Origin of the sequence: Pseudomonas sp. NPDC087626, assembly GCF_044743405.1 — a bacterium.
Classification (GTDB): Bacteria; Pseudomonadota; Gammaproteobacteria; order Pseudomonadales; family Pseudomonadaceae; genus Aquipseudomonas.
Genome location: NZ_JBIUWJ010000010.1, coordinates 1 through 57,671, shown reverse-complemented (window position 1 = coordinate 57,671; position 57,671 = coordinate 1). Strand labels below are relative to the sequence as shown.

Annotated in this window: 40 protein-coding genes and 1 pseudogene (1 of these 41 running past the window's edge); 21 read left to right on the top strand and 20 right to left on the bottom strand. The window is 62.4% G+C overall.

Annotation, left to right across the window (positions count from 1 at the left end; translation table 11 throughout):
* Positions 1-426, bottom strand: the 5' end (the start) of a protein-coding gene (locus tag ACIOVD_RS10595) for a bile acid:sodium symporter family protein (RefSeq protein WP_401127512.1). The gene continues 573 nt to the left of window position 1, outside the view; the window shows 426 of its 999 coding nt (coding positions 1-426); the start codon lies at positions 424-426; the stop codon falls past the left edge of the window.
* A gap of 83 nt (positions 427-509) precedes the next feature.
* Here ACIOVD_RS10595 and ACIOVD_RS10590 point away from each other — a divergent pair, with 83 nt between their 5' ends.
* The 6 genes from ACIOVD_RS10590 (at position 510) to ACIOVD_RS10565 (ending at position 6,621) form a co-directional block, all read left to right on the top strand.
* A complete protein-coding gene (locus ACIOVD_RS10590; RefSeq protein ID WP_401127510.1) occupies positions 510-1,298 on the top strand; it encodes an AraC family transcriptional regulator in 789 nt (262 codons plus the stop codon).
* A 136-nt stretch (positions 1,299-1,434) separates the two neighbouring features.
* The gene (locus ACIOVD_RS10585) at positions 1,435-2,040 is read left to right on the top strand and encodes an SCO family protein (RefSeq protein ID WP_401127508.1); all 606 of its coding nucleotides are present in this window, start codon (positions 1,435-1,437) and stop codon (positions 2,038-2,040) included.
* Positions 2,040-2,510: a copper chaperone PCu(A)C gene (locus ACIOVD_RS10580; protein WP_401127506.1), complete on the top strand. Its 471-nt coding sequence runs from the start codon at positions 2,040-2,042 to the stop codon at positions 2,508-2,510. The genes ACIOVD_RS10585 and ACIOVD_RS10580 overlap by 1 nt, the downstream gene beginning before the upstream one ends.
* A gap of 95 nt (positions 2,511-2,605) precedes the next feature.
* Complete coding sequence (locus ACIOVD_RS10575; RefSeq protein WP_095169074.1) at positions 2,606-3,112, top strand: sigma-70 family RNA polymerase sigma factor; 507 nt, start codon at positions 2,606-2,608, stop codon at positions 3,110-3,112.
* Positions 3,109-4,077 carry a FecR family protein gene (locus ACIOVD_RS10570; RefSeq protein WP_401127504.1) on the top strand — a complete coding sequence of 323 codons (969 nt, stop codon included), beginning with the start codon at positions 3,109-3,111 and terminating at the stop codon, positions 4,075-4,077. Before ACIOVD_RS10575 ends, ACIOVD_RS10570 begins: the two co-directional genes overlap by 4 nt.
* 102 nt (positions 4,078-4,179) lie before the next feature.
* Positions 4,180-6,621: a TonB-dependent siderophore receptor gene (locus ACIOVD_RS10565; protein ID WP_401127502.1), complete on the top strand. Its 2,442-nt coding sequence runs from the start codon at positions 4,180-4,182 to the stop codon at positions 6,619-6,621.
* 116 nt (positions 6,622-6,737) lie between these two features.
* Here ACIOVD_RS10565 and ACIOVD_RS10560 read toward each other — a convergent pair whose 3' ends face one another.
* The 4 genes from ACIOVD_RS10560 to ACIOVD_RS10545 form a co-directional block, all read right to left on the bottom strand.
* Entirely contained in the window at positions 6,738-7,388 is a 651-nt protein-coding gene (locus ACIOVD_RS10560; RefSeq protein WP_095169071.1) for a response regulator, read from the bottom strand.
* Complete coding sequence (locus tag ACIOVD_RS10555; RefSeq protein ID WP_401127500.1) at positions 7,385-10,654, bottom strand: ATP-binding protein; 3,270 nt, start codon at positions 10,652-10,654, stop codon at positions 7,385-7,387. The genes ACIOVD_RS10560 and ACIOVD_RS10555 overlap by 4 nt, the downstream gene beginning before the upstream one ends.
* Before the next feature lie 14 nt (positions 10,655-10,668).
* Positions 10,669-13,587, bottom strand: a complete 2,919-nt coding sequence (locus tag ACIOVD_RS10550) for an ATP-binding protein (RefSeq protein ID WP_401127498.1) — start codon at positions 13,585-13,587, stop codon at positions 10,669-10,671.
* An 88-nt stretch (positions 13,588-13,675) separates the two neighbouring features.
* Positions 13,676-14,899, bottom strand: a complete 1,224-nt coding sequence (locus ACIOVD_RS10545; RefSeq protein WP_401127496.1) for an EAL domain-containing protein — start codon at positions 14,897-14,899, stop codon at positions 13,676-13,678.
* A gap of 173 nt (positions 14,900-15,072) precedes the next feature.
* Here ACIOVD_RS10545 and ACIOVD_RS10540 point away from each other — a divergent pair, with 173 nt between their 5' ends.
* The 3 genes from ACIOVD_RS10540 to yghX all read left to right on the top strand — a co-directional run bounded on the left by ACIOVD_RS10540 (position 15,073) and on the right by yghX (position 17,034).
* Positions 15,073-15,408 (top strand): Imm51 family immunity protein, encoded by a 336-nt coding sequence (locus ACIOVD_RS10540; RefSeq protein WP_401127494.1) that lies wholly within the window; start codon positions 15,073-15,075, stop codon positions 15,406-15,408.
* 166 nt (positions 15,409-15,574) lie between these two features.
* On the top strand, positions 15,575-16,084 hold the full coding sequence (locus tag ACIOVD_RS10535; RefSeq protein ID WP_401127492.1) for a MaoC family dehydratase: 510 nt from the start codon (positions 15,575-15,577) through the stop codon (positions 16,082-16,084).
* Positions 16,085-16,146: 62 nt separating this feature from the next.
* On the top strand, positions 16,147-17,034 hold the full coding sequence (gene yghX, locus ACIOVD_RS10530; protein ID WP_095169065.1) for a YghX family hydrolase: 888 nt from the start codon (positions 16,147-16,149) through the stop codon (positions 17,032-17,034).
* Between the two features lie 545 nt (positions 17,035-17,579).
* On the opposite strand, the gene ACIOVD_RS10525 is transcribed toward yghX, so the two are convergent.
* The 7 genes from ACIOVD_RS10525 to ACIOVD_RS10495 form a co-directional block, all read right to left on the bottom strand.
* A complete protein-coding gene (locus tag ACIOVD_RS10525; protein ID WP_401127490.1) occupies positions 17,580-19,388 on the bottom strand; it encodes a dipeptide ABC transporter ATP-binding protein in 1,809 nt (602 codons plus the stop codon).
* Entirely contained in the window at positions 19,385-20,224 is an 840-nt protein-coding gene (locus ACIOVD_RS10520) for an ABC transporter permease (RefSeq protein WP_401127488.1), read from the bottom strand. Before ACIOVD_RS10520 ends, ACIOVD_RS10525 begins: the two co-directional genes overlap by 4 nt.
* Positions 20,225-20,234: 10 nt before the next feature.
* Complete coding sequence (locus ACIOVD_RS10515; RefSeq protein ID WP_095169061.1) at positions 20,235-21,293, bottom strand: ABC transporter permease; 1,059 nt, start codon at positions 21,291-21,293, stop codon at positions 20,235-20,237.
* Positions 21,286-22,851 carry an ABC transporter substrate-binding protein gene (locus ACIOVD_RS10510; RefSeq protein ID WP_401127486.1) on the bottom strand — a complete coding sequence of 522 codons (1,566 nt, stop codon included), beginning with the start codon at positions 22,849-22,851 and terminating at the stop codon, positions 21,286-21,288. The genes ACIOVD_RS10515 and ACIOVD_RS10510 overlap by 8 nt, the downstream gene beginning before the upstream one ends.
* A gap of 11 nt (positions 22,852-22,862) precedes the next feature.
* Positions 22,863-24,056, bottom strand: coding sequence for an LLM class flavin-dependent oxidoreductase (locus ACIOVD_RS10505; protein WP_095169059.1), 1,194 nt, complete (start codon positions 24,054-24,056; stop codon positions 22,863-22,865).
* Positions 24,057-24,165: 109 nt separating this feature from the next.
* Complete coding sequence (locus ACIOVD_RS10500) at positions 24,166-24,897, bottom strand: class II aldolase/adducin family protein (RefSeq protein WP_095169058.1); 732 nt, start codon at positions 24,895-24,897, stop codon at positions 24,166-24,168.
* Between the two features lie 15 nt (positions 24,898-24,912).
* Positions 24,913-25,968 (bottom strand): ABC transporter substrate-binding protein, encoded by a 1,056-nt coding sequence (locus tag ACIOVD_RS10495; protein WP_095169165.1) that lies wholly within the window; start codon positions 25,966-25,968, stop codon positions 24,913-24,915.
* Between the two features lie 331 nt (positions 25,969-26,299).
* On the opposite strand from ACIOVD_RS10495, the gene ACIOVD_RS10490 reads away from it, so the two are divergent.
* From ACIOVD_RS10490 to ACIOVD_RS10440, 11 genes are all read left to right on the top strand, one after another.
* Entirely contained in the window at positions 26,300-27,547 is a 1,248-nt protein-coding gene (locus ACIOVD_RS10490; RefSeq protein WP_095169057.1) for an acyl-CoA dehydrogenase family protein, read from the top strand.
* Between the two features lie 111 nt (positions 27,548-27,658).
* Positions 27,659-29,440 carry an ABC transporter ATP-binding protein gene (locus ACIOVD_RS10485; protein ID WP_320334316.1) on the top strand — a complete coding sequence of 594 codons (1,782 nt, stop codon included), beginning with the start codon at positions 27,659-27,661 and terminating at the stop codon, positions 29,438-29,440.
* Positions 29,433-31,283 carry an ABC transporter ATP-binding protein gene (locus tag ACIOVD_RS10480; RefSeq protein ID WP_401127484.1) on the top strand — a complete coding sequence of 617 codons (1,851 nt, stop codon included), beginning with the start codon at positions 29,433-29,435 and terminating at the stop codon, positions 31,281-31,283. Before ACIOVD_RS10485 ends, ACIOVD_RS10480 begins: the two co-directional genes overlap by 8 nt.
* A 493-nt stretch (positions 31,284-31,776) precedes the next feature.
* On the top strand, positions 31,777-32,937 hold the full coding sequence (locus tag ACIOVD_RS10475; RefSeq protein ID WP_401127482.1) for an LLM class flavin-dependent oxidoreductase: 1,161 nt from the start codon (positions 31,777-31,779) through the stop codon (positions 32,935-32,937).
* 20 nt (positions 32,938-32,957) lie between these two features.
* The gene (locus ACIOVD_RS10470) at positions 32,958-34,001 is read left to right on the top strand and encodes an ABC transporter substrate-binding protein (protein WP_159995286.1); all 1,044 of its coding nucleotides are present in this window, start codon (positions 32,958-32,960) and stop codon (positions 33,999-34,001) included.
* Positions 34,002-34,068: 67 nt separating this feature from the next.
* Positions 34,069-35,127 carry an ABC transporter substrate-binding protein gene (locus ACIOVD_RS10465; protein ID WP_095169052.1) on the top strand — a complete coding sequence of 353 codons (1,059 nt, stop codon included), beginning with the start codon at positions 34,069-34,071 and terminating at the stop codon, positions 35,125-35,127.
* A 263-nt stretch (positions 35,128-35,390) separates the two neighbouring features.
* The gene (locus ACIOVD_RS10460) at positions 35,391-37,667 is read left to right on the top strand and encodes a TonB-dependent receptor (protein ID WP_401127480.1); all 2,277 of its coding nucleotides are present in this window, start codon (positions 35,391-35,393) and stop codon (positions 37,665-37,667) included.
* A 69-nt stretch (positions 37,668-37,736) separates the two neighbouring features.
* Positions 37,737-40,208 carry a TonB-dependent receptor plug domain-containing protein gene (locus ACIOVD_RS10455; RefSeq protein WP_401127478.1) on the top strand — a complete coding sequence of 824 codons (2,472 nt, stop codon included), beginning with the start codon at positions 37,737-37,739 and terminating at the stop codon, positions 40,206-40,208.
* A 272-nt stretch (positions 40,209-40,480) separates the two neighbouring features.
* Positions 40,481-41,242, top strand: coding sequence for an ABC transporter permease (locus ACIOVD_RS10450; protein ID WP_159995284.1), 762 nt, complete (start codon positions 40,481-40,483; stop codon positions 41,240-41,242).
* A 9-nt stretch (positions 41,243-41,251) separates the two neighbouring features.
* The gene (locus ACIOVD_RS10445) at positions 41,252-42,013 is read left to right on the top strand and encodes an ABC transporter permease (protein ID WP_320334309.1); all 762 of its coding nucleotides are present in this window, start codon (positions 41,252-41,254) and stop codon (positions 42,011-42,013) included.
* Positions 42,014-42,024: 11 nt separating this feature from the next.
* The gene (locus ACIOVD_RS10440) at positions 42,025-42,819 is read left to right on the top strand and encodes an ABC transporter ATP-binding protein (RefSeq protein WP_095169047.1); all 795 of its coding nucleotides are present in this window, start codon (positions 42,025-42,027) and stop codon (positions 42,817-42,819) included.
* 274 nt (positions 42,820-43,093) lie between these two features.
* Here the strand turns inward: ACIOVD_RS10440 and tssM are convergent, their stop codons facing one another.
* The 5 genes from tssM to ACIOVD_RS10415 all read right to left on the bottom strand — a co-directional run bounded on the left by tssM (position 43,094) and on the right by ACIOVD_RS10415 (position 52,424).
* The gene (tssM, locus tag ACIOVD_RS10435; RefSeq protein WP_401127719.1) at positions 43,094-46,717 is read right to left on the bottom strand and encodes a type VI secretion system membrane subunit TssM; all 3,624 of its coding nucleotides are present in this window, start codon (positions 46,715-46,717) and stop codon (positions 43,094-43,096) included.
* Positions 46,718-46,835: 118 nt separating this feature from the next.
* Complete coding sequence (locus ACIOVD_RS10430) at positions 46,836-47,978, bottom strand: T6SS immunity protein Tli4 family protein (protein ID WP_401127475.1); 1,143 nt, start codon at positions 47,976-47,978, stop codon at positions 46,836-46,838.
* Between the two features lie 95 nt (positions 47,979-48,073).
* Positions 48,074-49,090 (bottom strand): T6SS immunity protein Tli4 family protein, encoded by a 1,017-nt coding sequence (locus ACIOVD_RS10425; RefSeq protein WP_401127474.1) that lies wholly within the window; start codon positions 49,088-49,090, stop codon positions 48,074-48,076.
* A gap of 480 nt (positions 49,091-49,570) precedes the next feature.
* A complete protein-coding gene (locus ACIOVD_RS10420; RefSeq protein WP_401127472.1) occupies positions 49,571-51,043 on the bottom strand; it encodes an oxidoreductase in 1,473 nt (490 codons plus the stop codon).
* Positions 51,044-51,260: 217 nt separating this feature from the next.
* Positions 51,261-52,424, bottom strand: coding sequence for a DUF1624 domain-containing protein (locus ACIOVD_RS10415; protein WP_401127470.1), 1,164 nt, complete (start codon positions 52,422-52,424; stop codon positions 51,261-51,263).
* Between the two features lie 157 nt (positions 52,425-52,581).
* On the opposite strand from ACIOVD_RS10415, the gene ACIOVD_RS10410 reads away from it, so the two are divergent.
* Positions 52,582-53,928, top strand: coding sequence for an OprD family porin (locus ACIOVD_RS10410; RefSeq protein WP_401127468.1), 1,347 nt, complete (start codon positions 52,582-52,584; stop codon positions 53,926-53,928).
* Between the two features lie 17 nt (positions 53,929-53,945).
* On the opposite strand, the pseudogene ACIOVD_RS10405 reads toward ACIOVD_RS10410, so the two are convergent.
* From ACIOVD_RS10405 to nirB, 3 genes and pseudogenes are all read right to left on the bottom strand, one after another.
* Positions 53,946-54,092 (bottom strand): annotated as a pseudogene (locus ACIOVD_RS10405) (histidine kinase); the annotation flags it as partial.
* Positions 54,089-54,466 carry a nitrite reductase small subunit NirD gene (gene nirD / locus ACIOVD_RS10400; RefSeq protein ID WP_401127466.1) on the bottom strand — a complete coding sequence of 126 codons (378 nt, stop codon included), beginning with the start codon at positions 54,464-54,466 and terminating at the stop codon, positions 54,089-54,091. The pseudogene ACIOVD_RS10405 and the gene nirD, both read right to left, overlap by 4 nt.
* On the bottom strand, positions 54,466-57,027 hold the full coding sequence (nirB, locus tag ACIOVD_RS10395; protein WP_401127464.1) for a nitrite reductase large subunit NirB: 2,562 nt from the start codon (positions 57,025-57,027) through the stop codon (positions 54,466-54,468). The genes nirD and nirB overlap by 1 nt, the downstream gene beginning before the upstream one ends.
* Between the last annotated feature and the right edge of the window lie 644 nt (positions 57,028-57,671).

The following is a 57,671-nucleotide window of genomic DNA, read 5'->3' as shown; positions in this document are numbered from 1 at the left end:
GATCCCGAACAGGCTGGACGCCGCCGCACTGCAGATGGCCGCCGGAATGTTGCCGCGCGCCAGGGAGGTAAAGGCAATCGCCGACTGCACCGTGGCCGGCAACGCACAGAGGTAGAGCATGCCCATGTACAACTCATTACCGACCATCGGTGAGAGCAGCGGCTTGAGCGCCAGGCCCACCAGCGGGAACAGCACAAAGGTCAGGCCGAACACCAGCAGGTGCAGGCGCCAGTGGCCGGCACCGGCGATGATCGACTCACGAGACAGTTTGGCCCCATGCAGGAAAAACAGCAGGGCAATCGCGCCGTTGGTCAGCCAGCCAAAGCCGACCGCGGCCTGGCCGCTGACGGGCAGCAGGCTGGCCAGGAGCACCACGCCGATCAGGGTCAGGGTGAAGTTGTCGGGCAGGAAACGAGGACGGGTCATCGGTATCATCCGGGGGTTGCCAAGTACGTAGCGGCGACTCTAACGTGACTGCCGATTACCGACTAACGCCAAAGAGCCAGCAGATGCCGCCTAAAGGACATGACCAGAGCTACCGGCGCAGTGTGCCCGGGCTGCCCAGCCTGCCACGACCGGTCTACGGGCGCACCGAGTCGCTGCCCAATCGCGCCCTGACCCGCCGCCACAGCCATCCCTGGGTGCAATTGTCCTACGCCATTCAAGGGGTGCTCGAGGTGCAGACCAGCGCCGGGCGCTTCGTCGCGCCGCCGCAACGGGCCGTGTGGATCCCCGCCGGCGTGCCGCACCGGGTGTTCAGCTCGCCGCGCACGGAAATGCGCAGCCTGTACCTCGATTGCAACGTCACCGCCTGGGCGCAGCCGCGATGCCATGTGCTCGGGGTCAGCGACCTGTTGCGCGAATTGATCCGCCGCTTCAGCCAGATGCCGGTGGAATACCAGGAGGACGGCGCCCAGGGACGACTGGTCCAGGTCCTGCTCGACCAATTGGCCGAGGCGCCGCAGATCGACTTGATGCTGCCCCTGCCACAGGACAGCCGCCTGCAGAAAATCTACCAGAGCCTGCAACTGCACCCGGAGCAGGCCACCACCCTGGGCCACTGGAGCGAAAAATTCGCGGTCACCGAAAAGACCCTCAGCCGCCTGTTCCTGCGCGATACCGGCCTGACCTTCCGCGCCTGGCGCCAGCGCTTGCGTCTGCTCGGTGCGCTGACCCCGCTGGAGCAGGGCGAGCGTGTCACCGACGTGGCGCTGGCCTGCGGCTACGACTCGACCTCGGCCTTCATCGCCGCCTTCCGCCAGCAATTCGGCGCCACACCCGGAGAGTTCTTTCCCTGAGCGCACGACTCCCTTGCTGCGACCAATTGTCCCGAAGCCGGCACCCATCGCCGCGATTTTGATAGGATGCTGCCCTTTCACGGTGACCCCCCTGCCAGGTCAACTCGACTGCCAGGTGGCCAAAGGGCGTTGACGCATGAGTGTTTTGATGAATCGCCGCAAGGTGATTGCAGGTATGGGGCTGTTGGGCCTGGGGCTGCTGACCGGCTGCGACACTCGCGGCGAGCTGTCATACAAATACGGCAAGGACCTGAGTGACAAGATCCTCGGGCGCACCTTCAAGTTGAAAGACACCAATGGCGATGTGCAAACCCTGTCGAGCTTTCGCGGGATGATGCCGATGGTGTTCTTCGGGTTTACCCAATGCCCGGCGATCTGCCCCACCACGCTTGCGCGTGCGGCGAAAATCAAGAAGCTGATGGGCAAGGATGGCGACCGCCTGCAGGTGATCCTCATCACCCTGGACCCGGAACGGGACACCCCGCAAGTACTCGACGCCTACGTCAAGGCTTTCGACCCATCGTTTGTCGCGTTGTACGGCAGCCTCGAAGAAACCGCGGCCACGGCCAAGGAGTTCGACGTGTTCTTCGAGAAGGTCCCCAGCGGCTCGACCTACACCCTGTCCCACACCGCGACCAGTTATGTTTATGACTCCAGGGGCACCCTGCGCCTTGGGTTGTCCCAGTCACTTTCGGCACAAGAGTGTACGGAAGACCTGCTCACCGTCATGGAGGTCTGCTAATGACCGCATCGTTCAGCAAAAGCCGTATCAAACAGTTGCTCCTGGGTGTTTCCCTGCTGGGCCTGGCCTTGCAGGCCTCGGCCCAGACCCAGGTCGATGACGCCTGGGTTCGCGCCACCGTCGCCGGGCAGCAAGCCACCGGGGCGTTCATGACCCTGACCGCCAGCACCGACAGCAAGCTGCTGGGCGTGCAATCGCCAGCGGCGAAAATCGTCCAGGTGCATCAGTCGACCATGAAGAACGACGTGATGAGCATGCAACCGGTGGAGTCCGTCGCCCTGCCTGCCGGCAAGGCGGTGTCGTTCGACCCCCACGGCTACCACGTGATGCTGATCGACCTGGTGGCCCAGGTGAAGGAAGGCGACAGCGTGCCGCTGACCTTGATCGTCGAAAACGCCAAGGGCGAAAAAGAGTCGATCGAGGTCGACGCCCCGGTACGGGCGCTGAACATGGCCGACCACAAGATGTAAACCAGGGTCGCGGCGTACCGGTTGGCGATTGCAGTGTTGATCCTCTCGAAGGTAGTATTGAGAACGATTCACACTAACATCTGGAAAGCCGACCGGTGCAACCCCCTTCGACCCGCAAGCTGGGCTTCTTCTTCAGCGACCATCACCGCTGGCTGTTGCAGCATATCCAGCGTCGCCTGCGCAATCACGCGGACGCCGAGGACACTGCCGCCGATACCTTCTGCCAGATGCTGGTGGCCCGGGTCGATCCCGACAGCATCGAACAACCGCGCGCCTTCCTGGCGACCATCGCCCGCCGCCTGATCTTTGACCGCCATCGTCGGCGCAAGCTGGAGCTGGCGTACCTGGAACGCTTGTCGGCACTTCCCGAATTGCTCGCGCCCTCCCCCGAAGAACAATTGCAGCTGATTGAAGCCCTGGTGGCGATTGACCGGGCCCTCGACGGCTTGCCCCTGGTCGTCAAGGCCACCTTCCTCTACAGCCAACTGGACGGCCTGACGTACGTCGAGATCGCCCGTCGGCTGGACTTGTCCGAGCGCACCGTCAGCCGCTACATGAAACAGGCCCTGCGCCAGTGCTGCCTGAGCGAGATGAGCTCATGAGTGCGCCGCGCCTGGACCCTCTCAGCGAGCAGGCCATCGACTGGATGGTCAAGTTGCGCGCCGGCCAGCCCGACGCCGGACTGCAAGAACGCTTCAATGCCTGGCTGGCCATGGACCCTGCCCACGCACAGGCCTGGGCCACTTTGCAGGAACGCCTCGGCGGCTCGTTCAATACCCTGCGCGCCCTTGATCGACGGGTTCCCGGCCAGGCCGCGCAAGCTCGACAGCTGCTCCTGCAACCCCAGGGTTCGCGCCGCGATGCACTGCAGTTGATCGCCGGCCTCGGCCTGCTCGGTGGCGGTCTGTGGCTGGGGGCGCGCAGTCCACTGGGCGACAACCTGTTCGCCGACCTGCACACCGGGCGTGGGCAGCGCCGGGACTTCAACCTGGCCGATGGCAGCCGCCTGAGCCTGAACGCCGAGAGCGCGGTCGACCTGCAGTTCGATGGGCAGCAACGACTGGTGATCCTGCGCCACGGCGAACTACTGATCCAGGTGGCCGCCGATCCCCGGCGTCCGTTGCGCGTACGCACCGCCCAAGGCGAAGTGTGCGCGCTGGGCACGCGTTTCCTGGTGGCCCAGGAGCGTGATGCCAGCCGGGTCCTGGTGCTTGAGCACGCGGTCCAGGCGAGCCTGTTCGATGGCAGCCAGGCGGTCCTGCAGGAAGGCCAGTCGGCTCTGCTCTACCGGCAACGGATAGTCCGTCTCGCCGGTGATCAACGCCATCGCGCCGACTGGCTGGACGGGCGCCTGAACGTGCTCGACGAACCTCTGGAACAGGTGGTGAATGCCCTGCGCCCCTACAGCCGTGGTTTTGTCCGGGTGGCCCCCGCGATTCGCGATCTGCGGGTGCAAGGGGTATTCCCCCTCAACGACCCGGACAAAACCCTGGCCGCCCTGACGGAAACCCTACCGATCCGGGTCCAGCGCTACAGCCCCTGGCTGACCCTGATTCAAGCGAAATGACAGCCGCCAGGATTATTTTTTGAAAATCGATCTTATTTGTGTCTGGTTTTCATTTCTCATCCCACCTATCTCCTGACACTTCCACACGATCAGGAGAACGCTGTGTTTAACCCGTGGCCCAATGCCCTTTCCTTCGCCGTTGCCCTGGCAACCCTGGCCAGCCCTGTCCTGGTGCAGGCGCAGAGCCTGTCCTTCAACCTCCCGGCCGGTCCGCTGGCCCGCACGCTGAATGCCATTGCCAGCCAGAGCGGGCAGATCATTTCCCTGGACCCTGGCCTGGTACGGGACAAGCTGGCTCCCGCCGTGATCGGCCAGATGCCCACCGAACAGGCCCTGCACACGGCCCTGGCCGGCAGCGGCCTGCAACTGCGCGTGACCGGGCAAGGCAACTACAGCGTCGAGCCGACCACGGACAACCAGGACGCCCTGCAACTGGGGCTCACCAGCATTGTTGAACAAAGCACCGACGCCACCACCGAGGATTCGGGCTCCTACGCCGCCCGCGCGGTAACCATCGGCAAGGGTAGCCACAGCCTCAAGGAAATCCCCCAGTCGGTCAGCGTGCTGACCCGCAAGCAAATGGATGACCAGGGCCTCACCGACCTCAAGGATGCGGCCAACCAGACCACCGGCCTGGTGGGCGTCCAGGGCGTCGGCAAAGGTATGATCCTGACCTCCCGCGGGTTCCAGATCGATGACTGGCAATACGACGGTGTGCCAATCCCGCGCAATACCTACGCGCTCGGCAACTGGGCGACCCAGGACCTGATCTTCTTCGACCGCATGGAAGTGCTGCGCGGTGCGTCCGGCCTGCTCCAAGGCGCGGGCAGCCCGGGCGGTGCGATCAACCTGGTACGCAAGCGTGGCCAGAACGCGCCGACCGTGGCCCTCACGGCCAAGGCCGGGACCTGGGATCACTACGGGCTGCAACTGGACGCCGGTGGTCCGCTGAACAGCAGCGCCACCGTGCGCGGCCGGGTGGTGGCGGACGAGGACCAGAGCCAGTCGTTCATCGACTATGAATGGAGCAAGACCCATTCGTTGTACGCGGCACTGGACTTCGACCTGCAGGACGACACCACCCTGGGCCTGGCCGTGAGCAATTCCGACGCCTCCGCCCGGCCCATGCTGCGGGGCCTGCCGCGCTACGCCAACGGCGATCCGGTGGACGTTCCGCGCTCGACCTACACCGGCTCCGGGTGGAACCGCTCGCACATCGATGTCACCACGGTCTACGCCGACCTTGAGCACCGATTCAACGACGACTGGAGCGCCAAGGTCGGCGCGGTACGCATGAGCGAAAACAACGACTCGACCCAACAGCGGGTGCAAAGCAGCGGGGATGGCCTCAACCTTGATGGCAGCGGTGTGCAATATGCCGACTGGGTCACCGACTTCGACTCCACCAAGGTCGGCCTGGACGCCAACCTGGTCGGCCGCTTCGAAGCCCTGTCGATGGCCCAGGAAATCATCGTCGGCGGCAACTACTCCAAGTTCACCTCCGATGACCGCATCGCCCGGACCTTCAACGACAGCAACGACAGTATTTTTGCGATCAACCACCAGCGCCCCGCCATCAGCTACGAAAGCCTGCTCAACACCCCGGGAGGGCGTGGAACCAGCAGCAGCTACGACATTCGACAAAAAGGCCTGTACGGCACTTGGCGGGTCAAGCCGATCGAGCCCCTGACCCTGATCCTTGGCAGCCGGGTCAGTTGGTATGACTACCGCTACAGTGCCTCCAACGAGGCGGCCATCAGCCACGTCGTTACGGTCAATGAGCCCAGTAGCATGAGTGAAACCGGCGAAGTCACGCCCTTCCTCGGCGCCATCTACGCGCTCAACCCGCAATGGTCGGTCTATACCAGCTACACCGACGTGTTCCAGCCGCAAAGCGAGCGCGACGCCAGCGGCTCGGTGCTCAAGCCGGTGATCGGCAGCAACTACGAAATCGGCCTCAAGGGGGAGTTGCTGGACGGACGGGTCAACACCTCGCTGGCGCTGTTCCGCTATGACCAGGAAAATCGCGCGGTAAATGACGTCGCGGCGGGCTATGCCTGCGATGGCTGGTACTGTTCGACGGCCTCGGGCAAGGTCCGCAGCCAGGGGTTGGACGCCGAGATCAGCGGCGAAGTGCTGGACGGCCTGCAACTGTTTGCCGGCTACACCTACAACACCATCAAGTACCTCGACGACCCGGTCAACGAAGGACGAGTCTTCAGCCAGTGGACGCCCAAGCATATGTTGCGGGTGTGGAGCGACTACCAGTTCAGCGGCGACTGGCGCCAGGTCAGCACCGGCCTGGGCTTCACCAGCCAAAGCCACACCCTGGGTTACGAGCGCACCTATGACGTCCCGGGCTACACCCTCTGGAACGCGCGCCTGGGCTATCAACTGAGCCCGGAAATCGGCCTGGCGCTCAATGCCAACAACCTGTTCGACAAACACTACTACGCGGCGGGCTACAACCAGCTCGATGGCAACAACAACTTCGGCGACCCGCGCAACCTGATGTTCAGCGTCAAATACACGCCGACGTTCTGAACCCACAACCTGCGCCTCAGCGCCGGACATCAGAGGATGCCCGGCCTGCGTAAATAGTGGAAGGACAGAGTCTTCAATCGAGCATCATGGAATGCTCCCGACGTGACCTTTGACGGTCACAGCAGGCCATTTCTCATTGCATACTCATACAACTCTTTATCGTTGCTGATTCCCAACTTCTGTTGTGCCGATATTTTCTGATGACTGATCGTCTTGACGCTGCGACTCAATATCACTGCGATCTCCGAAACGGTATGCCCGGCGACAAATAACCTGAGCACTTCGGATTCTTTTTTCGACAACGCCTTTTGATCATATTCCCCCCTGGAATTCATATGATCCAGGCGGAACTCGTGGAGCAACTTTTTGACTTCCGTGCCAATGTACCTCTCCCCGGACGCGACGCGTCGTATGGCATCCACCACATCGTCCTGGCGCCCACTCTTCAATAGAATGCCGTCGGTGCCTGCCGCGAGAATATTCTCCAGGATCGAGGGGTTGGTCATCATGGTCAGGATGATCAACTTGACGTCTGGATAACGCCGCTTGACGAAGGAGACCAACGTCAGTCCATCACCATGGGCCCCGCCGGGCATGTAAAAGTCGCTGATCAGAATGTCCGGCTGCACTTTATCCATCAGCTCGACCAATTCGGTCGAGTCGCCAGCCTCGCCACACACCTCGATGCCCGGTTCGTGCTCAAGGGACATCCGTACACCCAGCAAGACAATCGGATGGTCGTCAGCCAGAATCACTTTCAGGTTCATGAAGATGCCTCAAGAATTGGACTCAAATACTGCGCCAGCTGCTGCACATGTTCATCCAGGCGATTGAGTCGACCCAGTTGGGCCTGGTTCTCAATTTCCGAGCACAGGTGCGCGGCGTCCAACTCGCCAATAGTCACCAACGCCCCCTTCAAGCGATGGGCATGTTGAGTGACAACGGTTGTGTCTCCTTCTGCCAGCGCTGCCAGCATGGCTGACCAATCTTTCTGCGTGGTTGAAATAAACAGGTCGCGCATAGCGGGCTTAATTCCATTCAACGTCAATACGATATTCGATTCAGGTGGAATGTCCACGGCCGCTTCGACCAGCACTCCCACGGCAACCAGTGCAGCCCGCAAGCTGGCCAGGGAAACCGGCTTGGCAAGGTGGGCATCCATTCCAGCGTCTCGACAACGCTCACCCTCTTGCGCATGAGCATTGGCGGTCACCCCCACGATAGGGGTAGTGAGCCCTGCTTCGCGCAATTGCCGGACCAACTGATAACCGTCCAGGTTAGGCATATTGACGTCGGTCAGCAGCACGTCGAAGGTCAGTCCGCGCTGCCAGAGTTGCAGCGCCTCCCTGCCGTCGGATGCCAGGGTGACCCGACAGCCTAGCTGCTCCAGTTGCTCGGTCAGTACTATTTGATTGATTGGGTGGTCTTCTACCGCAAAGACATGCAACTGTTTTTGCCCACCAGGCAGATGATCGATGGGCTGGACGCTGGCCGCACTCTCGCTGGGGGATTCACCGCTGGCAAGCAGCAAGGCCTTTAACAACCCTTGCTGGCAGATGCTGCTGACATGCCAACCGTCGTCCTGCCATTGCGGGGTTGGCAAGCCATCGCGATCAAGCCAGATTACACCTGCGTAACGTTCGTGCGGCTTGACCTCGCAGGATTGAGGCCAGCCCACCACCAGGTATTCATCGTCTCGGACCGGTGTCGGGTTTGCCGCGATCAACTGCACATGCCCTCCGGCATGCTCAATCAACGCGAGAATGCTTTCGCGCTGATCATTCGCCTCCGCCAGGACGTGATAGCTCGCTACTTCACTCAAGCGTATCGAGGGTGCGGGACCGGCGATAGGCAGTGTCAGCAACACGGAAAAACTACTGCCCAGGCCGACCTCGCTGACCAGCTCGATTTCGCCCCCCATCAACCGGACCAGTTGCCGGCAGATCGACAGCCCCAGCCCGGTTCCACCGAACCGTCGCGCCGTGGTGTTTTCAGCCTGGATAAAGGGTTCGAACAGGTGCTCCTGGGAGTCCCTGGCAATGCCAATGCCTGAGTCGGTCACCTGCAAGCGCATTGCCAATTGCCCCTCTTGTGCAGGAGCCGGGGTCAACCGCACGACAATTTTTCCACTGTCGGTGAACTTCACCGCGTTGCTCAGCAGATTGCTCAGCACCTGTTGCAAGCGATTGCTATCACCTATTACCAAGGGCACATCAGGTGGCAAGCAGCAGTAGAGCTGCACGTGCTTTTTCTCCGCCAGGCTGCTGAAGCTCCTGACAATCCCTTCGATCAACTCCACCAGATTAAACGCAGCGGGGACCAGCGCCAGTTGGTTGGCTTCGATCTTCGAGTAATCGAGGATGTCATTGATGATCTGCAACAGGTTACTGGAGGACAGCTCAATATTTTTCAGATGATCGCGCTGTTGAGGCGCAAGCGCGGTCTTGCCCAGCAACTCCAGCGACCCCAACACCCCATACAAGGGCGTACGAATCTCATGACTCATCATTGCCAGGAAAATCGATTTGGCCTGGTTTGCCTCGTCGGCAGCGGCTTTGGCCCCTGACAGCATCAGCTCGGCGTTCTTACGCTCACTGTCGTCGACAAAAGAGCAGAACACTGCCGGTTGGTCGTGATAATTGACCTCCACCAGCGCCGCAAGAACATGCACTAACTTGCCACTAGCCTGCTCATGCGCATCCACTTCGACTTTGCAGGTGCCGGAGCTTTCCACACTCGACACCTGCAAAAAGTAGTCTTGCAGTTTGCGCTCTGGCTCGACGCTATTAATCGCCAAGGTCAACAATGCACGGGACTGTTCATTCTGGATTAACACCTGCCCGTCCGCGCGCCGGATCAAACACAAGCCAACGGGTGAAAAATCCATCAACACCTGAATCAACTCACGGCTTTCGGACATCTTCATCACATTTTTCTGCGCAGGGAACAGCAAATATTTCTTAAACCCCAACGCGCCCAAAAAGATAAAAAACCAGCCGATGAAAAGCCCTAGAACAGACATGACAACCGGAACAATGTTGTCAAAAAAAACCACGCTCAAGGGGATGCTGTAGACCACCCGCCAACTCGACATGGGGGCCACGACATAAATCTGCAGCCACTTGCCGTCAATCACGTAATCCAGATTGGTGATCCCGCTCATCGACAGGGCCTTGGCCTTTATCCTGTCCAGGTTCCCCAACTCTGGGTCAGCCACCACTAACTGTCTGTCGGGATTAAATAGGGCCAGGCTCATGCTGTATTTCTGCAACCATTGCCGATCAACCAGTTCCGCGACGGGTACCTCGCCCACCAGAAAAGACTGCAGCTTGCCGTCCTGGCTATAGATCGGTGTGTAGCAGCCAATCACCGATGTTTCAGACAAGGCGCTCGAGTACGGCGCTGTCCATACCGCCTCCCGCGCTTTGTCGGTTGCACGGTTGTAGCTGCTCCAAATCGGGGCTCGAACCCTGGAAATATAGTTAGCCAGGGCGTCAGGATCTCGACTGACTTCATCCTTCCAGTCTCTCATTGCACTCGGCACGCTAAACAGCAGATCTTCATCTGCAGCCACCAGAAAACGATGCCGACGCTTGTAAGCGTCATGCCAGGCCGTACCCTCGATATAGGACACGTATTTGGCCTGGGTAATGAAGTTTGCTTCACCCTCCTCCGTAGCGGCCGGTCTACCCCGAAGAAACAGGCCATGCCCGAACCCGGCCACACCATCAATCTCGGTCGCCGACTGAGGGAGCAGGCGAATCATGTCAGCGGCTACACCGCCGTGGTTCACCGTGCCGGCACTGATTGCCGAATGGATTATTTTCGAGGTGCCTCGGACGAACAAGGACTCCAACTCCGTACGCAAGAACAGCGCCCGGGTATGCTCACGACTCCAACTGTCATAACGACTGATGGCGGTGACAAAAACACTATAAAGATGAAAGCAGAAAAATACAGATAACAGCAAAACGCCTAGGACGGTCGCACAATCAAGCAATCGCTTCGACAACTGAAATTGCCTTTTTTCCACTGGGCTACCTATCCTTAGTACGCCTGAGAACACCCCGGCTGTTGACTATGTATAGCAACTTTCGGACCTTCAAGGCGGTCCTTGTTCAGCAATACCCCTTCAAGAACCTGCCTCAACCCCTGCAACGAAACAGGTTTTCCCAGATGCGCGTCCATGCCTGCGAGCCGGCATCGCTCCTCATCTTCAGCCAGCGCATTGGCGGTTATCCCGATAATCGGCACGGTGATCCCCTGTTGCCGTAGCTGCCGGACCAACTCATAGCCATCCATCCGCGGCATGTTCACGTCAGTCAACATCACGTCGTAAGTCTCACCACGAAGCCAACGTTGCAGAGCTTCAGCGCCATCACTGGCCATGGTCACAATGCAACCCAACTGCTCTAGTTGCTCGGCCAGCAGCAGTTGATTGACTGGGTGATCTTCAACGGCAAGAACCCGCAAATTATTGAACCCCGGTATGGGCACATGCACCTGATTCAAAGCCACCGCAGGGGCACCACACAACATGTGCAGGGCCTGCAGAAGCCCTTGCTGGCTCACATAGCTGACGTGCCAGCCATTTTCTCGCCACTGGGGTGTCGGCAACCCTTCAAGATCCAGCCAGACAACCCCGGCAAATCCATCAACCTCAGTGTCGGCAAGACCGCAGGTCCCCACTACCAGGAGTGTGCCTTTCGCTGGGTGCAACGACGGTGACCAGGCTTCAACCTGCGCTCCCGCGTGGCTGATCAACGCGTTCAACGCATCGTACTGATCACAGGTATCCACCAGGATCTGAACCTTGGGCCGGCCGTTGAGACAGATCGACAACGCTGGCTGGGCAATGGGCAACTCCAGGGACAAGGTGAAGCTGCTCCCCAGGCCCAACTCACTGACCAGGTCGATTTGCCCGCCCATCAACTGCGCCAGCTTACTGCAGACCGACAGGCCCAGGCCGGTGCCGCCAAACCGGCGGGAAATGGAGGTGTCTGCCTGTATAAAAGGCTCGAACAACATGTCTTGTTGGGCCTTGGCGATTCCGATACCCGAGTCCGCGACCTGCAGCTTGATCGCGTAATGACCGGGACGGCTCTCATGCCCATAGAGGCGAACGACAATCTTCCCGCAGTCCGTGAACTTCACGGCATTGCTGAGCAGGTTGCTGAGGACCTGCTGCAACCTATTGCGATCCCCCACCAGCAGTGGCAGGTCGGGTGGCAAGTAGCACTGCAGCTGTACGCGTTTCTTCAAGGCCAAGGGGACAAAACCTCGAACTACCGCCTCGACAAACTCGACCGCGTTGAAGGGGGCGCACTCCAGCACCATCTGATTGGCTTCGACCTTCGAGAAATCCAGGATGTCGTTGATGATCTGCAACAGGTTGCCGGAAGAAAACCCGATAACGTCTAGGTAATCGCGTTGCTGCGATTGCAGTTCGGTGCGCCCGAGCAATTCCAGGGTGCCAAGCACGCCATACAGCGGGGTGCGAATCTCGTGACTCATCATCGCCAGGAAGGTTGATTTGGCTGCATTGGCGACATCAGACGCTTGCTTGGCCGCCGCCAACATCAACTCGGTATTGCGTCGAGCACTGTCGTCAACGAACGAACAGAACAGCACCGGTTGCTCGTGATAGTGCAAGGCAGCCAAGGAAAACTGGATGTGCCGAGGGCTTTGATCGGTCACTGAAAACGCAGTCACTCCCGACCTGAAAGGCTCCAGGGGGTCATTGACCGGGACGCTCAAGAAGTACGCTTGCAGGCTTTGTCGCTGGCCGTCCACCTCGACTTGCAGTTCCAGCAATCTTTTGGCCTTTTCGCTTTGCAGCAGAAGCTCACCGCTCTCCCGGTTCAGCACGCAGATACCGACGGGGGCCAGAGCCAACATCGTCCGGTTGAATGCCTCGCGCTCCAGCAACTGGGTCGCCTGCTCCTGCGCCGGTAGGAACACGGCTTTTTTGACATATTTGAGCAACAGAACAGCAGAAACGAGGGCGACGACAAATAATAATGCCCCCCAGACAAAGCTGTACTTCACTTGGGCAACGACATCCAGGTAGTCCGCGTAGTAGACGATCCAGCGCTGCCCCCTACCTAACTCTTTTTTCAGGAAGATCTTGAACACCGGGGCGCCAGCAGTGGAAAAGCCGTCGCTAGCGTTTTTAAGCACATTGAGGAAGTTCGCGTCCAGTTGCCCCTTGCCCTCGAGCTTTGACCCGCTCTCCTCCACCGGCAGGCCATTTTCGTCGAGCACCAGGAACTTGATCGACAGATGCGCAGCAGCGTCCAATTCCTGTTTGATGGACTCACGAACCTGACTGTATGGCACTTCCACACCAAGCCACGCCCCCGGAATTGCCCGGGACGAAATTGGCTCGAATATATAAGACTTTCTATTACTGCCACTGCCCAACCTGAATATTCTAATTGCGCCGACATTACTCTCTGGCTCGAAGCTGTGCAGCTTCGCAGCAATCAAACTCAAATGATCGGGCGTGTCTGCCTGCGCTTTAAAGATATAGCGAACTTGGGCGCTAAGCCGATTGACATAGATCAAGTTAATACCGGACTGCCGAAGCTCCTCCTGGCGTTGTCCGGAAAGATAAAGCACCCCCTCGCCTCTCCCAGCAACGGTTCCCGTACCAAGATAGAAGGTTTTTTTATCCAGGGTATTATTCTGGCTATTGGCCTCTGGAAAAATATCAATGGACTTTATCAAGCCTGACAACAACAGCTCAGAGGACTCGAAAAAGTCCCGACCTTGGGTATAGCCGTTATTGAAAACTTTCCGATAGTCGGATATTTCAGCCGTTACCGAAGCATAGCCATACATGGCGATGCAGCCCATAACACCCATGACAAAGGCACCGGCCAAACAGTTGATCAACCGCAACGCAAACCCAGGGTGGAGGATCGAGTCTATTTGCAGCAGGTTTAAAATACGATTCTTGATCATTCAAAAATGGTATCTATCACCCGCCCGCTAAAACATAGGAAGATTCTTAATCAGCCCCTCACCGACGACCAATGTCATTAGTTACTCGTCAACTTTTCGACCTGCACAAGAGCCCTTCAACTTGCGCCTCGGCCACCGGCTTGCCCAACAGGAAACCCTGCACCGTATGGCAGCCAAGACGCTGCAACAGGGCCAGGTCCAGGGGGTCTTCCACGCCTTCGGCGATGATTTTTATGCCCAGGCGCTGAGCCAGGGAAATACTACTTTCGAGTGCCGCCTGGGCCGACAGGTTTTTATGGGCGCCTTGCACAAAGACACGGTCGAGTTTTATTTCATCGAAGGGCACTGACATCAAGTTCAGCAACGACGAGTACCCAGTGCCATAGTCGTCAATGGATAATTTGAAGCCTTTGAGCTTCAGCCGGGCAGCACCGGCAAGGTAATCACTGAAGCGATCGGTAATCGTGGTCTCGGTCAGTTCCAGCATGAGTGCCGCCGGGTCGCCGCCGCAGCCTCTAACCAACTCCAGCAAGCGCTCGGGCAGCGATTCCTCTACCAGCAGAGAGACCGGGATATTAAAAGAGATGGTCAGATCCGGATCAGTTTTGCGCCAGACTTTTAGCGCTTTCAGCGCACTTTCCAGGAGCATCGAATTAAGGTGATTGACCCAGCTTGATTTAACGATGGTATCGATGAACACCGCGGGCGCAAGCATGCCCCGCACCGGATGATCCCAGCGCGCAAGTACTTCCAGACCCACCACCCGCCCGGTCTGGGTGTCATATTGGGGTTGGTACCAGGGTATGAATTGCTTGCGGATCAACCCCTCCAGGATCGAGGCCGAATTGTCGTTGAGTTGCACACTGGATAACGCCTCGACCTGTGCACCGGCGCACCCCAGGCCAAAGCCCTGGATCACCGAAACAAACTCAGCCAGGACAAAGGGCTTGGATAATGTCCGGAAATTATCAAAACCCAGTGACAACGCCAGGCGCTCAACCAGTTGCATCAGAGAAACAGGCTGGGAAGACAGCACGATCAGGTTGGGTTTGCAGGCCAGATCCCCCAGGCGCTTGATAAATACAATGCCATCCATGGCAGGCATCGCCAGATCACAAATGACCAGGTCATAGGCTTTCGACTGAAGCATCTCCAGGGCCAAGGCCCCATCCGACGTACTGTCGACGTTCACCCCCAGATCGGAACGCAGTTGCTGGGCGACATACTCGCGTTGAAAGTCATGGTCTTCGACCAATAGCACGGTAAATGAATCAGCCGCACGGCCAAGGCTCATTATTATGTGATGGCTCATCTAGCTCCCCCTTGCATTACACCGATATAGATCGTCCATAGGCGGTTTTATTCGTCTAAAAACGGCGAGCCTATACCTGGGGTTTCTCAGTGAAAATGAGACGATTCGCAATATTGATCAATCGATTCCGCACTTACAAAACCAGGCAGCATCGACACCTTTGAGAAAGTTCGATGGAAGCCAAGACCTACGTGTTCAAGAGCCTTCAATGCGGGGACTGGAGCGGCAATGGCTACGATTGGAGCGCCATCGCCCAGATGCTGATAAAGATGCGCCTGCCCGGCGTGCAGGGCCTGCTGTCGTTTACCCCCGAAAAACGTATGTTTGCCGCATACGGCCCGCATTGGGCGCTTGAACGCCTGGGCGAGGTGATGAGCGCAGTTTTCCATGACGACGCAGCGCTTGAAGACCTGCTGTCACGCGCCGACAGCCTGATGCCCAGAGTGGTCGGACAGTTGTGTTGCTGGGGGATCTGCCTGCGCCAGGCAATTACTCGAATTTTCAAGTAAGCGCCAGGCATTCAGACAAGGATCCGGTGCTTGTGCTGGCGCAGTCTACGCAGGCAGCTGGCGACCTGGCTTGTACGTTTGTGGGTGATGAAATTGCTCGTTGACGCAGGCTCTCCAGCCGCTTATTGATAGGCCCCGCCGATCACTACAATAAAAGGACGACTCATTGACCAGCCTCAGACAGCGTGCCGCCCAGGGCCTGAAGGTGGGCGACAGCTTCACCCTCAGCCGCCACTTCAGCGAGGCCGACATCCAGGACTTCGCGAAGATTTCCCGTGACTACAACCCGGTGCATTGTGATGACCGCTTCGCCGAGGCGCGAGGCTTTCGGGCGCCGGTGTCCCACGGCCTGCTGACCGCCAGCCTGCTCACCGAAATCGGTGGACAGATTGGCTGGTTGGCGGCTGGCATGACATTCGAATTCAAGAAGCCGGTGTATGCCGGCGACCGCATCACCTGCCACTGGGTCATCACTGAAATCACCGACAACGCCCGGGCCAAGGCGGTAGTAACCATGACCAACGAAGACGGCGTTGTGGTGTTGCAGGCCCATACCAGCGGCATCGTACCGAGGGCAGAAGAACGGCAAATCCTCAGCCGAATGCTCGCCGAAGGCGACCCCAGCAACGGCGCCCGTGAAGCCTGCGCCCTGGCGACGCCTGCTATGCTGCTCTGACACCGCGACGCCTCGATCCCCTGCTGCTGGGGTCCGTCAACGATTTTCACGGGAGCGCACAGATGAACCGTCTCACTGCGAAAGACTTTGCCCCTGAACTGCTGGAACTCTACGACTACTACGCCCATGGGCGAATCAACCGCCGCCAGTTCCTCGATCGCGCGGCGTTATTCACCTTCGCCGGCATGAACGCCAGCGCCCTGCTCGCCGCCCTGAGCCCCAACTATGCGCTGGCCGAGCAGGTGGCCTTTACCGACCCGCAGATTCTCGCCGAGTACGTCACTTATCCCTCGCCCAAGGGCCATGGCGAAGTTCGCGGCTACCTGGTGCGCCCGGCCAAGGCCAGCGGCAAGCTGCCAAGCGTGGTGGTGGTGCATGAGAATCGCGGGCTCAACCCCTATATCGAGGATGTCGCACGGCGCCTGGGCAAGGCCGGCTTCCTCGCCCTGGCGCCCGACGGCCTGAGTTCGGTGGGCGGTTATCCGGGCAACGATGACAAGGGTCGCGAGCTGCAGGCCAAGGTCGACCCGGCCAAGCTGATGAACGATTTTTTCGCCGCTATCGAGTGGCTGATGAAACACGACGCCAGCAACGGCAAAGTCGGGATGACCGGCTTCTGTTATGGCGGTGGGGTGTCCAATGCCGCTGCAGTGGCCTACCCGGAACTGGCCGCGGCCGTGCCCTTTTATGGCCGCCAGCCGGACGCCAAGGATGTACCACGGATCAAGGCGCCGCTGCTGTTGCACTACGGCGAGCTGGACAAGGCAATAAACGAAGGCTGGCCAGCCTATGAGCAGGCCCTGAAGGCCAATGGCAAGACCTATGAAGCCTACATCTACCCCGGCGCCAACCACGGCTTCCACAACGACTCGACCCCGCGCTACGACCAGCAAGCCGCTGAACTGGCCTGGAGCAGAACCCTGGCCTGGTTCAATCGATACCTGGTCTAGAAGCTGCCCTGACAAAGGACCAAGTTGTTCGCAGATTTTGCATGTACCCACTCAACCTGTGGGAGCGAGCCCTGCTCGCGAAAAGCCCGAGGGCGCTGCTGGGTGTCAGACTGTACGCGTCATCGTTGACGACCATCGCGGGCAAGCCCGCTCCCACAGTAATTTGCAGTGCTTGCAGATCCCGCATACACACACAGAACCTGTAGGAGCGAGCCCTGCTCGCGAAAAGCCTGAGGGCGCCGCTGGGCATCAGGCTGTACGCGTCATCGTTGACGACCATCGCGGGCAAGCCCGCTCCCACAGTAATTTGCAGTGCTTGCGGATCCCGCATGCACCCACAGAACCTGCTCGCGAAAAGCCTGAGGGCGCTGCTGGGTGTCAGACTGCACGCGTCATCGTTGACGACCATCGCGGGCAAGCCCGCTCCCACACTAGTAATTTGCAGTGTTTGCAGATCCCGCATACACCCACAGAACCTGTGGAGCGGGCGCCCGCTTGCGGCTTGCTCGCGATGGCGGTGGGTCAGGCAGTATCCAAGCCCACGCCTACAACACCCCCGCCAGCGTCGGCGAGTTTTCCAGCAGCGTGCGGGTGTAGGCTGCCTGCGGTTGGTCCAGCACCGCATCGACCCAACCCTGTTCCACCACTCGCCCGTGCTGGAGCACCACCACCCGGTCGGCGATGGCGCGGACCACGCCCAGGTCATGGGTAACGAACAACAGAGTCAGCCCTTGCGCCTGCAACTGACGCAACAACGCGAGGATCGACGCCTGCACCGAGACATCCAGCGCCGAAGTGATTTCGTCGCAGATCAGCAGGCGCGGCTGGCAGATCAGCGCCCGGGCGATAGCCACCCGTTGCCGTTCGCCGCCCGACAGGCTATGGGGGTAGAGCGCGCCGACCGAAGCCGGCAGCGACACCCGCTCAAGCACCGCCGCTACCCGCTGACGGGCCTCGTCACCCTTGATCCCGAAGAAATGCGCCAAGGGCCCGCTGAGGGTCTGTAGTACCGTCTGCCGGGGGTTCAACGCCCGGTACGGGTTCTGGAAGATGTACTGGATCTGGTGCCGGGACCCGGCCTCACGCTGCCGCGCCGCCAGGCTCAACTCCTGCCCGGCATAATACATCCGGCCTTGGGCGTTCTCCCCCAAACCCGCTACCGCGCGGGCCAGGCTGGTCTTGCCGGAACCGGACTCGCCGACCAATGCCAGGCATTCCCCGGGCGCCACGCGCAACAAGACATCGAACAACACCTGGCGGTCGTAGGCCACGTTCAGCCCCTGAATGTCGAGCAACGCCGGTCGCTCAACCACCTCCCCGACCCGCTGCGCGCCCTGACTGGCAATCAACTGCAACGCCTGCCGATGCGGGTCCAGGCACGCCACCTGCTGTCCTGGCGCGACCTCGAGCAACGCTGGCTCGGCCAGCGCACAGGCGGCAGTGCGCCGCGGGCAGCGTGCGGCGAAACCACAGCCGACTGGCCGCTGCCCCGGCGCTGGGGCGTGCCCGGCAATCGCCGCCAGTTCGCGGCGCTGCGCCACATCCGGAATCGCCGCCAGCAAGCCCCGGGTATAGGGATGGGCCGGCCGGCTGAACAGCGCCTCACGGCTGGCGGTCTCGACGATGCGCCCGGCGTACATCACCATCACCCGGTCCACCAGGTCCTTGATCACCGCCAGGTCGTGGGACACATACACCGCCGCGACCCCCAGGCTTTTGCACAGCCGGCGCAAGGTGGCGAGGATGTGGGCCTGGGTGCTGACGTCCAGGGCGGTGGTCGGTTCATCCAGTACGATCAGCTTCGGGCGCAGGACAAACGCCAGCGCCAGCATCACCCGTTGTTGCTGGCCGCCGGACAGTTGGTGGGGAAAGCGCCGCAGGAAGTCCGGATCATCCGGTAGGCCGACGTCGCGCAAGGTCTCGCTGATGCGCTGGCGTTGCGCGCTGCGGTCCAGTTGCACCTGGTGCGCGCCGAGGGTTTCGCGCAGCAGGTTGCCGACGCGCAACGCCGGATTCAACGCCGTGGCCGGGTCCTGCGCCACATAGCCGATCAGGCTGCCCCGGGCCCGGCGCAAGGCATCGCCCTGCAAGGTCAGCAAGGCCTGCCCCGCCACCTCGACCCGACCGCCAACAATCCGCGCACCGCGTCGGGCGTGGGCCAGCAATGCCGTGGCCAGGGTGGTCTTGCCGGAACCCGACTCCCCCACCAGGCCGAGAATTTCCCCAGCCTGGACACTGAACGACACCCCCGAGAGTACATCGACCTGCCCGTGCAGCTCGACGCGCAAGTCGCTCACCTGCAGCACCTGGGTGCTGAGCTTGTCTGGTGATTCAAAGCCTGCGAGCGCATTCATGGCTTTTCTCCAATCCGTGAGCTGCTGCGGCCGATGCCCTCGGCCAGGATGTTGGTGCCATAGGCAAAGATCCCGATCAGCACCGCCGGCGCCAGTACGGCCCAAGGCTGCACCAGCAATCCGGCCTGGTTTTCATTGATCATCAAGCCCCAGTCGGCAGTCGGCGGCGCCACGCCGTAACCGAGGAAGCTCAGGCCCGACAGCATGCCCACGCCCCAGGTCAGCATGTTGCCGAAGTGCACCAGCAGCGGTGTAAGGATGTTCGGCAGGATCTCGCGGAACAGGATCCGCCAACGCGAATAGCCCATCATCTGTGCGGCCTCGACAAACTCCTGGCCGGCCACCGCCACCGCGCTGCCCCGGGCCAGACGGATCACCCCAGGGGTGAAGGCAATCGCCACGGTAAGCACGATCAGCCACGGCGCGCGGCCGAGCATCGAGACGATCAGCAGCACCAGGATCAAATCCGGAAACGCCAGCGAGACATCCGCCAGCCAGGTAATCAACTGGTCCAGCCGACGCCGGGAAAACCCCGCCAGCAAACCCAGGGTGCTGCCCACCAGCAGGGCGATCGCAGCGGCGGCCACGGACATCCACAGCACCGACCAACCGCCATTGAGCAGGCGCGACAGCACATCGTGCCCGAGGAAGTCATAACCCAGCCACGCCCCGGCCGTCGGCACCCCATAGACCGTGCCGAGCATGTCGGTCGGCCCGTGGGGCGCCAGCCAGGGGCCGCACAGCGCGAGGGCAATCACCAGCAGCGTGATCACCGCGCCTTTGCGGGTTTGCGTGTGTGCCAGCCAGTGCCAGCGAGTCGCGGATAAGTCACGCATGCAGCACCTCTCATGGAGCCTTGGAAGTGGAGCGCCGCCACCAGGGCTGGATGCCCCGACGATTGCGCTGGATCAGGGTCACGCGCCGGGCCGTGCGCAGCTTGGGGGTGAGCAGCACGGTCAGCAGGTCGGCACACAGATTGATCAGCACCACGCCCAGGGTGATCAACAACACGATGGCCTGGATCATCGGCAGATCGCGCATCTGGATCGCCGAATTCAGCGAGGTGCCGATGCCGGGGTAGCTGAAAATCACCTCGGCCAGCAACGCCCCGCCGATCAGCGTGCGCAGGGTCAGCGCCACGCCCTGGATGGCCGGCACCAGGGCATTGGGCAAAGTGTGGCGCCAGACGATGCGCCACTCGGCGATCCCGCGCAGTCGGGCCGCGATCACGTAGTCGGACTCCAGTGCCTCGATCATCGAGGCCCGCACCATCCGCGTCAGGTACGGCAGCGCCGACAGGCTCAGGGCCAACACCGGCAACACCAGGTACTGCAACTGCCGCCACAGCGAACGGTCCGGGTCGATCAGCGACACCGCCGGCAGCACGTCCATGTGCGGCATGGAAAACAGCAGCACCAGGCCGATGGCCAACAGAAACCCCGGCGTCGCCTTGAGGAAGATCAGCCACGACAGGCTAATGCGGTCCAGGCGACTGTCGCGGCGCAACGCCAGGCTCACCCCCAACAGCAGCGCCGTCGGCACCACCAGGGCAATCACCCCGGCCAACAACGCCAGGGTGTAGCCAAAACGCGTGAAAAGGATGCTCGCCACCGGCGCATTGGAGTCCAGCGACACCCCCAGCTCACCGCGCACGGCGTGCCCCAGCCAGCCCAGGTACTGCTCGAGGATCGGCCGATCCAGGCCCAGTTGGCGTTGCAGGGTGAGGATGCTTTCCAGCGGCGCATCCGGGCCGAGAATCACCCGGGCCGGGTCCGAGGGCAGCGCCTGCGTGGCGATGAACACCACCAGGCTGATCACCCAGGCCGTCAGCAGGCCATAGCCGAGCCGGCCGATGAACCAGGCCAGCCACGCCGGTGTACGCGGTTGCTTGGAGGATTTATCCATGGTTCAACCACAGCTCGTCAAAGCGCCAGGAGGCGAACGTGGTTTGCTCGGGCAGCAGCCCGCCAACCCGGGTCGATGCCGCATCGAGCACGTCGTTGAAACCCCAGATCAACAAGCCACCGCGCTCGTGCTGGATACCCTGGGCTTCGTGCACCAGCACTTTGCGCTGGGCCAAATCCGGTTGCGCCAGCGCTTGTTGGTACAGCGCACTGAAACGCTGGTCATGGAAATTGCTGCGGTTATAGATCGCCTGCGGTGCATCGTTGTGCAAGGCCGAGGCGAGAAAGCCGCGGGCCGGGGTCGAACCCGGCGACAGCAGCCAATTCTCGCGCTGCGGCCCGTTGAACACCGAGCCGTCGACCTGGGTGACCTTGATCTGCACCCCGGCCTGTTTTGCCTGCTGGGCAAACACCAATGCCGCATTGACCCCCGGCCCCGGCGTGGTGGTCAGTTCGACCCGCAGGTCATCCTGCCCAGCCTGGCGCAGCAGCGAGCGCGCCTGCTCCAGGTCATGGGGACGCTGGACGATGGCGTGGTTGTAGGTCGGGTCGTGGGGTGAGTACAGGTCATTGGCGATCCGCCCGAATCCGTTGAGGCCACGGTTCACCAGTTCCTGCCGGTCGGCCAGCAGGCGAAAGGCCTGGCGCACACGCACGTCCTGGAACGGCGCCTTGGCCAGGTTCAGGTTGAACCCGGTAAACGAGGTGCTGGGCGACACGCAGAGCTGCAACCGCGAATCGGCCTTGAGCAGCGCGCTGTGTTCAGCCTGCACACCGCTGGCGAGGTCGATCTGCCCGGCACGCAACGCCGCCGAGCGTGACACCTGGTCCTTGAACTCGATGATCTCCAGCTCGTCGGCATACGGTTGATTGGGCTTGTAGTAGTGCTCGAACCGGCTGTAGAGCGAGCGCTGGCCGGGGATGAAGCTCTTGAGCTTGTAAGGGCCCGCGCCCACCGGATTGCTGATCGGGTGGTAGTCGGTGGGCACGATGCCGCCAAAGCTGATCAGGGTTTCGTCCAGCGGGAAGAAGCTCTGGCCTTCCTTGAAGCGGATCTCGATGGTCCGCTCGTCCAGCTTGCGCAAGGCATTGCGGTCGATGGCCCCGACCAGGCCGGCAAACGGCGAAGCCAGTTTGGGATCGGTCAGGCGTAACAGCGAGAACAGCATGTCGTCGGCGCCGATGGTCTTGCCGTGGTGGAACTCCAGCCCCGGCTTGATGCGGATGGTCCAGGCGCTGGCATCGGCATTCGGCTCGGCAAATTCGGCCAGGGCCAGGCGCGTGCTGACATCGCTGTTCCACTCCCAGAACTTGCTGTACAGCGCCCAGCCACGAATGATCCCGCCGCCCACCGGTTTGTGCGCGTCAAGGTTGCCGGACTGGTCGCCATCGATGATGCCGACCCGCAGCCGACCGCCGCGCACCGGGGTGCTGGAAAGCACGCTAGGCGTATCCGCGGGGCTGTCGCAGCCACTGAGCAGACTGCTGCCCAGCAGCAAACCGCCGCCGACCGCCAGACTGTTGCCGAGAAACACCCGGCGGGGAAAATCCTGATTCATGACGCGCTTCCTTATGCCTGCTCGGTGGTGCGCGGTGCTGTCCGGCGGCTGACGCCCAGGCGCGGCACGTCGAAGCCGTGATCCAGGTCCAGCAGCGGGAACAGCAGGTCAGCCACTCGATGGGCTTCGTCGATCAGCGGGAAACCCGAGAGGATGAAGGCCGAGGTGCCCTGGGCCTCGTACTCGCGAATCCGTTCGGCCACTTGCTCGGCGCTGCCCACCAGGTAGGTGCCGGCGGCCGGGCCAAGGATGTTGAAACCGAACAGGCTGGGGCCGAGCCAGACGTTGGGGTAGATCTCCAGGTCCCGAGCCTTGGGCAGGCGCCCGGCGCGCAGGGTATCCAGGTTGCGTTGGGTTTGTGGGTCGTCGCTGTGGAAGCTGTCGAAGGTTTCACCGGCCGGCAACTGGCGCTCGACCGCGTTGCGCGCGGTCTGCAACGAAGTGCGTTGCAGCAGCTTCTCGGCGTGGGCCCAGGCCTCCTCCTCGGTTTCGCGGACGATGATCTGCAGGCGGGTGCCGAAGGTCAGTTCGCGGCCGATCTTCGCCGCTTCGGCGGCCACCTTGCGGAACTTGTCGCCGAGTTTTGGCGGGGTGTTGGCAAAGCTCAGGTAGACGTCGAGCAACTGCACCGAGTGAGCCACGCCGGGGCCGGATGTCCCGGCGCCCCACAACGCAATACCGGGCTTTTGCCGGGGTGGATGCCAGCCGCCCAATGGATGGTTGGCGGCGCCCGCCGCGCGTGGCGCAAGCTTGACGTATTGGCCGTCGTAGCCGCTGGTATCGCCGGCGTAGAAACCCTGGAAGGCACGCCAGTATTCCAGGCTGAAGTCATAACGCTGATCGTGCGGGTAATGCACGCCGAGGGTGGCCAGGCCAGCGTCGTTGCCGTTGACTACGTTGAACAGCAAGCGACCATTGGAGAACTGGTCGAAGGTCAGTGCCCACTTGGCCAATACCGCCGGCGACAGCTCGCCCGGGTGCTGCGCCACGAGGAAGCGCAAGCGCTGGGTCGCATCGATCAGGGCGGCGGACACCGCCAGGCTGTCGTTGGGACTGGAGCCCAGCAACGCGCCGTAGTAACCCAGGCGATCGCTGGCCACGGCCAATTGCTTGAGGTGCTCGAAATCAGTCTGCCAGCGGCCCTCGGGCTCCCACGGATAAGGGCCGTCGGGGGTGGTGAGGTACCAGAGAATCTTGACTGCCATGGGTGTGTTCCTTTCGATGAGGTAGGAGCAAGGCTTGCCCGCGATGGCGCCCGTGAGCCCGGCATCGCGGGCACGCCAGCGCAGACAGGGGTGAGGGGTAATCAGCGGCTCAGCTACGCCGATCAATCGCCGGCACCAGTCCCAGTTCCGTGGCCTGGTCATACAGTCCGCTCATCTTCCATTGCTGGGTCAGTACGCCCGGGCCGTAGGCACGCGATCCGCCCAGGGCATCGGCGAGCAACTGCAGTTGTGCGCCCTCCTCCAGCAACAGAATGAACTCGGCGGTGGCGCGCAGCCCCTGCTTGCCCCACACGGTGGAACCGCCGTTGGCTTCGAGGATCGCCAGGTTGAAGGGGTTCTCGGCGATCTTGTCGAGGATGAAATCCACTTCCGGCTGACGCCGGTCGATGTACACCGGCAGCTCGCGCGCCAGCTGATAGCGCTGCACCGGCACGTAATGGAACGGCAGCGTGCGGTGGGTCTGGGCCCAGGCACCGAGGTACGGCGAATGCACGTGGGACACGGTGGTGACATCGGGGTGGGTCTGGAACAACTTGGTGTAGCGACCCAGGCCACCCTTGCCCTTGCCGTAGATCACCTTGCCGGCGAAGTCGGTGACGGTGGCCTGTAGCGGTTGGCGGTAGTTCCACGGCCCGCCGTAGTTGACCGAGACCAGCAATTCCTCGCCCGGCACCCGCTCGATGAAGCCGACGGTACCGTTGGCGGTGATGGTGTTGGTTTCACGGAACACACTGAAGGCTTGTTCGGCCTCCAGCAGCACCTTGTCGATGAAAGCTTGCAGTTGTTCGCTGATCAGTTGTTCGTGGATGAGCACAGTCATGGCAGTTCTCCGGGTTCAGGCGCGGCGCTTGGCCAACAGTTCATGGGCGGCTTGCAAGGGGCGCGGGTCAACCCAGTCGGCGATGTCGAAATCGCCTTCGAGGAAGCCGTGCAGGTACAGGAAGTTTTTCTGGATCTGCAGGAACTCCAGGCGTTGTGCCGACAGGTCCGGGGCCAGGGTGGTATGGAAATCGCCACGATAGGCTTCGGCCACACCAGCGCTGCCGGCACGGGTCTCCTCTTCGAGAATGGCGTGCAGGGCTTCGCGGTTGTCAGCGGCCCAATCAGCCGCACTCAGGGTTTGCGCGAGGAACCGCACCACCAGCTCGAAATGGTTGTCCAGCAGGCTCTGGTGCACGGTGATCGGCCGTGGCGTGCCGTTGTTGATGCGGTAGCGCGGATCAGTGATCTGGTCCAGGTCAATCCCCACTACGAGCCCCAGCCGGCGCGCGGCGTCGGCTGCGGAAGCGCCCTTGACGTAGACCGCATCGACCTCGCCGCGCACCAGGTAATCCAGGCCCGACCACAGGCGTTGCAAACCTTCCTGCGGGTTGGCCGCCTGCTCCTGGTCCTGCAGCGCCACCTCCACCAGCTCGACGTCGTCAAAGCCCAGGCCAGCCAGGCTCAACGCGCCTTTGTAGCCGTGCAGGCTCATGGCCCGGGCGATGCTGCCGGGACGACTGTCGCCCCAGGCCGGCAAGGCCAGGCGCTTGCCCTTGAGGTCTTGCGCACTGCGGATAGCGGAGTCCGGGCGAACCAGAATGGTCTGCCACTCCTCGATCCAGGTCAGGCCGATCAGCCGGCTCGGCGCCCCAGCGGCACGCGCCGCCAGTGCCGGAACGTTACCGCCTTCGCGAAACAGCCCCGGCAGTTGGTGATCGTAGTGATGCCGGCCCAGTTGCCGGGCCTCCTGCAAGGTCGAGACCGGCAGGCCGTCGGCGGCAAACTCTGCGCTGAGCCAGCCGAGTTTGTAGGCGATGCCCGAGGCGGTCGGCACCGGGCAGCGGGTGAACCAGATCTGCGCCAGCTCGGTCTCGGCAAGCGGGCTGGGGTGTTGGGCAGCAAGCGTCATGGGCAGCTCCATCGGGTTTTGCGAGTCAGTTGCCAAGGCCAGTGCAGCGTCCGTGCCAAGAGCGCCAAGCCCCGGTTTACCTGGGCTGGCGCCGCGCAGCGGGTTAACCACGGGGTTTGATTGCTGGCCTGTCAGCAGCATTGCGCGAGCACTGCTGCTGGCTGCGCAGTCGCCTTCCGTGCACTGCTGCCCCAGCAACACCCCCGCGACCAAAGCCACGCCGGGCAAGGGTTTGCCGACCTTGGCGCACAACTTGCTCAAGGCAGTTCCAGCGCCTATCAACCACGCCCCCTCCTGCAGGAGCTGGCAATCCATTAGCCGAGGAATCGCTATGAGCAAGATCGAACCCCTACCCCACACGCTGGCCCCCGTACGCCAGTTGACCAGCGAGGCCGAGGCCATTGCCGTGGCCCGGGAGATTGCCCGGGAAATCGCCGCGATCGCAGCCGATGCCAGCCAGAACGGTCAGTTGCCCCGGCGCCAGGCGCAGTTGCTGTCGGACAGCGGCCTCACCGCCATCGGCGTGCCCAAGGCCTTTGGCGGGCTGGGCGCATCGGTGCAGACCATCGTCGAAACCGTGCGCCTGATTTCCGTGGCCGATGGCGGGGTCGGCCAGTTACTGCAGATTCACAACGTGATGCTGCGGGGGATTTTCACCGGTTACCCGGACGCCGTGCGCGACCGCCTGGTCAGCGACGTGTTGGCCGGCAAGCGCTTTGGCAATGCCCTGGCGGAAGTCGGTGGCAAGAACAAATTTGCCCTCAAGACCCGGGTCGAGCGCCGTGCGGACGGCAAGCTGATCCTCAATGGCAGCAAGTTCTACTCCACCGGCTCCTACCTCGCCGAGTGGATCTCCCTGACGGCAGCTTCCGACGATGGCGGTGCCGGGGTGCTGCTCAATCGCAATACCGAGGGCTTGACCCTGGTGGATGACTGGGAAGCCTTCGGCCAGAAAAACTCAGTCAGCGGCACGGTGATTTTCGACAACATCGAGCTCGACGAACGCTTCGTGTCCCAGCGCAAAGGACCGATGAAGCGCACCGGCCTGACCTTCCCGCAGATCCTCCACGCCGCCATCGACACCGGCATTGCCGCCGGCGCCCTGGCCGCTGCCGTGGACTACCTCAAGCACAATGCCCGGCCGTGGGTAGAAAGCGGCGTCGAACACGCCAATGAGGAACCGCACATCATCAAGCAGATCGGCGAGTACGCGGTGGCCCTGCGCGGCGCCGAAGCCCTGCTGCGCGAGGCCGCACAGGTGTTCGACCAACACGAACTGGACCCGGACAATAAAGAGCTGCAGGACGAACTGATCCTCTCGGTGGCCACCGCCCGCGCCCATTCGGATCGAGCATCACTGCAGATCTCCAGCGACATCTTCTCCCTGCTCGGCGCCAGTTCGTCCCTGAGCAAATGGAACCTCGACCGCTTCTGGCGCAACGCCCGGGTGCACACCACCCACGACCCGATCCGCTGGCGCCTGCACCACGTCGGCAACTATTACCTCAACGGCGTCGACCCGGGCGAATACACCGCGATCCTCAATGCCAAGGAACAACAGGGCGCGACCCGCCGCTAACCCCCCCACCCCATACCCGTAGGAGCAAGGCTTGCCCGCGATGGCGTGCTGGTGATCGCCATCGCGGGCAAGCCTTGCTCCCACAAGCCCCGTGACGCTAATGAGCTCTCCATGATCGAAAAACACCCCCTTCTGCGCTGCCTGGCGATCTACCGGGAAATGCCCTGGCGCTTCGCCCTGGTGGCGGCGCTGTACGTTGCAATCAACCTCGGCCTGGTCTGGCAGCAGTGGCTGATCGGCCATGCGGTGAACGACGTCAGCGCCGGCCGCGCGGTGGTCCACCAGGCCGATGGCAGCCTGGACGCCAGCCTCGGCTGGTATTGGCTGTGGTTGATGCTGGCCGTGGCCCTGGGTCGTGGCGTCTTGCAGTACGCCGCCAGCGTGCTGTCGCTGGTGCTCAGCCAGGAGCTGCTGACGCGCCTGCGCGAGCGCATCCTGCAGCAGGTCCAGGACCTGCACTTGGGCTACCACTGGCAGCACGGCATGGGCGAGATGATTACCCGCACCACCCGCGATGCCGACAAGGTTCGCGACGCGCTCATCAGCTTCTGGCGCCAGGTGGTGGAAACCCCGCTGGTGGTGCTGGCCACGGTCGGCCTGTTGAGCTGGTACAACCCGCTGCTGGGGCTGGTGCCGCTGTTGCTGACAGTCCTCGGACTGTGGATTTTCGTGCGCCAGACCGAGCGCCTGGTCAGCCTCGACCGGGCCGTTGGCGCCGCCTACGACCGGGTCAACCAGGACTTGAGCGAGGGCATCGGTGGTGTGCGGGTGATCAAGTCGTTCGGCCTCGAACACCGCCGCACCCAGCGCTTCGCCGCACAGGTGGCGCTGTTCGCCGACCACGCACGCCTGGCACTGGCCTACTCCAGCTCGCGGATTCCCCTACCCCAGGCCGTGGTCGCCCTGGGGCATGTATGGATCCTGGTGTATGGCGCCCATCTGGTGGCCAACGCGCAGCTGGGGATCGGCGAGCTGGTGACCTCGCTGCTGATCGCCACCACCCTGGTGTTTCGGATCGAAGGCATCGGTCGAGTGATGCAGACCTTCGCCGACGCCCGCTCCAGCGCCGAGCGCATCTGGCAGCTGCTGGATGAGCCAGCGGCGATCCGCAGCGGCCCGGCCAGCCTGCCCGAAACGCCCCTGGGGCTGAAACTGGAGCACGTCAGCGTCAGCCCGCCCGGCGGTGGCCAGGCCATTCTGCGCGACTGCTCGCTGACCCTGCAGCCAGGGGAAATCGTCGCCCTGGTGGGCGCGACAGGCACCGGCAAAAGCCTGCTGGCCAGCCTGTTGCCGCGTCTCAGTGAGGTCACGAGCGGACGTCTGCTGCTGGGCTCGGACGCCGCCGGCTGGCAGGACATTCGGCAACTGGACCTCAATCAACTGCGGCGCCGGGTGCACGTGGTGCCCCAGGAGAGCTTTCTGTTTTCCGACACCCTGGCCGCCAACCTGCGCCTGTGCGCGCCGACGGCCAGTGAACAACAGTTGCGCCAGGGCTTGCGCCTGGCTGCCGCCGAAGACGTGCTCGAACGCCTGCCCCATGGCCTGGCCACGCCCCTGGGTGATCGCGGCGTGACGCTCTCCGGCGGCCAGCGCCAGCGTCTGTGCCTGGCCCGCGCCCTGCTCGGCGAGCCCGACATCCTGTGCCTGGACGACGCCACCAGCGCCCTCGATGCCATCAGCGAACGCCAGGTCCTGGACAACATTCGCCAACTGCGTCGCGACCAGGGCCGGGCCACCAGCGTGTTGGTGATCTCCAGCAAGCTCTCGACCATCCTCCTCGCCGACCGCGTGCTGATGCTCCAGGACGGCCGGATCGTCGCCAGCGGCCAGCACTGCGAACTGCTGCAAACCCACCCCGACTACCGCGACCTGCTAGGGATCGACCATGGCTAATCCAATCGCCGGCACAGCCTTGAGCGATATTGAAATTGAAGAAGCACTGGCAAAAAAGGCTCTCGACCGCAGCATGTTGACGCGCCTGCTGCCGCTGCTCAAACCGATACGCGGGTCGATCGCCGCGGTGATCGGCATCGAGCTGCTGCTGGTGTTCACCGTGTTCCTGCGGCCCTGGTTCGTGCGCGAACTGCTGGACCGTGGGCTGATTTCGCAGCAGGATCACTGGTTGCTCGATGAGCGCCTGGTGCTGTGGCTGGGTCTCGGCCTGGCGGCGAGCTGGCTTGGTCGGTTCCTGCTGGCCGGGGTCTCGCAGTTCGTCGCCGGCGGCGCGGCGATCCGTGTACTCAATGACCTGCGAGTGCGGGTGTTCGCCCACGTGCAGAGCCTGAGTGTCAGCTACTTCGACCGGACCAAGGCCGGGCGCATCATTTCCCGCGCCGACCGCGATGTCGACAGCCTCGAACCGCTGCTGATCCAGGGCCCGCCGGAGCTGCTGGGCGCACTGCTGCGCTGCGGGCTGGCGGCCGTGATGCTGTGGCGGATCGACCCGCGCTTCTTCCTCAGCCTGGTCGCCACCGTGCCGTTGCTGGTGCTGGCGACCTGGAGCTTCAAGCGCATCTCCCAACGCAACTGGGCCAAGGTCGCGGAGAACCGCAGCCGCTTCACCGCGCACCTGGTGGAAAGCGTCAGCGGCGCGCGGATGTTGCAACAGTGCGCGCAACAGACTCCGAACCTGCGGCGCTACCGTGGTCTGCTCGAGGACTTCAACCAGGCACTGATCCGCGGCAGCCTGCGCTCCAGCTGGTTCGCGCCGTTCACCGCGCTGCTCAGTTCCGCCGGCATGGCGCTGCTGTTGCTGGTGGGGGCCTACGGCCTGGCACAAGCGGATGTCAGTGTGGGCCAGATCGCTGAAAGCCTGTTCTACGTGTTCCTGTTTCTTGGGCCTTTGCAGGAACTGTCGGACCTGTTCGAGCGCTACGCCACCGGTTCGGCGTCGGCGCAGCGGATCTTCCTGTTGCTCGACACCCGCCCGCAGATCACCGACAGCCCCACCCCACGCCTCCTGGACCGGGCGCGGGGCGACGTGAGCTTCGAGCAGGTGAGTTTTGCCTACGACCCCCACAGCCCGACGCCGGTGATCGATCAGCTGGATTTGCAGGTTCGCGCGGGAGAAGTGCTGGCGATCGTCGGCCCTTCAGGCCATGGCAAGAGCACCCTGGTGCAGTTGTTGACGCGCTTCTACGAGGTGCAGGCGGGGGCGGTGCGACTCGACGGCATCGACGTGCGCGAACTGACCCAGCAGGCGCTGCGCCGCAACGTTGGCGTGGTGCTGCAGGACAACGTGCTGTTCAGCGGCACCATCCTCGACAACCTGCGCCTGGCCGCTCCCGACGCCAGCGATACAACACTGATCGCCGCGGCCCGCGAGCTGGGGGCCGACGAGGTGCTGGAGCGCCTGCCACACCAGTACCACAGCGAAGTCGGGCCTTTGGGCGGGCACCTGAGCCATGGCCAGCGGCAACTGGTGTGCCTGGTGCGGGCCTACCTCGCCGACCCGGCGGTGCTGGTGCTGGACGAGGCCACCTCGGCGGTCGACATCCATACCGAGCGGCGTATTCAGCGGGCATTCCGGCGCCTGTGCGAAGGCCGTACGGCGATCATCATCGCCCACCGCCTGGCGACCATTCGCGACGCCGACCGGATCGCGGTGATTCAACGCGGCCGCCTGGTCGAACAAGGCCCGCACCGCCAGTTGATTGCCCAGGGCGGGGCCTATGCGGCGCTGTACCAGACCTATTTGCGCAGTGCTTCCCTCGAGGAGATGGGCCAGCCGGCCTGAATTGATTGGGGGAGCTAGCGCCCGCTTGCGGCCTGCTGGCGATGGGGCCAGAACGCAAAATCTGCGAACAGCCAAAATCACTGTGGGAGCGAGCTTGCTCGCGATGGGGCCAGCACATTCAACATCGCTGGTGCCTGACACACCGCCATCGCGGGCAAGCCCGCTCCCACAGATCTAGTGGTGTTCAACATCGATGGCGCCTGACCCACCGCTATCGCTGGCAAGCCGCAAGCGGGCGCCAGCTCCCACAAGTTGAGCGGGCGCATGCCAAATCTGCAGACAATGCCAGTCGCCGCACGCTCGGGCTGTTGCCGCTTCAACAACCACTGCTGACGGGCTGCTGCTACAGACGCAGCCCTGGCGCAACTGTCCGCACCTTCAGCGCCCAATCCCCAGCCCCTGCGGCCCGCAAGCCGTTCCAGGCGCCATGGCATGTCCGTTGCAATCATCCCTGCAAGGCGTCCTCGCACGCGTTACTGAATCAGGAGCACCCATGAGCACTGAATTTTTCTGGCGTCTACCGCTGGGCACCGACGGGCCGCAGTTGAGCACCGACAAACACAATCGCGGCACCTCCCACCACCGCCCTGGCAACATCGCTCCGGGGCGCTTGCCCAATGGCGAGCCGGACGACTTCACCTACATCGACTACATCGCCCAGGTGGCCAAGGCCGCGGAGCTGGCCGGGTTTGAAGGCGCGCTGCTACCCACCGGGCCGGAGCCCTGGATCGCCGCGGCGGCGCTGGCCCGGGAAACCCGGCGCATCAAGTTCCTGATCGCCTTCCAGGCCACCTGGACCCTGCCGGCCTACGCCGCGCAACAGGCGGCCATCCTGCAGAACCTCAGCCGTGGCCGCCTGGAGTGGAACATCATCACCGGCGGCAACCCGGCCAGCCAACGCGCCAACGGTGACTTCCTCGAACACGACCTGCGCTACAAGCGCACCGGCGAGTTCCTCGACATCATCCAGGGCCTGTGGCAGAACGAGCGGTTCTCCTACGACGGCGATATCTATCAACTGGAGAACGGCGCCCTGCCCCACGGCCTGCATCAGGAACGCAAGCCCGGCGTGTACTTCTCCGGTTTCTCCGACGCCGCGCTGGACGTCGCCGCCAAGCACGCCGACGTCTACCTGAACTGGGCCGAGCCGATCGACAAGCTCAAGCCGCACATCGAACGAGTGCGTGAGCTGGCCGACAAACAGGGGCGTAGCGTGCGCTTCGGGCTGCGGGTCGACCTGTTCGCCCGGGAAACCGAAGAACAGGCCTGGGCCGACCTGCGCCGCCAGTTCGACAAGCTCGAGGGCCAGAGCAGCGTGGTCGCCAAGGGCTTCACCAGCGGCTCGGACTCGGTCGGTGGCGCACGGCAGACCGCCTACCACCAGAATGTCGATCGCTTCGACGACCTGATCATCGGCCCCAACCTGTGGGCCGGTTTCGCCAAGGCCAAGCCAGGGCCGACCGTGGGCCTGGTGGGCAGCCACCAGAACATCGCCGAACGCCTGGTGGAATACCGCGATGCCGGTTTCTCGACCTTCATCCTCGCCGGCAACCCGCACCTCGAAGAGGCCTTGCGCATCGGCCAGGAAGTCCTGCCGCTGGTGCACCAGCGCCCCGCTGCCAGCCCGGCAACCGCACTCAAAGCCAGCGCCTGAGCGCTGAGGGAGACGACTTGATGACCCATCCACTCGATACGCTCTGGTACACCCGCTGCCCGGTCCCCACGGGGTTGGGGATCGCCGTGCAAAAAGGCTGGTTGCAGGACACCGTAGGCGCCCTCGGCACCCGGGTGCAATCGCTGCGCGAGTCCACGGACAAGGCGGTGCGCGAGTCGCACTTCGATCACAGCTTGCAGAATTCGGTGCGCCACGGCGGCAATATCCCGGCGATCTGGGCCCGCGCCCAGGGCCGCGAGACCCGGGTGATCGGCCTGTCGTGGGCCGACGAAGTGCAACTGATCCTGACCCTTCCTGACAGCGGCATAAAAACCGTCAAGGACCTCAAGGGCCGCAGCTTCGGCCTGCCGGACTGGGCCGGTGCGCAGATCGATTTCACCCGGGCACAGGCCCTGCGTGGCCTGGAGAACGCCCTCAAGCTCGAAGGCCTGCAGGTGGGCGACGTGCGACTGGTGAACTTTGTGTATGGCGGCACCTTCAGCGACCCGCAGGTGCATACCGTCAATGGCACGCCGGTAGCGGCGCAACGGGTCGAGGGGCGCAACCTGGAACTGATCGGCCTGCTGCGCGGCGAAGTCGACGCGATTTTCCTCAAGGGTGCCAGCGCCGCCCAGTACGCCCACGACTTCGGCCTGCACACGGTGATCGACACGGGGGCCCACCCCGACCCGCTGATCCGCAGCAACAACGGCACGCCACGCACCCTGGCGGTCGACCTGCACCTGCTGGAGCAGCATTTTGAGGTGGCTTGCGGCATTCTCGACGCGGTGCTGCGGGCCGAACAGTGGGCTCATACCCATCCGGATGAAACCCGCCGCTACCTGGCGCGGGAAACCAACAGCAGCGAGTACTGGGTCAGCGCCGCCTACGGCGACAACGCCCACCAGCGCCTGCACACCGCACTCGACGAACAGGCCATCGACGCCCTGCAGGACTTCACTCACTTCCTGCACCGCTGGCGCTTTATCCCGAACAGTTTTGACGTGCGCCAATGGATCGACCCGCGTCCGCTACAAGCCCTGCAGACCGCCCTCGCCGGCTAACCCTACCGCACGATCACCCTAGCGCGGCGGGGTGATCGGTTTCATGGACTCGAACGAAGATCCCTTTATGAGCAAACCACTCGATACCCTCTGGTACACCCACAGCCCGGTGCCCACCGGGCTTGGCATTGCGGTGCAATCCGGGCGCCTGGCCGAGGCTTTCCAGCCATTCGGCACCAATATCCAGTCATTGCGTGAGTCCAGCGAGCGGGAAGTTCGCGAGGCCCACTATGACCATCACCTGAAAAACTCGGTGCGTCACGGCGGCAATATCCCGGCTATCTGGGCCTACGCCAGTGGAGTGCAGACCCGGGTCCTGGGATTGTCCTGGAGCGATGAGGTGCAACTGATCCTGACCACTGCCGAAAGCGGGGTGAAGAGCATTCGCGACCTGAAGAACCGCCGCTTCGGCGTACCGAAATGGGCCAACGTGCAGATCGACTTCACCCGCGCCCAAGCGTTGCGCGGGCTGGAGAACGCACTCAAGTTGGAGGGCCTGAATGTCAGCGATGTCGAGCTGGTGGACTACCCCTACGGCGGCACCTACAGCGACGATCAGAAGCAACATGTGTATGGCTCGGAAGTCAGCCTCGGCACCAGCCGCTTCAGCCAGCGCAATAACGAGCTGATCGGCCTGCTGCGCGGCGACATCGACGCGATTTTCCTCAAGGGCGCCCACGCCGTACACCTGGCCAACGAATTCGGCCTGCAGGTGGTGGTCGATACTGGCTCGCACCCCGACCCACTGATTCGCTCCAACAACGGCACTCCGCGCACCCTGACCGTCGACACCCACCTGCTGCACGAACACTTCGATGCCAGTGTGAAAATCGTCGACACCGTGCTGCGCACCGAGCAATGGGCGTGGGCCAACCCGGATGAAACCCGGCGCTTTCTCGCCCGCGAGCTGAACACCAGCGAGTACTGGGTGGCCGCCGCCTATGGCGAAGACGCACACCGGCGTTTGCGCACCACCCTGGACAGCCGCTCGATTACCGCCCTGCAGGACTTCACCGATTTCCTGCACCGCTGGGACTTCATTCCACGGCGGTTCGATGTGCGCGAGTGGATCGACTTCAGCGTGCTGGAAACGGTGATCGGCTCGACTTCGAGAGTCGCGGTCTGATGACCCTGTAGCAACACAACGGTTGGCAGTTGTGTTGCTCCAGCAGCAGCCTCACAGCAACCCATGCTGAATAATCGACAGGGGATTTCCCGGTAACTTTCGCCCGAACTTTTCGAGGCTCTAACATCAAATAAAATACTAATTTTATCCATTATTAATCAGCCACTTAGCAAAAGTAAGCAACCACCAGTACAGCCCTCAAAGCTGTTGGCACGATCTCTGCTCTACCCCTGTTAGTGAAACTTTATCGGGGGAGTACCAACATGCATAAGCTTAATCCAATCACCAAGAGTATCTGGCTCACCTTGCTGCTGGCCGGGGGGGCCGTCAGCGAGGGATTGCTGGCAGCCGAGACAACAGAAAGCGACGCCGGCAAGACCAGCACCGAGCCGGCGCTGAAGACCGTGACTGTCACCGCCCAGCACAAGGAAGAAACCCTGCAGGAGATCCCGGTGGCGGTGTCGGCGATTCAGGGCACCAGCATCACGGCCGACGGCGTGCGGTCGATGGGCGACATCACCACCTTCGTGCCCAACGCCTCGGCGAAGAACCCCGACGGCGACGGCCGTCCGCGCTGGTACATCCGCGGCCTGGGCACTGGCGATACCGGCGCTGCCACCGTGTACCCGGTGGGGATCTACTCCGACGACGTCTACCTCAACGCACCCATTGCCGGTGGCGGCCCGCTGTATGACCTGGAGCGCATCGAGATTCTGCGCGGGCCCCAGGGCACCCTGTACGGCAAGAACACCACCGCGGGCGCGGTCAACATCATCTCGCAAAAACCGAGCCTCGATGCCAAGACCAACGGCTACGGCACGCTAGGTGTCGGCAGCAAGGATGAACGCATCGTCAGCGGCGCCCTGGGCGGTGTGCTGGTGGACGAAAAACTCGCCGCGCGGGTGGCGCTGTACTCCGAGGAGCGCGACGGGTTCGCCGAGAACCTCACCGACGGCCACACCTACGGTGACGTCAACAAGAAAGCCGTGCGCGTGCAGTTCCTTGCCCAGTTGAACCCTGACCTCGAAGCCCTGCTCAAGGTCCACGCCCGCCAGCACAATGGCGACGGCAGCAACGGCTCGCTGCCGGTGGGACGTTACTACAACGTCGGCTACCAGCGCCCGCACGGCCGCGACATCGAACTCAACGTCAATGAAGATGCCAAGCTCGACCATGACGGCACCTCGCTGACCTTCAACTGGAACCTGGGCGACTACACCCTGACCTCGATCACCGCCTACGACTACATCCGCGGCCAGTCCACCAGCGATGCCGACTACACGCCATACGAAGTCAACGGCGCCGCCACGGCCGACAACAAGTACAGCCAGTACTCCCAGGAACTGCGCCTGGCCTCGCCCCAGCAGGAAACCCTGCGCTGGCTGGCCGGCGCTCACTACTTCCACGAGACCCTCGACAGCTCGGCCACGCGCTTTATTACCCCGGGCCCGACGCCCAATGGCAGTGGCTCCAACCAGATTGGCGGGGTCACTGACCTGCGTGACCTCAACTACGACCACAAGACCGACAGCTACGCGCTGTTCGGCAACCTGACCTATGACTTCACCGACAATTTCACTGTCACCGGCGGTCTGCGCTACACCCAGGAAAAGAAAGACATCGACCTCGACCTGACCCAACTGACCCGCGCCAGCGCCAACGGCCCGCTGATTCCACTGAGCGGCGTCGGCACCAACGGCAACCGCCAGGAAGCCAATACCTGGGAAGCCTGGACCTACGACCTGACCCCGGAGTACCGGATCAACGACAACCTGCGGGTGTTCTTCCGCTACGCCCACGGCTTCCGTTCCGGCGGCTTCAACACCGGCTTGTCGACCAGCCTGGCGCAGTTGACCACAGTCGATCCGGAACAACTCGACGCCTATGAAATCGGCCTCAAATCCGAGTGGTTCGACCGTCGCCTGACGGCCAACGCGAACATTTTCTACTACGACTACTCGGATATTCAGGTCAACCTGCTGACGGTCAACAACGGCGTGCTGACCACCGCCTTGACCAACGGCGCCGCGGGCAAGGTAAAGGGTGCCGAGCTGGAACTCGAAGGCCAGCCCACCGAGTACCTGCACCTGCGGGCGGCGATCTCGTTCCTCGACACCGAGTACACCGACTTCAAGAACACCAACCCCAATACGGGTGCGGTCACCGGCGACTACAGCGGCAACAGCTTCGTGCGCTCGCCGCGCAACGTAGTCTCGCTGGGCGGCGACTACACCTTCCCACTGGAGATCGGCGGCAAGCTGGTGGCCGGTGGCGACGTGAGTTTCCGCGACAAGGAATACTTCCTCGCCGACCGCCAGAGCAGCGCCGACAAGACCCTGAGCCAGGCGCACTACACCTTGGCCAACAGCCGCCTGACCTGGTTCAGCCCGGATGAAAAACTCAGCGTCACCGGCTTCGTCAACAACCTCACCGACCGCCGCTACCAAGTCCACGGACGGCCCAACGGCACCCTCGGCCAATACGTGATCACCTACGGCGACCCCCGCACGGTGGGCCTGAGCGTCACCAGCCGGTTCTGACCCACCACCCGTAGGAGCGGGTGCCCGCTCCTACCGGTTGATCCTCTTGCCCTAGAAAGGAATCCGCCCATGTTCCACCACAACCCGTTGGCCAGCACCGTGGCGCTGGTCATTGGCAGCCTTGCGCTGCCTGTCATGTCCGCCGAAACCCACCCTGCCCCGACCGGTGCCAGCAACGATCACCTGGACACCGTGGTCGTGCTCGGCACCCGCCGCAGCGACGTCACCGCCCTGCAAAGCGCCGCCCCGGTGGACGTGCTGTCCAGCGAGCAATTGCAGGACACCGGCGCCAGCGACCTGTCCGGCGCACTGACGGCACTGTCGCCGTCCTTCAGTTACCCGCAATCGCCCCAGGGCGCGTTCTCCGGCTCCATTGCCCAGGGCGCGTCGTTGCGCGGGCTGGCCTCCGACCAGGTGCTGGTGCTGGTCAATGGCAAACGCCGGCACACCAGCGCCAACGTCACCCGCCAGGGCCTGGTCAACGGCCGGGGGGCGGCGGCGGTCGACCTCAGCCTGATTCCGTTGGGCGCGATCCAGCGCGTGGAGATCCTGCGTGACGGCGCAGCGGCCCAGTACGGCTCCGACGCCATCGCCGGGGTGATCAACATCGTGCTCAAGGAGAAGGATGACGGCGGCAACCTCGGCTACCGCTTCGGTGGCTACGACAAGGGTGACGGCATCCAGCGCAAACTGGGCGGCTGGAAAGGTTTCACCCTGCCCAACGACGGCTTCCTGACCCTGAGTTTCGACGCCGGCAGCCAGGACCCGGCCAGCGACACCAACCCAGACAACCGGATCTTCTACCCCGGTTCCACCAGCATCAACACCGCCAAGGAACAGAACAACCGCTACCGCACTTGGCGCTGGGGCTCGGGCAACGTCTCGGACCAGTACAACCTGGTCGCCAACAGCGAAATCGGGGTCGGCGAAGGCTTGATCGCCTACGGCTTCGCCACCTACTCGCACAAGAACACCGATGCCGAGGGCTTCTTCGACCCGCCCACGACCTTGCGCAACAATTACGGGAGCAACGCTTTGCAGCGCTTCCCCGATGGTCGCTTGCCGGTCACCCGCTACTCTCTGGAAGACTATGCCGTGACCGGTGGCCTGCGCCTGGACGACGAGCAACTGGGCAAGTTCGACCTGGCACTGAATTACGGCGACAACCGCCTCACCTCCGACGACCGCAATGCGATCAACCCGAGCTGGGGCGCCGGCAGTCCGCAGAACATCTACACCGGCAAGCGCCAGGTCGACCAGACCAACGCCACCCTGGACTGGGTGCGCGACTTTCCCACCGACCTGCTGTTCAAGCCCCTGACCCTGTCGGCGGGCCTGGCCTGGCGCCAGGAGAACTACGAGCTGAGCGCCGGGGAAGCGGCCGGTTGGCAGAACGGGCCGTTGTTCAACACCGTCGACCCCTTCACCAACCGGCGGATTCCCGGGTATTACTCGGGCATCACCCAGGTCGACGCGGCGTCCCTGGACCGCCGGGTACTGGGTGCCTATGTCGATGTCGAAGCCCAGCTCACCGAGCAATTCCAGGCCGGGGTGGCGCTGCGTAGCGAGCACTATTCGGACTTTGGCGACACCACCAACGGCAAGTTGTCGCTGCGTTACGACTTCACCCCAGAGATCGCCGCGCGGGCCACCGCCAGCACCGGTTACCGCGCACCGTCGCTGGTGCAGAGCGGCCTGTCCTCGTTCAGTGTGCAGGTGGTCGAACAGCCGCCGGGCAGCGGTAACTATGTCGAGGTCCAGCAACGCACCCTGCGCGCCAACAGCCCGGAAGCGGCGCTGCTGGGCGGTACCTCGCTGAAACCGGAAGAGTCCACCAACTACTCCCTGGGCCTGGTATGGCGGCCGTTGCCCAACGCGTCGGTGACCATCGATGCGTACCGGATCAACATCGACAACCGCATCACCCTCTCCGACCAGTTACCGGCCTCGGTGGTGTCGCCGATCTTCGCCGGTACCCCGTACGCCAATATCCAGAGCGCAGCGTTCTACACCAACGTGGCCGACACTCGCACCGACGGCATCGAGCTGACCGGCAACTATCAGTTCGACCTGGCGCAATGGGGCCGGCTGAACCTGAGCAGCGGTTTCAGCAAGAACCATACGGACATTACCCAGCTGCGGGACGTTGGCAACATCAAGGGTGAGCAAATTGTCGGCCGGGCGACCCAGGGCCTGATCGAGGAAGGCACTCCCGAGAACAAGCTGGTGCTCAGCGCCAACTGGCTGTACGCCAACTGGGGCGTGACCATTGCCCAGCGCCGCTACGGCGAATGGAAGAGCCTGAACGCGAGCAACCCGGACCTGGACCAGACCTACAGCTCGCAGTGGGTCACCGACCTCGACCTGTCGTACACCTTCGACAAGGCGCTGAAAGTCTCGGTGGGCGCGATCAACCTGTTCGACACCCACCCGGACGAGGCCGATGGTACGCAGCTGTACGGCGTGCCCAAGTACTCGATCACCAGCCCCGAAGGTGCCCAGGGCGCGTTCTACTACACCAGCGTCAGCTACGAGTTCTGACCGCCACTGCTGCCGGGGTGTTGCCCTGGCAGCAACGGGTGCGTCTGTAGGAGCAGGTGTCTGCTTGCGGTGCCCGATTGCGGCGCCTGCTTGCGGATTGCGGCTTGTCCGCGATGGGCTCAAGAACAGTGCGTTCATCCTGGTTGCGCGCGTTATCGTTGACGTCCATCGCGAGCAAGCTCGCTCCTACAGGGGCGGGGGCGGGGTTGCAACGAGGACATGGCACAGCTCTTGCGATAGCCCTCGGGTACTTCGCCGAAATAAGACCCGCCATGCGCCCACACTCCTTGCTGACCGCTCTCACCTGGCTTATCTCGCCCCTGGCCCTGCTGGTGCTCTGGGCCGGGGTGGCCGAGGCCGGGATTTTTCCACGTAACCTGCTGGTGCCACCCGCCCAGGTGGTGCAAGCCTTCGCCGAACTCTTGGCCAGCGGCGAGCTGCTGGAGCATCTGGGCAATAGCCTGTCCCGCCTGGGGCTGGGGTTTGCCATTGGCTCGCTGTGCGGCCTGGCCTTCGGGGTGCTGATGGCCCTGTCCAGGCAGGTCGAGATCTACTGCGCGCCGCTGTTCCACACCTTGCGGCAGATCCCCAGCATCGCCTTGATTCCGATGTTCGTGTTGCTGTTCGGCATCGATGAAACCTTCAAGATCATCATTGTCGCCAAGACCGCGTTCTTCCCGGTGGCCCTGGCCGCCAGCGAGGGGGTCAAGGCCATCCCGCGCAGCTATTTCGAAGTCGCCGACGTGTATCGCCTGCGCTGGCCGACCCTGGTCCGCGAGATCGCCCTGCCCGCCGCTGCGCCACCGATCATCACCGGCTTTCGCATCAGCCTGACCCGGGCCTGGGTGGTGCTGGTGGCCACCGAGTTGCTCGCCGCCGACAGCGGCCTGGGACAGATGATCGAGATGAGCCGGCAGATGCTGCGCATCGACGTGGTGATGGTCGGTGTGGTGGTTACCGGGGTGATCGGCTTTGCCCTGGACTTTTCCTTTCGCCAACTCGAACAGCGCCTGTTCCGCTGGCAAACCCGCTAGGAGCCCACCATGCCCCCTTTACTCGGAAAATCCCGCGGCCTGTTGCTGCCGCTGCTACTGATCGGTGGCTGGGAATACCTGTCGCGCCAGGATGCCGCCGGGGCCTATGCCTTCGTGCCGCTGTCGACCATCGGCCAGGCCTTGCTCGAGCTGCTCGGCAATGGCGAGTTGCTGGTCAACCTGCTGGCCAGCCTGGCGCGCACCAGTACCGGCCTGGCCCTGGGTATCGTCTTTGGCGTCGCGCTGGGGGTGCTGATGGCGCTATCGAGCGTGGCCAACCGATTGATCGGCCCGCTGTTTCATTCGATTCGCCAGGTGCCGATGCTCGGCTGGATCCCGCTGATTGCCATGTGGTTCGGCAACGGCGAGTTCTCCAAGGTGTTGATCGTCACGCTCGCGGCGTTCTACCCGATGGTGCTCAACACCTATCAAGGTTTCAGGCATGTCGAGGGACGCTACCGCGAAGTCGGCCAGGTGCTGGTGCTCAGCCGCTGGCAACAGTTCTGCCATGTGCTGCTGCCGGCGGCGCTGCCGAGCCTGGCCACCGGCGTGCTGCACGCCCTGGCGTTTGCCTGGGTCACCGCCGTGGGCAGCGAACTGTTTTTGTCGTCCGGGGCCGGCCTGGGCAACCTGATGATGAACGCCGAAGCCGGCGCGCGCATGGAGATCATCGTCCTGAGCGTGCTGTGCATCGGTCTGTGCGGTTACCTGATGACCCTGCTGTTTACCCTTCTGAGTCGCCACCTGCTGCGCTGGCGCAACATTCGTTGAAAGGCCACCCCATGAACGCCATTGCCCATCACGCTCTGCCCCACAGCACCACACTGCCCTGCGGCGCCCTGGAAGTCCGCGGCCTGAGCAAGGCCTATCGGATCGAAGGCCAACCGCTGCCCGTACTGGACAACATCAACCTCAAGGTCCGCCCTGGCGAATTCATCAGCATCGTCGGCGCCAGCGGCTGCGGCAAGTCGACCCTGCTGCGGCTGATCGTGGGCCTGGAGGGCGACTACCAGGGCGATATCCTGCTCGATGGCAAGCCCGTGGTCGGCACCAGCCTGGAACGCGGCATCGTGTTCCAGGACCACCGCCTGTTTCCCTGGATGACCCTGAGCAAGAACATCGCCCTGGCCCTGAAAAACCACCCACTGTCCCAGGTCGAAAAGGATCGCCTGGTGGCCGAGCACATCGCCCTGGTCAACCTCGAGGGATTCGAGAACGCCTACCCGCACCAGCTGTCCGGTGGCATGGCCCAGCGGGCCGCCATCGCCCGCGCCCTGATCAACCGCCCCAAGGTGCTGCTGCTCGACGAACCCCTGGGCGCCCTCGACGCCCTGACCCGGGTCCGCCTGCAACACGAACTGCAGCGCATCTGGGTGCAGCAACGCTGCACGGTGATCATGGTCACCCACGACATCGAAGAGGCCCTGTACCTGGGCGACCGGGTGATCGTCATGGACGCCCACCCGGGGCGGATCAAGCACCAGATCCAGGTCAACCTGCCCCACCCCCGGGACCGGAGTTCGCCCGTATTGCAGGGCTACAAAGAGCAACTGCTGGAGGAATTGGTGGGGCATTGAGCGCGATATGCAATCTTTTGATCCTGGTTTTGTGGGCATATTCAGCCAAAGGTCCAGCGTTCACCCTGCACACATCCTGAGCGAGCTTGCTCGCGATGAGGCCAGCACAGTCAACATCGATGCTGCCTGACACACCGCCATCGCGGGCGAGCCCGCTCCCACAGGTTTGATGTGGTGTATACAGAATCTGTGAACAGCCAAAATCACTGTGGGAGCGGGTGCCCGCTTGCGGCTTGCCCGCGATGGTCGTCAACGATGACACGTGCATTCAGGATCAACCCGGCGTTTTTGCGGGCTTGGCGAGCAAGCTCGCGCCTGCAGGTTTGTTTGCCCGTCGTGCCTCGAGCAGCGTCCTGGGCAAGGCGAACCCTTCGAAGCTGCGCTGGGTGATCGGGTTGTTGGCCTTCTGCGCCCCGATGCGATAGCGCATTAGCCCATCGGCAACGGCGAAGGTCAGGTCCACGCTGGTGTCGGTGCGTCCGTTAAGGTGCCCACGACTGAGCAGGCGAAACAGCGACCAGGGACCGCGATAGCTCAGGCTGGCGGTATTGCCGGTGCTGTGGACGAGGGTCAGTTGGCTGCCGCTGGCGCTGGCGCTGCCCAGGTTGTTCGGCCAGACCAGGCCAGTGCGCTGGGGGGCGCCGTGCTGGTAGGGGATCAGTTGGCCGTCGACGCTGAGCAGGCTGCTCAGGCGCGTGGCACTCAAGGCCAGGGGTTCGACGGTCAGTTGCACCGCGAGATGGCCGCGATGGTTGAAGAAGGTATCGCGGATTCGTTCGGCCTTCTGCAGTTGCTCCAGCACGTCGCGCCGCACCAGGTAGCCGCCGTGGCTGTCCGAGTAGAGGGCATCCAGATTGTCCTTGAGGAACACTTTCAAGTACTGATCGTGGAACTGTTGCAGCCGACCTTGCGGACCGAAGAAAGCTTCGAAGTCTTCCAGCGAAGCATCTTCACCATTGGCCTTGAACGGGTAGCGACCGGCCAGGCGCTCTTGATAGAAGCTGTAGATGTCGCTGTCCCAGCGTTTCTCCAACTCCCGCAGAGCGGCAATCACCAGCACTTGGGAAGTCTGGTCAGCGAGTTTCCTGACGTGCTGGTTCAACGGTTCAGGCAGGCCTACCGCGACGCGCTGCAAGTTGGCGATCGGGTCGGCACCGTCCAGGGCAAAGCGGCTGAGCACGGTTTTCAGGGCCGCCTTGCCGGGATCTGGATTATCGTGGACCGTCTTGGCGTAGTCATACACCGCGCTGACGGAACGCAGGGCCTCGTCATAGTAGGACGGCCGCTCGCCCTGGGGAGTGATCAGCTCCGCCAGGCTGACGAAAGCCCGGCGAATACCGGCGGCCTGTTGCTGCCCCTCCGACACCGGCTCCAGGGTCACGGCTGGCTGCCCGTCCACCAACGGCAACGCGGGATAGATCACGGTGTTGTCACGCAGGGTTTCCAGCAGGCGCCGCAACGGCGCGGCCGGACCGGTGACTTGCTCCAGTACCGCCACGCCATGACTCAGGTCCTGGAAGTCAGTGACCGCGAACTGGTTCAACGCCCGCCGCCAGCTGTCCACGTAATCGGCGCTGTACAAGGCGCGCAGGCGCTGCGTCAGCACCTTGCGGTCTTCTTGCGAGTAGTCCAGGCGCTGGCGCTCGCCGAGCACCCACTGGTCAATCATGGCCAGGTCGATGATGTTCTGCGCACCCGGCTCGAAGTAGTCCTTGAAGCCCTTGGCGGTGAGCAACGGCGCCAGTTGCAGGCCATTGCCCGCACCATCCTCGGTATCGAGCAGCGGCCGATAGACGATGTCGAAGGCTGGCCCAACCTCGGTGCGCAAGTCCAGGGGATGGTGCAGGCGCTCCAGTGCGTCCTGCTTCAAGCTCATGTAGACCCGCTCCGCCATGGGTAACCGGCGCAACTGCTGTTGCACCTCGGCGATACGCTCACGGTACTGCGGCAAGTCGGCGTCGGCATATTTCAGGGCATAGTCGAGGTGGCGCATCAGGTTGGCCTGCAACTGGCCTTGACCGGGATAGGCACGCTGCCATTGTCTGGCGACCCACTCCTGGATGATCAACGGACGGCGGTTCTGCCGTTCTTCGAGCATGCGGTAGACGCGCAAGGCCGCCAGTTGCTGATTGCTCCCGGCAGGCGCGGCATTGATCGCTTCCAGTGCACCGCCGGCAATTGCCGGCAAAAAGCGTTTGGACAGCAGTTGCAGATAGGCCTGGTCCACCATCGGCCCAATCGCCCGCCCCTGGTACAAGCCCATGTCGGACAGCAGCGGCCAGGCGTCTCGGTAGTCGCCATAGACCGACACCGCGTCGCGGATCTGGTCCAGTGGCGCCAGCAGGTTGCGGCCGGTGGTATCGAGCTTGGCATCGATGTCCCGGGTACTGAATTCCTGGCTCTTGGCCAGGACGCTGGCGGCCTTGTCACGGTTGACCGTGAAGTAGAACTGCCACAACCCCACCGCCAACAGGCAGCCGAGTGAGGCGACGCCGAACCCGGCGATCAATAGCCGGCGCTTGCTGCGAGCGACCTTGATGTTGTCACCGGCCAGGCCGGCCTCGGGGTAGATCACTTGCTGGAACAGTTGCTGGGCAAAGTAGATCAGCGCACCGCCCGCCGGCTTGACGCTCGCCGCCGGTGCCGCCAACTGATAGGCGTGCCCGGCTTCTTTGACAAAGGCGTTGCTCAGCGCCCCCTGCTGGTAGACCGAGGAGAAGTACAGGCCGCGCACCAGGGCCGGGGTGGTGAAGCGGTCGCTGCCGAGCATTTCGCCAAGAAAGCCCAGCAGCGCCGGCCGAAGCCCCGCCAATTGGCGGAGCAAGGCCAGCAGTCGGTAACGCTCCTCCAGGGTATGAGCCTGCCCCAGACTGTCGAAGACCTGGGCGTTCAATCGCTCGACAAACGCATCGTAGCGCTGGGCCAACTCCGCCAGCCAGGCATCGAAATCTTCCACCGCATCGAGGCTGAACGTAAAGCCCAGCAGGTCTTCAGAGCGGGTCCGGGACAGGCGCGCGAAGAACTCCTCGAAGCCCTCCAGAAGATCGAACTTACTCAAGGTCACGTACACCGGCAGACGCGTGCCCAACTGTCGGGTCAGTTCGTACAGCCGTGTCCGCAGGACGTTCGCATGTGCCTTGCGTTGCTCGGGACGCTGCATCAGCAACGCCTGCATATCCACCACCAGCACCACGCCGTTCAGCGCCCGGCGACTGCGGTTGCGAGTCAGCCAGTCCAGCAGATGCAACCACAACCTTGGGTAAGTGCCGGCCGGCGGCACCGGCTTGACGTCGCCTTGGGCAGCTTCGGCGTCTTCGACCTCCTGCTTGGTCGGCGGCTGCGGCTGGCTGAGAAACTCTCCGGGAGGGTCGATCAATACCGCCTCGTCACCGATCCACCAATCCACCGGATAGGCCAACTGCTCATCCGGATAAGCCCTGACGCCGCTCCTGGTGACATGCGACAGGGCAAAGCTCTGGTTGGAACGGGTGACCAGGCTGGTCTTGCCGGCGTTCTCGGCGCCGAGCACCAGGTACCACGGCAACTGGTACAGCGAACGCCGGCGCTCCATATTGCTCAACAGATTGTCCAGGCTACGATCCAGCGCCCGCTCCTGGGCCTCGATGTAGGGCAGGCACGGATCGCTCTGCACCGCGGCCTCATGCTGACGCTCATCCTGCAAGCGCCGATAACGGCCGCGTACCGCCCATGCCCAGAACAGCAGCGGAATGACCACCACCACGACACTGGCCGACACCCGCATCGCCAACTCAGCCAGAGGCCGTTGCTCACGCCAGGTCCACTGGGGTCCCAACCACCAGATGCCGAGCAATAAAAACACCATCCCCAGCCCCACCAGCACCGGCAACGCCTGATTGAACTGGCGGAGCACCAACAGGCCCTACCGCTTCAGGTAATTCATGACCATCCCCATAGCTTCCTGTTACTCCTTGATGTGATTTGATCGGATGGCCACAGCTCCACGTCCTGGCCACGGCTGCTGCGCATCGCCCCGGTTACCACGCTTGGGCACGGGGGACGCGGACGTGGGTGTACGGATCGGGCGTGACGGCGACTGAGTTGAAACGGATGCGCACTGACTTGAGGATCGCGTCCCAGACGGCAATGGCTTCGTAGTCGGTCAGTGAGGGGTTGACTGGGTCTCTACTCGCGGGGCGCTGCCAGAGCGGCAATTTGTAGCCACGGTTGGCGAATTCGGGCAGGGCCCTGCGGACCAGATCGACTACCGCGTTAGGATCTCTGGGGCGACTTTCAATGCCTCCAGCTGACAAGCTAAAACTCATGAAAGGCCGACTTAACGACGGGTTGTCACGGTAGGTTTCACCACCGAACAGTATCTGACGGTGGGTGTCGTCACTGAAGCCGATCAGGGACTCTTCAGCCGGCATACCTGCCAGAGTAATGTTCCTCGTGCGCAGGTTTTCGTAATCGTCCGCCAGGAAGATCTGCGCACCTTCCTCGGCGCGTGCGCTCATGCTTTTGGTTTCGCTCGGCGATAACGCATTGATGTACACCTCCAATGCGACGTTCGAGACGGGAGGCCGAAAACGGAAGGTGGCGATTTCCTGATCGTGATTGCTTCGAATCACGATCGACGCCAAGGCGAATCCTGCGCCAGCGTTTGACGGAGCGACCTTGAATATTTCCCTGGACAACTTTTTCAAACGCGCCACAACCGGCGCGATGTTGCCGTTGTAGGACTCGGCGCGGAGCATCACGTAGGCGTCATCGACCAGCAGGTGGAATTCGTGAACGAAGGTATCCGTGACTTCGTTGCTCGCGAAATACTGCAGCAGTATCCTTTGCCGGGTCTCACCCTTTGCCGATACCAGCATGGATATATTATTCAGTCTGGGGTTCTTGACCGCCGCGATACGAGAGGCACGTTCCTGCAAGGCTTCGTCAAAGCGTTGCTGCGTCACCCCTTCACCTACCACCTGCACCTCAACGGTTGAATGATTGGCGTCAAGTCCGTAGTACAGTTTCACATCGCCGCTTCCAGTCCAGTTCGCGGGCAGGTCGATCAGGCCGCGGCCCAGCGCCCATGTGCGCATATCGCTAGTCATTTCGCTCACGTTGAGTTTCTCCTGTTCACTGGGCTGCTTGAAGGTGGTACAGCCGGTGAGTGATGCAAACATCAGGCACGCACAAAACCGCATTAACCTGCGCATAGGGGCCTCTTGGCTGGTTTGAGCATTTCGCGGCTGACTGATCAAGACCCGCGAGTCGGCACTTACCACGATTCGGGCTTCCACGGCTGGCCATCCGGGCCGGTGGCCAGGAGTTCGTCGAGCACGCGCTTGCCTTCGGCAATTTCTTCGGCGCTGGGGAAGCGGACGTGGGTGTAAGGTTCCGGCGTGGCGGCGACTGAGTTGAAGCGGATGCGCACCGATTTGAGGATGGCATCCCAGACGGCCATGGCTTCGTAGTCGGTCAGTGAGGGGTTGACCGGGTCGGGGGCGGCAGGTTGTTGCCAGAGCGGCAGTTCGTAACCACGACTGGCGAAGTCGGGTAGGGTCCAGCGGACCAGATCGACTTCGACCTCAGGATCTTTGGGGCTACTTTTAATACCTCCCGCTGACAAGCTAAAACTCAAGAAGGGACTACTCAGTGAACGGTTCTCACGATAGTTCTCTGCCAGGAATAAGAGTTGGCGGTGAGTATCGTCACTGAAGCCGATCAAAAACTCTTCGGCTCTCATACTCGCAATACTCGCGGCGCCAGCCCTTAACTTGTCGTAATCGTCGGCCAGGAAAATCCCCGTGGTTTCTTTCGTCCGGACCAACAAAGGTTCACTTTCGCCTGGAGATAGTGCGTTGACATACACCTCCAGTGCGATGTCCGAGGCAGGTGGTCCGAAGTAGAAGGTGGCGATCTCCTGATCGTGATTGCTGCGAATTACGATCGGCCCCAAGGCGAATCCCGCGCCAGCGTTTGACGGAGCGACCTTGAATATTTCCCTGGACAACTTTTTCAAACGCGCCACAACCGGCGCGATGTTGCCGTTGTAGGACTCGGCGCGGAGCATCACGTAGGCGTCATCGACCAGCAGGTGGAATTCGTGAACGAAGGTCGGGCGTCGAGTTTTACTTTTGTAGTACTGCAACAGCACTTTCTGCCGAGTTTCACCCTTTGCCGATACCAACATGGATGCATCATCCCGTTCATAGTTCTTGACCCCCGCGATACGAGAGGCACGCTCCTGCAACGCTTCGTCAAAGCGTTTGTAGATCGCAGCGCCCGTACCCACGGGTGGCTGCGCAAGGATGAGTGTCTGTCAGTTCCTGTCTCTATGGCTGTCCAGCCATGTTGTGGTCATGCAGTGGAACCGCATTGGAAGACATTCCAATCACAACACCGGGCTAGACTCGTCATACCGTGGCGCCAGCCCTGGGTCAGGTGGTTCGCAGCGCAACTCGATCAGCAGATCTTGCGAGGCAACGAAGCACTTGGCTGAGCGTGGTAAGTCCAGATAAAATTCATCCGAATGATTTGGCGAATTTGAAAGTGCCGGTGGATAAGGTTCCGTGCTCGGTGTCTGGTTGGGGCCTGGCAGATCGTATTTCCAGCATGGGGCTGGTTCGTCGAGTAGCGGTTCTGTGAATAGCATCGGTCATCTCCGGGAAAAAGATTAAAAAGCGTTACAGCGTTAAGTCGAGTGACGGGGTTTAACGAGTGGTGGATCAGAAGTAATCGTCGTTAAAAAGTGAGATTGCGGATTTAATCTGGTTCAGGAAAAGTCCATCAAAATGACTTCAGCGTATCCATCCGAAACATCGCGATCTGGCCAGTAAGTTAGTGACAACGTGGCCCCTTCAATGTTGTGTCGTCTGGTATCAGGAAGCAGAACAATCGTTCCCCGGATTTCCTTCGCATTTATGGCGCGGCCATTCATCAATTTGGCGGTTCTGGTACGTGTTTGGGGCGTTGTAGTGTCCGCTCGATAGTCGGGTTTTTTAGGTAGAGTCGGAGCGGCTGATGCGGCACGGCGTTCGCTGGCGGAAGTCGTGATGTCTGGTGGATTCAAGTCCCCCTCGGCTAAAACCTCTCCGCCGGTGTAATGCCCGGATGATCCATCGCCATGGCGATGAACTGTCAGTGACCAGCGATAGGCTGAACGATTCTCGTCGTAGAGGGGCAAGAGTATTCGGTAGTCCAGAAGCTGCTCGACAAGTCGGGTCCCAACGCTGCCCAAAGGGCCACCAAAGTGAGGCGAGTTCATGCCGGCCATTCGCTCGCGGAAATTGACTGCGGCCTCAATACCCGAGGTTGCAGCGTTGAGTTCGGCGAGGGCGATATGGGCTTGGTCGGGTGTATCCCAATGGATCTTGAGGGGCTCATTGGCCACGCCGAAATAGCAGCGTCTTGCCCAGCGCTCAAGGGGGGTGGACTCTTCGCCTTCGGCCCATTTGTAAAAGCCATATCCGATAAGGCCGAGCAGTATCGCAATACCCTGCGGTCCCAACAGTGCTGTTAATCCCGCTCCAGCAGCGACAGTACTGAGGGTGGCTCCGATACCCAGAATGACAGTGGATAAAAAATAGACAACTGCAGCAGATTCGTCTCCTCCCTTCCAAGAGCGCTTAGTCGCCACCCCTGCTCTAGTTGCATCGTAAAAACCAACCACAGCAGCAATAGTCGCCCCCGTCCTCGCGAGTATCTGCCCCGCAGTCGCTGCCGCTTTCGCTGTACTCATCCCTTGAGGCGATAACCCCCCAACCTTCTGCACCTGCTTGGCCCCGCCCTCCAGTGCGATCCCCACCAGCTCCACCCCACCGCCCAAAAGACCCAGGCTAGTGCCATACAAAGCCAGTCTGGCCTCCAGTGATTTGTCGCCAATCGCCTCTTCTGCCGCTTTGATGTTCTTCTTCAGCGAATCGCCAAGCAGATACAACCCGCCCACCGCCAGCAGCATGGCGCTGTTGCCGACCGCGCCTTGCAGACCGGCAAAACCACCGCGCACCCATTTGGCGGCTTGTTGGGACGTGACCTTGATGCCCTGGAGTGCTTTGCGTGCTTGTGGGTCGAGGGTGCCGATACCCACGGCCACGTCAATGAGTGCGGCGTGTGCGCTCTTGCCCAATTGGTCCAGGCCACGGTTGCCCTCGCGCATCAGGGTTTCCCGCAGTTCGCTGGCCTTGGCTTCTACCCAGACGGTCAGGGTGATGGTCTGTGCGGCCAGTTTTGGGTCCAGTACGGCCAAACTCAGCAGCCCGCTCTGAATTAGCGGACGGACCTTTTTCCCGGCCAGGCGTGCCTGTTGATTGGCCGTGTCCAGGGTGGTCTTGGCGGCGTGCCATTATCAAAGCGCCAATTGATTGGACGTGTCTACTGTCAGAGTTGACAGGTACTTGCTTCTCTAGCCGCCCGCAGACTTGCACGCTGCGGGACGGCCCCCAGCAGAAAATCAGCAAGTGCGACTAAAAATACTTGAGCCAAACCAAATCCCGGCGACTGCTCTTGAGCCTTGAGAACCAGCGCACCGGCAGGTACAGGGCCAACGCCAACAGCCCCGCCGCCAACCACACCGCCCACACGGAATCAAACCCGTAGTAGCTGCCCTTATTCAGGCCAAAACACGCCACTGCCAACAGGTAGGCGAACTTCAAGACGTACAGGTGCAACAGGTAAAAGAACATCGGTGCCGAGCCGAACACGCTCAACACCAGGATCCAGCGGCTGCCCTGGCGCCGTTCGAACCCGCGCAACAGCAGCAGGCCGAAGCTCAGGGTCAGGGTGATGAACAGCAGGGACGGCGGGTACTTGGTGATGTTGAAAAAGCTCATCAGCGTCTGCAGGGTACTCTCGCCCTGGACCCAGGGTTGGTCGCCGTAGCCGTTGAGCAAGCGCAACCCGACAAAACCCGCCAGCGCGGCGATACCGCCGATCCAGAGTGCACGTTGGCGCCAGGCGGCATCACTGGCCTGGGCGAACCAGGGGCCGATGGCATATCCCAGGCCGATCACGCCGATCCACGGCAGCACCGGGTAGGAGGTACGCAGGCGCAGGCCTTCGCTGAACTCGATCCAGCCGCGGTCATGCAGCACCGCCCACGGCACATGCAGCGCCGACTCCAGCGCAAAGTGCAGGCCGTCCAGCAGGTTGTGCCCGGCGATGATCAGCAGGCTCAAGCCCAGCAACAACGGGCGTGGCAGCCAAACCAGCGCCGACAGGGCCAGCATGCTCAGGCCGATGGCCCAGATCACCTGCAGGTAGATCACAGTCGGCGGAATCTGGAAGGTCCAGGCGAAGTTCACCAGGGTGATTTCCAGCAGCACCAGGAACAACCCGCGCTTGAACAGGAACCCGCAGACATCTGCCTTGCCCGCGTATTTTTCGCCATACAGGTAGGCAGACAGGCCCGTGAGCAGGACAAAGATCGGCGCACACAGATGGGCCAGGGTGCGGCTCAGGAACAGCGCAGGTTCGGTCGTGGCAATGTCCATGGGGTCGCTGACCTGGCGGTGCAGCAGAAAGGTTTCGCGCACATGGTCGAGCAACATGAACAGAATCACCAAGCCCCGCAGGGCATCGATGGACAGCAACCGGCCAGCGCCGGCGGGTCGGACAACAGCATTTGTCATGGGGGGTTCGCAACGCAGAGGGTGGAGGAAACGGCCTGTCTTGGGCCTTTGGGCTTGATATTTTGTGTAATGGTATTACATTACACAACCCGTTCGAAACCCCGTTGCACAGGCATGCACTGTCAGCCTGCCCAAGGTGTATGCAAGGACCCCATACATGATCAGATTCAAGCGTCTCGCCCTGCCCTTCGCCCTAGCCGCGCAGTCCACCACGTTGCTGGCCGGCTCGGCCCAGGAAGAGTCTCGCGGGCTGGTCGAGGACAGTCGCTGGAGCCTGCTCAACCGCAGCGTCCTGGACCACCGCGAGTACCAGCACGGCGCGCGCAACAACGCCGCACGCAATGCCTACAAGCCGCGCAACGAACGCAGTGGCAATGCCCAGGAGTGGGGATACGGATTGATGGGCAGCCTGCAGTCCGGGTTTACCCAGGGCCTGGTCGGGGTGGGCGTCGATGCCCATGCCTATGCCGCCTGGCAGCTGGACAGTGGCGGCGGTCGGGCCGGCAAGGCGCGTTTGCTCGGGCTCGATAACGACGGTCATCCCAAGGACCAGTTCGGCCGCGGCGGCGCGGCGCTCAAGCTGCGCACCTCCTCGACCACCCTCAGTTACGGTGAGCAACGGGTCAAGACCCCGGTCTTCAGTTCATCCGACAGTCGCCTGCTGCCGGAAACCTCCACCGGGTTCTTTCTCAACAGCCAGGAGTTCGCCGGCTGGAAAATGCTCGGTGGTCACTTCAACGAAAGCACCGACCGCAACGCCAGCAGCCACGACCAGGGGTTTGTGGTGAATTATTCCAACGCCAGGCAAGGCAACAATTTCGACCTTGCCGGGCTGGTCTACGACGGGATTGAAGGGCTTTCCACCAGCCTGTACGGCGCACACTACGAAGACAGCTGGCGCCAGCATTACCTGGGCAGCACTTACAGCCATGCCCTGGGGCTCGACCAGACGCTGACGCTGAACCTCAACCTGTATCGCACCCTCGACACCGGACAGGCCTGGTCGGGCAAGATCGACAACACTACCTGGAGCCTGCTCTCCAGCTACCGCAACGGTGCTCATACCTTCAGCCTGGGCTACCAGAAAGTCGATGGCGATACTCCCTTCGACTACGTGACCCGGGGTGCGATCTACCTCACCAATGCCGTGCAACTCTCGGACTTCAACGCCCCCAACGAGCAATCCTGGCAGGCCCGTTACGACCTGGGTTTGCAGGCGCTCGGCTGGCCCGGCCTGGTGCTCAGCGCCGCCTATGTGCGCGGCAGCAACATTGATGGGCGCCACGTCGACCCGGCAGGCGGCTATGCCTACCTGGGCTACGGTGAGGGCGGCAAGCATTGGGAGCGCGACCTGGAAGCCCGCTATGTGGTGCAAAGCGGCCCGGCCAAGGCCCTGGCCCTGTCACTGCGGCACAACCTGCACCGCGGCAACACCGCCCAGGCAGAACTCGACACCGAGCAGATTCGCCTGGCCGTCGAGTACCCCCTGAACGGACGCTTCTGAGTCAGCCAATCACAGGCTCAGTGCCCGCGAATGTAATGCTCCAACTGGCGGATCAGATCGGCCTGTTCGACGATGGCCTGCTTGACCAGATCGCCAATCGACAGCAGCCCGATCAATTGCCCCGCCTCCAGCACCGGCAGGTGACGCAGGTGGCTGTCGGTCAATCGTTGCCCACGTCCACTTGCACCTGCCCACCTTCAAGTCGCACCGGCCAGACTCGCAGGCGCTGTTGCGGATACTCCAGGCAATACCCGTCCTCGAGTCGAAAGTGCTGCTTGTACAGGGGCGACGCCACCACCAGCTCGCCCTTGAGGCTGCCCACCAGCCCGCGACCGATGACGTAGGCGCCCGATTGCGGATCGTGGTTGTCGATGGCATACAGCGTCTTGCCCTCGGCCTGCGGCAGGTAGAACAGCGCCACTTGTGCGCCGTCGAGCCACACCACCACCCCCGAGTTGTCGACCAGATCGTGCTGGCTGCACACCGATTGCCAGAGGGGTGAACGGGCGGCGGCGCGCGGGGAATTGGACAGGCTCATCAGGCAAGCTCCTCGGTGACAGGGATAAGGTTGAGTTCGGCGGCCATGATGGGCCGGCGTTGCCCACGCTCCTCGACAAAATGAATGCTCGGGTCGGGACGCTCGTCGTTGACGAAGGTACGGAAGCGCTTGAGTTTGTCCGGGTCCTTGAGGGCATTGGCCCACTCGCACTCATAACGGTTGACCACCAGTTGCATCTGCGACTCCAGCTCCTCGCCCAGCCCCAGGCTGTCGTCGATGACCACCTGCTTGAGGTAATCCAGCCCGCCCTCCAGGCTCTCGCGCCAGACCGAGGTGCGCTGCAATTTGTCGGCGGTGCGGATGTAGAACATCAGGAAACGGTCGATGTAGCGGATCAGGGTCGCGTCATCCAGATCGGTGGCAAACAGCTCGGCGTGCCGCGGACGCATGCCGCCGTTGCCGCACAGGTACAGGTTCCAGCCCTTCTCGGTGGCAATCACACCGACGTCCTTGCTCTGGGCCTCGGCGCACTCACGGGTGCAGCCGGAGACCGCGAACTTGAGTTTGTGCGGTGCGCGCAGGCCCTTGTAGCGGTCCTCGATCAGCAAGGCCATGGCCACGCTGTCCTGCACCCCGTAGCGGCACCAGGTGCTGCCGACGCAGGACTTCACCGTGCGGGTCGACTTGCCATAGGCATGCCCGGTTTCAAAACCGGCTTCGATCAGCTCGCCCCAGATCTGCGGCAACTGGTGCAACTGGGCGCCGAACAGGTCGATGCGCTGGCCACCGGTGATCTTGGTGTACAGCTGGTACTTCTTCGCCACCTGGCCGATCACGATCAGCTTCTCGGCGCTGATCTCGCCCCCGGCGATCCGTGGCACCACCGAATAGGTGCCGTTTTTCTGCATGTTGGCCATGAAGGTGTCGTTGGTGTCCTGCAACGGCACCAGCGAGGCGTCCATGATCGGCTGGTTCCAGCATGAGGCAAGGATCGAGCCCACGGCCGGTTTGCACACATCGCAGCCGGTGTGCCCACGACCATGCCGGGCCAACAGTTCTTCGAAACTGTGCAGCCCTTCGACCCGCACCAGGGCGTAGAGCTCCTGCCGGGTAAAGGCGAAGTGTTCGCACAGGCTCTTGTCGACACTCACACCACGGGCAATCAACTCGTGCTCGAACACCTGCTTGAGCAGGCCGGCGCAACCGCCACAGCCGGTGCAGGCCTTGGTTTGCGTCTTGAGCTGGGCGAGATCGCTGCAGCCACCATCGATGGCCGAACAGATCGCGCCCTTGCTGACGTTATGGCACGAACAGACCGTGGCCGACTCGGGCAAGGCGCCCGGGCCCAGGGTGGGCGCGCCGGTCGAGGATGGCAGGATCAGGCTGGCCGGTTCGGCCGGCAGGGCAATGCCGTTCTGGGCGTACTGCAGCAAGGTGTCGTAGTAGCTGTTGTCGCCCACCAGCACCGCCCCCAGCACCTGCTTGCCGGACGCGTCGACCACCAGCCGGCGGTAGCTGGCGCTGGCCTCGTCGATGAACTGGTAACTGCGCGCGCCCGGGGTGTGGGCATGGGCATCGCCGATGGAGCCGACGTCGACCCCCAGCAGCTTGAGCTTGGTCGACATGTCCGCGCCGATGAAGGGCTCAGCGTCCTGCTCGCACAACTGCGCGGCGACACTGCGGGCCATCTGGTAGCCCGGCGCGACCAGGCCGAACAGGCTGCCGTTCCACGAGGCACACTCGCCGATGGCGTAGATATGCGGGTCGCTGCTCAGGCACTGGTCGTCGATCACCACCCCGCCACGCGGGCCGATGTTCAATGCGCATTGGCGAGCCAGGGCATCCTGGGCGCGGATCCCGGCGGAGAACACGATCAGGTCGGTTTCCAGGCTTTCTTCGTTGGCAAAGTTCATCCGATAGCGGTACTGCTCGCCGGCACTGATCGATTGCGTAGCGCGGGACAAGTGCACGCCGACACCCAGCCGTTCGATTTGCGACTTCAGCGCCAGGCCACCCAGCTCGTCCAGTTGCACCGGCATCAGGCGCGGGGCAAATTCCACCACATGGGCTTCCAGGCCGAGGCTTTTCAGGGCATTGGCCGCCTCCAGGCCGAGCAGTCCCCCGCCCACCACCACACCGCGCTGTGCATTGCTGGCAGCGCGGCGGATGGCGTCGAGGTCTTCGAGGGTGCGATAGACCAGCCGCGAGTCGCCTTCGGCGCCTTCGATGTCCGGTACAAAGGGATAGGATCCGGTGGCCAGGACCAGGGTGTCGTAGGCGACGCAGCCCTGGGCGGTGATCACCTGGCGCCGGGCACGGTCGATTTCCAGCACCGGCACTCCCAGGTGCAAGGTGACCCCCGGCGTCTGGTACAGCGCCGCGTCGGACAATGCCAGTGACTCGGCATCACGTCCCGTGAAGTATTCGGACAGGTGCACCCGGTCATAGGCCCGCACCGGTTCCTCGCTGAAGACATGCAGCTGATAGCGCCCAAGGGCGCCGCGCTCGATCAACTGTTCGACACAATGATGGCCGACCATGCCGTTTCCGATCACGACCAGGGTTTGCAAGGTGTTCAACGCGGCAACATTGGAGTTCATAAGTAGCACCCGATCACTGTTCTAAAAGCAAAAAAAAACGCCTGAAACCTTACGGTTCCAGGCGTCTTTGCCTGTTCATTTGCGCTGTGCAAACCTGACTGCTGTGCCCGGTTCAACGCTGCTGCCCACGACCTGTGCGGCCAATCGATCGTCGTTGACCGAGGGGGCTGCCTGGACGACGGTGTTGCTGCGCGCCAGGCCTGCAAGATGTATTGCAGCCTTTGTGCCAGAACCGCGGTCAGCCCCGCACAGCCGCGATTCAGGGCGCTTGCAGGCCATGTACGGCGGCGCCCGGACTGGCTCGACCAGCCTGCGGCGTGACTTGGCTTAGTGCACGGAGGGTGGCGCGGGCTTTATAACAGTGCATCGCCGGGCGACGCTCCGCTGGCCCGCGATGGGCATCGGTATCTACACAACTTTGTAGCGGTCTGTGGCGAGGGAGCTTGCTTGCGTGGCGACCTCTGGGGGGTTGGATTAGACCGAGTACATATCCATTTCTTTGGTAACGGCCTCCTATGGTTCCGCTTTTACAGCGGCTCACTTTTGAACAGCCCAAAAGTAAGCAAAAGGCTCTTGCCCCACCACTCGGCACCTCGCTTGGGCTCGGTGTGCCCTCACTCCGGCTTGAATCCGTGGGCCGCCGC

What these genes read in the sequence shown, in the direction of transcription:
- ACIOVD_RS10440 (WP_095169047.1), top strand. Translation starts at nt 42,025, where the DNA reads ATGAACGCCATTGCCCATCACGCTCTGCCCCACAGCACCACACTGCCC.
- ACIOVD_RS10415 (WP_401127470.1), bottom strand. Translation starts at nt 52,424, where the DNA reads ATGACAAATGCTGTTGTCCGACCCGCCGGCGCTGGCCGGTTGCTGTCC.
- ACIOVD_RS10520 (WP_401127488.1), bottom strand. Translation starts at nt 20,224, where the DNA reads ATGCGTGACTTATCCGCGACTCGCTGGCACTGGCTGGCACACACGCAA.
- ACIOVD_RS10445 (WP_320334309.1), top strand. Translation starts at nt 41,252, where the DNA reads ATGCCCCCTTTACTCGGAAAATCCCGCGGCCTGTTGCTGCCGCTGCTA.
- ACIOVD_RS10540 (WP_401127494.1), top strand. Translation starts at nt 15,073, where the DNA reads ATGGAAGCCAAGACCTACGTGTTCAAGAGCCTTCAATGCGGGGACTGG.
- ACIOVD_RS10515 (WP_095169061.1), bottom strand. Translation starts at nt 21,293, where the DNA reads ATGGATAAATCCTCCAAGCAACCGCGTACACCGGCGTGGCTGGCCTGG.
- ACIOVD_RS10560 (WP_095169071.1), bottom strand. Translation starts at nt 7,388, where the DNA reads ATGAACCTGAAAGTGATTCTGGCTGACGACCATCCGATTGTCTTGCTG.
- yghX (WP_095169065.1), top strand. Translation starts at nt 16,147, where the DNA reads ATGAACCGTCTCACTGCGAAAGACTTTGCCCCTGAACTGCTGGAACTC.
- nirB (WP_401127464.1), bottom strand. Translation starts at nt 57,027, where the DNA reads ATGAACTCCAATGTTGCCGCGTTGAACACCTTGCAAACCCTGGTCGTG.
- ACIOVD_RS10495 (WP_095169165.1), bottom strand. Translation starts at nt 25,968, where the DNA reads ATGACGCTTGCTGCCCAACACCCCAGCCCGCTTGCCGAGACCGAGCTG.
- ACIOVD_RS10410 (WP_401127468.1), top strand. Translation starts at nt 52,582, where the DNA reads ATGATCAGATTCAAGCGTCTCGCCCTGCCCTTCGCCCTAGCCGCGCAG.
- ACIOVD_RS10570 (WP_401127504.1), top strand. Translation starts at nt 3,109, where the DNA reads ATGAGTGCGCCGCGCCTGGACCCTCTCAGCGAGCAGGCCATCGACTGG.
- ACIOVD_RS10430 (WP_401127475.1), bottom strand. Translation starts at nt 47,978, where the DNA reads ATGTTTGCATCACTCACCGGCTGTACCACCTTCAAGCAGCCCAGTGAA.
- ACIOVD_RS10455 (WP_401127478.1), top strand. Translation starts at nt 37,737, where the DNA reads ATGTTCCACCACAACCCGTTGGCCAGCACCGTGGCGCTGGTCATTGGC.
- ACIOVD_RS10545 (WP_401127496.1), bottom strand. Translation starts at nt 14,899, where the DNA reads ATGAGCCATCACATAATAATGAGCCTTGGCCGTGCGGCTGATTCATTT.
- ACIOVD_RS10580 (WP_401127506.1), top strand. Translation starts at nt 2,040, where the DNA reads ATGACCGCATCGTTCAGCAAAAGCCGTATCAAACAGTTGCTCCTGGGT.
- ACIOVD_RS10510 (WP_401127486.1), bottom strand. Translation starts at nt 22,851, where the DNA reads ATGAATCAGGATTTTCCCCGCCGGGTGTTTCTCGGCAACAGTCTGGCG.
- ACIOVD_RS10585 (WP_401127508.1), top strand. Translation starts at nt 1,435, where the DNA reads ATGAGTGTTTTGATGAATCGCCGCAAGGTGATTGCAGGTATGGGGCTG.
- nirD (WP_401127466.1), bottom strand. Translation starts at nt 54,466, where the DNA reads ATGAGCCTGTCCAATTCCCCGCGCGCCGCCGCCCGTTCACCCCTCTGG.
- ACIOVD_RS10470 (WP_159995286.1), top strand. Translation starts at nt 32,958, where the DNA reads ATGACCCATCCACTCGATACGCTCTGGTACACCCGCTGCCCGGTCCCC.
- ACIOVD_RS10500 (WP_095169058.1), bottom strand. Translation starts at nt 24,897, where the DNA reads ATGACTGTGCTCATCCACGAACAACTGATCAGCGAACAACTGCAAGCT.
- ACIOVD_RS10475 (WP_401127482.1), top strand. Translation starts at nt 31,777, where the DNA reads ATGAGCACTGAATTTTTCTGGCGTCTACCGCTGGGCACCGACGGGCCG.
- ACIOVD_RS10450 (WP_159995284.1), top strand. Translation starts at nt 40,481, where the DNA reads ATGCGCCCACACTCCTTGCTGACCGCTCTCACCTGGCTTATCTCGCCC.
- ACIOVD_RS10490 (WP_095169057.1), top strand. Translation starts at nt 26,300, where the DNA reads ATGAGCAAGATCGAACCCCTACCCCACACGCTGGCCCCCGTACGCCAG.
- ACIOVD_RS10505 (WP_095169059.1), bottom strand. Translation starts at nt 24,056, where the DNA reads ATGGCAGTCAAGATTCTCTGGTACCTCACCACCCCCGACGGCCCTTAT.
- ACIOVD_RS10485 (WP_320334316.1), top strand. Translation starts at nt 27,659, where the DNA reads ATGATCGAAAAACACCCCCTTCTGCGCTGCCTGGCGATCTACCGGGAA.
- ACIOVD_RS10480 (WP_401127484.1), top strand. Translation starts at nt 29,433, where the DNA reads ATGGCTAATCCAATCGCCGGCACAGCCTTGAGCGATATTGAAATTGAA.
- ACIOVD_RS10460 (WP_401127480.1), top strand. Translation starts at nt 35,391, where the DNA reads ATGCATAAGCTTAATCCAATCACCAAGAGTATCTGGCTCACCTTGCTG.
- ACIOVD_RS10465 (WP_095169052.1), top strand. Translation starts at nt 34,069, where the DNA reads ATGAGCAAACCACTCGATACCCTCTGGTACACCCACAGCCCGGTGCCC.
- ACIOVD_RS10525 (WP_401127490.1), bottom strand. Translation starts at nt 19,388, where the DNA reads ATGAATGCGCTCGCAGGCTTTGAATCACCAGACAAGCTCAGCACCCAG.
- ACIOVD_RS10590 (WP_401127510.1), top strand. Translation starts at nt 510, where the DNA reads ATGCCGCCTAAAGGACATGACCAGAGCTACCGGCGCAGTGTGCCCGGG.
- ACIOVD_RS10550 (WP_401127498.1), bottom strand. Translation starts at nt 13,587, where the DNA reads ATGATCAAGAATCGTATTTTAAACCTGCTGCAAATAGACTCGATCCTC.